The sequence below is a fragment of the Micromonospora sp. H33 genome, assembly GCF_052068455.1.
Lineage (GTDB): Bacteria > Actinomycetota > Actinomycetes > Mycobacteriales > Micromonosporaceae > Micromonospora.
Genome location: NZ_JBQHDE010000010.1, coordinates 57,672 through 115,342, shown reverse-complemented (window position 1 = coordinate 115,342; position 57,671 = coordinate 57,672). Strand labels below are relative to the sequence as shown.

43 protein-coding genes and 1 pseudogene (2 of these 44 cut by a window edge) are annotated in these 57,671 nt (G+C 73.5%); 10 read left to right on the top strand and 34 right to left on the bottom strand.

Going from position 1 to position 57,671, the window contains the following annotated elements:
• Positions 1–1,282, bottom strand: partial view of a type VII secretion protein EccB gene (gene eccB, locus ACTMS0_RS21185; protein ID WP_441156974.1) — the 5' portion only. 107 nt of this gene lie to the left of the window's left edge; the window shows 1,282 of its 1,389 coding nt (coding positions 1–1,282); its start codon is at positions 1,280–1,282; its stop codon lies beyond the left edge, outside the window.
• A gap of 150 nt (positions 1,283–1,432) precedes the next feature.
• Between eccB and ACTMS0_RS21180 the strand changes: the two genes are divergently transcribed.
• Positions 1,433–2,047, top strand: coding sequence for a class I SAM-dependent methyltransferase (locus ACTMS0_RS21180; RefSeq protein WP_441156973.1), 615 nt, complete (start codon positions 1,433–1,435; stop codon positions 2,045–2,047).
• Between the two features lie 182 nt (positions 2,048–2,229).
• Positions 2,230–2,949 carry a spermidine synthase gene (locus ACTMS0_RS21175; RefSeq protein ID WP_441156972.1) on the top strand — a complete coding sequence of 240 codons (720 nt, stop codon included), beginning with the start codon at positions 2,230–2,232 and terminating at the stop codon, positions 2,947–2,949.
• A gap of 59 nt (positions 2,950–3,008) precedes the next feature.
• Here ACTMS0_RS21175 and ACTMS0_RS21170 read toward each other — a convergent pair whose 3' ends face one another.
• The 3 genes from ACTMS0_RS21170 to ACTMS0_RS21160 form a co-directional block, all read right to left on the bottom strand.
• Positions 3,009–4,526 carry an AAA family ATPase gene (locus ACTMS0_RS21170; RefSeq protein ID WP_441156971.1) on the bottom strand — a complete coding sequence of 506 codons (1,518 nt, stop codon included), beginning with the start codon at positions 4,524–4,526 and terminating at the stop codon, positions 3,009–3,011.
• Positions 4,527–4,706: 180 nt separating this feature from the next.
• Positions 4,707–6,287: a glycosyltransferase family 2 protein gene (locus ACTMS0_RS21165; protein ID WP_441156970.1), complete on the bottom strand. Its 1,581-nt coding sequence runs from the start codon at positions 6,285–6,287 to the stop codon at positions 4,707–4,709.
• Positions 6,284–7,597, bottom strand: coding sequence for a glycosyltransferase family 4 protein (locus tag ACTMS0_RS21160; RefSeq protein WP_441157055.1), 1,314 nt, complete (start codon positions 7,595–7,597; stop codon positions 6,284–6,286). The genes ACTMS0_RS21165 and ACTMS0_RS21160 overlap by 4 nt, the downstream gene beginning before the upstream one ends.
• Before the next feature lie 311 nt (positions 7,598–7,908).
• Between ACTMS0_RS21160 and ACTMS0_RS21155 the strand changes: the two genes are divergently transcribed.
• Both ACTMS0_RS21155 and ACTMS0_RS21150 read left to right on the top strand, forming a co-directional pair.
• A complete protein-coding gene (locus ACTMS0_RS21155) occupies positions 7,909–8,946 on the top strand; it encodes a glycosyltransferase family 2 protein (RefSeq protein WP_441156969.1) in 1,038 nt (345 codons plus the stop codon).
• Positions 8,943–10,076 (top strand): glycosyltransferase, encoded by a 1,134-nt coding sequence (locus ACTMS0_RS21150; protein WP_441156968.1) that lies wholly within the window; start codon positions 8,943–8,945, stop codon positions 10,074–10,076. Before ACTMS0_RS21155 ends, ACTMS0_RS21150 begins: the two co-directional genes overlap by 4 nt.
• 70 nt (positions 10,077–10,146) lie before the next feature.
• On the opposite strand, the gene ACTMS0_RS21145 is transcribed toward ACTMS0_RS21150, so the two are convergent.
• Both ACTMS0_RS21145 and ACTMS0_RS21140 read right to left on the bottom strand, forming a co-directional pair.
• Positions 10,147–11,289, bottom strand: a complete 1,143-nt coding sequence (locus ACTMS0_RS21145) for a fatty acid desaturase family protein (RefSeq protein ID WP_441156967.1) — start codon at positions 11,287–11,289, stop codon at positions 10,147–10,149.
• 13 nt (positions 11,290–11,302) lie between these two features.
• Positions 11,303–12,394, bottom strand: a complete 1,092-nt coding sequence (locus tag ACTMS0_RS21140) for a ferredoxin reductase (RefSeq protein ID WP_441156966.1) — start codon at positions 12,392–12,394, stop codon at positions 11,303–11,305.
• 84 nt (positions 12,395–12,478) lie between these two features.
• Between ACTMS0_RS21140 and ACTMS0_RS21135 the strand changes: the two genes are divergently transcribed.
• Positions 12,479–13,717 carry a PucR family transcriptional regulator gene (locus ACTMS0_RS21135; protein WP_441156965.1) on the top strand — a complete coding sequence of 413 codons (1,239 nt, stop codon included), beginning with the start codon at positions 12,479–12,481 and terminating at the stop codon, positions 13,715–13,717.
• 45 nt (positions 13,718–13,762) lie between these two features.
• Here the strand turns inward: ACTMS0_RS21135 and ACTMS0_RS21130 are convergent, their stop codons facing one another.
• A complete protein-coding gene (locus ACTMS0_RS21130) occupies positions 13,763–14,314 on the bottom strand; it encodes a MarR family winged helix-turn-helix transcriptional regulator (protein ID WP_441156964.1) in 552 nt (183 codons plus the stop codon).
• Between the two features lie 94 nt (positions 14,315–14,408).
• On the opposite strand from ACTMS0_RS21130, the gene ACTMS0_RS21125 reads away from it, so the two are divergent.
• Positions 14,409–16,022, top strand: a complete 1,614-nt coding sequence (locus tag ACTMS0_RS21125) for an LLM class flavin-dependent oxidoreductase (RefSeq protein ID WP_441156963.1) — start codon at positions 14,409–14,411, stop codon at positions 16,020–16,022.
• Positions 16,023–16,061: 39 nt separating this feature from the next.
• Here ACTMS0_RS21125 and ACTMS0_RS21120 read toward each other — a convergent pair whose 3' ends face one another.
• From ACTMS0_RS21120 to ACTMS0_RS21075, 10 genes are all read right to left on the bottom strand, one after another.
• Entirely contained in the window at positions 16,062–16,865 is an 804-nt protein-coding gene (locus ACTMS0_RS21120; RefSeq protein ID WP_441156962.1) for a sugar phosphate isomerase/epimerase family protein, read from the bottom strand.
• Positions 16,862–18,013: a DUF993 family protein gene (locus ACTMS0_RS21115; protein WP_441156961.1), complete on the bottom strand. Its 1,152-nt coding sequence runs from the start codon at positions 18,011–18,013 to the stop codon at positions 16,862–16,864. The genes ACTMS0_RS21120 and ACTMS0_RS21115 overlap by 4 nt, the downstream gene beginning before the upstream one ends.
• 76 nt (positions 18,014–18,089) lie before the next feature.
• Positions 18,090–19,244, bottom strand: a complete 1,155-nt coding sequence (locus ACTMS0_RS21110; protein ID WP_441156960.1) for a Gfo/Idh/MocA family protein — start codon at positions 19,242–19,244, stop codon at positions 18,090–18,092.
• Between the two features lie 112 nt (positions 19,245–19,356).
• Positions 19,357–21,444 (bottom strand): PQQ-dependent sugar dehydrogenase, encoded by a 2,088-nt coding sequence (locus ACTMS0_RS21105; protein WP_441156959.1) that lies wholly within the window; start codon positions 21,442–21,444, stop codon positions 19,357–19,359.
• A gap of 39 nt (positions 21,445–21,483) precedes the next feature.
• Complete coding sequence (locus tag ACTMS0_RS21100) at positions 21,484–22,440, bottom strand: LamG-like jellyroll fold domain-containing protein (RefSeq protein WP_441156958.1); 957 nt, start codon at positions 22,438–22,440, stop codon at positions 21,484–21,486.
• A gap of 106 nt (positions 22,441–22,546) precedes the next feature.
• Positions 22,547–23,296: an ABC transporter ATP-binding protein gene (locus ACTMS0_RS21095; protein ID WP_441156957.1), complete on the bottom strand. Its 750-nt coding sequence runs from the start codon at positions 23,294–23,296 to the stop codon at positions 22,547–22,549.
• Positions 23,286–24,026 (bottom strand): ABC transporter ATP-binding protein, encoded by a 741-nt coding sequence (locus tag ACTMS0_RS21090; protein ID WP_441156956.1) that lies wholly within the window; start codon positions 24,024–24,026, stop codon positions 23,286–23,288. Before ACTMS0_RS21090 ends, ACTMS0_RS21095 begins: the two co-directional genes overlap by 11 nt.
• Positions 24,023–25,210: a branched-chain amino acid ABC transporter permease gene (locus ACTMS0_RS21085; protein ID WP_441156955.1), complete on the bottom strand. Its 1,188-nt coding sequence runs from the start codon at positions 25,208–25,210 to the stop codon at positions 24,023–24,025. Before ACTMS0_RS21085 ends, ACTMS0_RS21090 begins: the two co-directional genes overlap by 4 nt.
• Entirely contained in the window at positions 25,194–26,081 is an 888-nt protein-coding gene (locus ACTMS0_RS21080; RefSeq protein WP_441156954.1) for a branched-chain amino acid ABC transporter permease, read from the bottom strand. The genes ACTMS0_RS21085 and ACTMS0_RS21080 overlap by 17 nt, the downstream gene beginning before the upstream one ends.
• Positions 26,082–26,087: 6 nt before the next feature.
• Positions 26,088–27,311, bottom strand: coding sequence for an amino acid ABC transporter substrate-binding protein (locus tag ACTMS0_RS21075; RefSeq protein WP_441156953.1), 1,224 nt, complete (start codon positions 27,309–27,311; stop codon positions 26,088–26,090).
• A gap of 116 nt (positions 27,312–27,427) precedes the next feature.
• Between ACTMS0_RS21075 and ACTMS0_RS21070 the strand changes: the two genes are divergently transcribed.
• Complete coding sequence (locus ACTMS0_RS21070; RefSeq protein WP_441156952.1) at positions 27,428–28,060, top strand: LacI family DNA-binding transcriptional regulator; 633 nt, start codon at positions 27,428–27,430, stop codon at positions 28,058–28,060.
• Entirely contained in the window at positions 28,014–28,496 is a 483-nt protein-coding gene (locus tag ACTMS0_RS21065) for a substrate-binding domain-containing protein (protein WP_441157054.1), read from the top strand. The genes ACTMS0_RS21070 and ACTMS0_RS21065 overlap by 47 nt, the downstream gene beginning before the upstream one ends.
• Before the next feature lie 635 nt (positions 28,497–29,131).
• On the opposite strand, the gene ACTMS0_RS21060 is transcribed toward ACTMS0_RS21065, so the two are convergent.
• On the bottom strand, positions 29,132–30,202 hold the full coding sequence (locus ACTMS0_RS21060) for a MerR family transcriptional regulator (protein ID WP_441156951.1): 1,071 nt from the start codon (positions 30,200–30,202) through the stop codon (positions 29,132–29,134).
• A gap of 146 nt (positions 30,203–30,348) precedes the next feature.
• On the opposite strand from ACTMS0_RS21060, the gene ACTMS0_RS21055 reads away from it, so the two are divergent.
• On the top strand, positions 30,349–30,804 hold the full coding sequence (locus ACTMS0_RS21055; RefSeq protein WP_441156950.1) for a hypothetical protein: 456 nt from the start codon (positions 30,349–30,351) through the stop codon (positions 30,802–30,804).
• Positions 30,805–30,844: 40 nt separating this feature from the next.
• Here ACTMS0_RS21055 and ACTMS0_RS21050 read toward each other — a convergent pair whose 3' ends face one another.
• From ACTMS0_RS21050 to ACTMS0_RS21000, 11 genes are all read right to left on the bottom strand, one after another.
• Positions 30,845–31,954 (bottom strand): FAD-dependent oxidoreductase, encoded by a 1,110-nt coding sequence (locus ACTMS0_RS21050; protein WP_441156949.1) that lies wholly within the window; start codon positions 31,952–31,954, stop codon positions 30,845–30,847.
• A gap of 90 nt (positions 31,955–32,044) precedes the next feature.
• Complete coding sequence (locus ACTMS0_RS21045) at positions 32,045–32,932, bottom strand: HpcH/HpaI aldolase/citrate lyase family protein (RefSeq protein ID WP_441156948.1); 888 nt, start codon at positions 32,930–32,932, stop codon at positions 32,045–32,047.
• Entirely contained in the window at positions 32,933–34,120 is a 1,188-nt protein-coding gene (locus ACTMS0_RS21040) for a CaiB/BaiF CoA transferase family protein (protein WP_441156947.1), read from the bottom strand. It abuts the gene before it with no gap.
• Positions 34,117–36,078 (bottom strand): SUMF1/EgtB/PvdO family nonheme iron enzyme, encoded by a 1,962-nt coding sequence (locus ACTMS0_RS21035; RefSeq protein ID WP_441156946.1) that lies wholly within the window; start codon positions 36,076–36,078, stop codon positions 34,117–34,119. Before ACTMS0_RS21035 ends, ACTMS0_RS21040 begins: the two co-directional genes overlap by 4 nt.
• Positions 36,075–37,013: a ribokinase gene (locus tag ACTMS0_RS21030; RefSeq protein WP_441156945.1), complete on the bottom strand. Its 939-nt coding sequence runs from the start codon at positions 37,011–37,013 to the stop codon at positions 36,075–36,077. Before ACTMS0_RS21030 ends, ACTMS0_RS21035 begins: the two co-directional genes overlap by 4 nt.
• A complete protein-coding gene (locus tag ACTMS0_RS21025; protein WP_441156944.1) occupies positions 37,010–38,416 on the bottom strand; it encodes an ADP-ribosylglycohydrolase family protein in 1,407 nt (468 codons plus the stop codon). The genes ACTMS0_RS21030 and ACTMS0_RS21025 overlap by 4 nt, the downstream gene beginning before the upstream one ends.
• Positions 38,413–39,612, bottom strand: a complete 1,200-nt coding sequence (locus tag ACTMS0_RS21020; protein ID WP_441156943.1) for an ADP-ribosylglycohydrolase family protein — start codon at positions 39,610–39,612, stop codon at positions 38,413–38,415. Before ACTMS0_RS21020 ends, ACTMS0_RS21025 begins: the two co-directional genes overlap by 4 nt.
• A gap of 2 nt (positions 39,613–39,614) precedes the next feature.
• Complete coding sequence (locus ACTMS0_RS21015; protein WP_441156942.1) at positions 39,615–40,907, bottom strand: ABC transporter substrate-binding protein; 1,293 nt, start codon at positions 40,905–40,907, stop codon at positions 39,615–39,617.
• Positions 40,908–40,937: 30 nt separating this feature from the next.
• On the bottom strand, positions 40,938–41,777 hold the full coding sequence (locus tag ACTMS0_RS21010) for a carbohydrate ABC transporter permease (RefSeq protein ID WP_441156941.1): 840 nt from the start codon (positions 41,775–41,777) through the stop codon (positions 40,938–40,940).
• Position 41,778: 1 nt separating this feature from the next.
• The gene (locus tag ACTMS0_RS21005; protein WP_441156940.1) at positions 41,779–42,714 is read right to left on the bottom strand and encodes a carbohydrate ABC transporter permease; all 936 of its coding nucleotides are present in this window, start codon (positions 42,712–42,714) and stop codon (positions 41,779–41,781) included.
• The gene (locus tag ACTMS0_RS21000) at positions 42,711–43,778 is read right to left on the bottom strand and encodes a LacI family DNA-binding transcriptional regulator (protein WP_441156939.1); all 1,068 of its coding nucleotides are present in this window, start codon (positions 43,776–43,778) and stop codon (positions 42,711–42,713) included. Before ACTMS0_RS21000 ends, ACTMS0_RS21005 begins: the two co-directional genes overlap by 4 nt.
• Positions 43,779–44,034: 256 nt before the next feature.
• Between ACTMS0_RS21000 and ACTMS0_RS20995 the strand changes: the two are divergent.
• A pseudogene (locus ACTMS0_RS20995) lies at positions 44,035–44,157 on the top strand (peptidoglycan-binding domain-containing protein); the annotation flags it as partial.
• A gap of 109 nt (positions 44,158–44,266) precedes the next feature.
• Here ACTMS0_RS20995 and ACTMS0_RS20990 read toward each other — a convergent pair.
• The 5 genes from ACTMS0_RS20990 to ACTMS0_RS20970 all read right to left on the bottom strand — a co-directional run.
• Positions 44,267–44,926, bottom strand: a complete 660-nt coding sequence (locus ACTMS0_RS20990; protein ID WP_441156938.1) for a hypothetical protein — start codon at positions 44,924–44,926, stop codon at positions 44,267–44,269.
• 131 nt (positions 44,927–45,057) lie between these two features.
• Positions 45,058–46,860, bottom strand: a complete 1,803-nt coding sequence (locus ACTMS0_RS20985; protein ID WP_441156937.1) for a hypothetical protein — start codon at positions 46,858–46,860, stop codon at positions 45,058–45,060.
• Positions 46,857–52,967: a hypothetical protein gene (locus ACTMS0_RS20980; RefSeq protein ID WP_441156936.1), complete on the bottom strand. Its 6,111-nt coding sequence runs from the start codon at positions 52,965–52,967 to the stop codon at positions 46,857–46,859. The genes ACTMS0_RS20985 and ACTMS0_RS20980 overlap by 4 nt, the downstream gene beginning before the upstream one ends.
• A complete protein-coding gene (locus tag ACTMS0_RS20975) occupies positions 52,964–56,137 on the bottom strand; it encodes a hypothetical protein (protein WP_441156935.1) in 3,174 nt (1,057 codons plus the stop codon). Before ACTMS0_RS20975 ends, ACTMS0_RS20980 begins: the two co-directional genes overlap by 4 nt.
• Positions 56,134–57,671 carry the 3' portion of a DUF6603 domain-containing protein gene (locus ACTMS0_RS20970; protein WP_441156934.1) on the bottom strand. Its footprint extends 6,811 nt past the window's final position, so only the last 1,538 of its 8,349 coding nucleotides appear in the window; its start codon lies off the right edge, out of view — the gene reads right to left on this strand; the stop codon is at positions 56,134–56,136. Before ACTMS0_RS20970 ends, ACTMS0_RS20975 begins: the two co-directional genes overlap by 4 nt.

Here is a 57,671-nt window from a genome sequence, read left to right as displayed (position 1 = left end):
AGCCGAGCATCCCGAGCACCTCGGCGCCGGCCAGCACGTACCGCCGGCCGAGGTCGGTGACCACACAGATCGCGCCCCCGGTCGCCCCGGGCGCGGCGACGGCCTCGACCACCGCGCCGCGACCCGGATCCACCACGACGTGATCGGCGAGCACCCCGCCCTCCGCCGACGCGGGCCCGGAGCGGAGGGCGCTGCCCAGATCCGGCAGCCGGACGCCGTACCGGACGTCGGCCACTGCGCCGTCCTCGCCGACGCGCGTGCAGAGCCCGCCGTCGGAAGCGGCCAGCCGGGGCGGTACGGCCGGTGGGGCCGACGGCCCGGCCGGGGTCAGGTCGGGCACCTTGGGCAGCGTGGCGAACCGCCCCAGCGTGATCGGCTCCGGCTCACCCTGGCCGGTGCTCGCCAGCAGCAGGCTGGCCTGCAACTCGGTGATGCCCGCGAGACCGTCGCGGAGCACGACCGCGTACTGCCGGCCGCCGCCGGAGTTGCGGACCAGGTAGACGTCGCCGATGCGGGCCCCGGTGACCCGCGCCGAGGGTTGCCCCTCGCCGGGCAGGGCCGGCGGGGTCAGGTCGACGCCCGCCGGCAACGAGTGCAGCAGGGCCGGCGCCACGGGTACCGCCCGGGCGCGGGTGGCCGCGAGCGCGGCGAGCACCCGGTCGGGGTCGCGGATCGCGTGACGGCGCTGCTGCCAGACCAGGTGCAGCCCGCCGTCGGGATGGCGCAGCAGCAGGCCGTCGTCGCCCAGCGGGCGGCCGCCCGCGGCGTCCACGCCGATCAGGAGGGCGGAGCGGGGCTCCGGCCGGTCGCCCTCGGCGCCGGTCACCGAACAGACCGTCCACGGCGCGGTCGACAACCCGCCCGGGGCGGGCAGGGAGTCGGGCGCGTCGGCGATGCCCAGCGGCAGGCCGCGCGGCACCCCGGCGATGGACCGGCGGGCAACCAGCACCGTCTTCGGCCGCTCCGCCCCGATGATGAGCAGGGCCGACGCGTAGTTGAGCACCGGGTGCAGCTTCTGGTCGCGGTAGACGAACCGGGCGCCGGACTCCTTCTCCACGATCACCGCGGTCTCGTCGCGCCACTTGCTCCCGCCCCCGGCGAACAACCCGTACAGGGCGAAGCCGCCCAGGGCGATCACCGCGACCAGGACGCTGGCCAGACCCGCACCCGCCAACCGCCGGAACGGCGACTGCGCGGGGTCGGTCTCCCGCATCACCAGGGCGGCGACCGCCCGTTGGACGGTGAACTGGTACGAGTGCAGTTGGTCCTGCCGCGACGGCATGGGCTCCCTTCCGGTGGCGGGCTCGGCGCACAGGATAAGCGTTCCGTCGATGTCCCGAGGACCCTGCGTCGCGAAGGTGGTCGACGGACACCCGGACGCTGCGGACCGTCGCGGCACGATGAGAGGCTGACCCCGGGAGAGGAGCAGGGCATGGACAGCGACGAGTGGGACGCGCGGTACGCGTCCACCCCGGATCTGGTCTGGACGGCCGAGCCGAACCGGTTCGTCGTCGAGGAGCTGGCCGACCTTCCGCCAGGCCGGGCGCTGGACCTCGCGGCCGGCGAGGGCCGGAACGCGGTCTGGCTCGCCCGGCAGGGCTGGCGGGTCACCGCGGTCGACTTCTCGCCCGTCGCCGTCGCCCGGGGCCGCACGCTGGCGGCGAGCCGGAACGTCACGGTGGACTGGCACGTCGCCGACGTGACGACGTGGCGGCCGGAGCTCGGGGCGTACGACGTCGTCCTGGTCGCCTACCTGCACCTGCCGCCGGACGACCTCGCCCGGGTGCTGGCCGGCGCGGGAGCCGCGCTGCGCCCCGGCGGGCGGATCGTCGTCGTCGGTCACGACCGCGCCAACCTGACCGGCGGCACCGGCGGTCCGCAGGACCCGGAGGTCTTGCACACCCCGGAGGCGGTGGCCGCCGCCCTCGCCGGCCTGCGGGTGGTCCGGGCGGAGACGGCCCGCCGGCCCGTCGCCCGCCCCGACGGCACGACGATCGACGCCCTGGACACCGTGGTCGTCGCCGTCCGCGCGGCGGAGGCGGGCTGAGCCGGCGCCACCGGAGTCAGCCGTGCCGCCGGCGAACCTCGGGCCGCGCCGGGCCAGCCGCGGACCGCAGGCCGCCTCGGCGCCGCCGCGGCCCGCCGGGCCGTCGGGCGTCGCGGGCCACCGGCCACGCGCCCGCCGCGCGCCGCACGACGCCCGCCCGGCGCCGCCGGTAGCATCCGGTCGTGAGCGCGCGATTCGAGGAGCTGGCCTGGCGGGAGACGCCGATCGGTGCCATCAGCCTGCGCCGGCGCCGCGACCCCGCCCTCGACGTCGAGGTGTACGAGGTGAAGCTCGACGACGAGTTCCTCATGTCGAGCCTCTTCCCGGTCGCCGAGATCGAGCTGGCCCGGCTGGGGCTCGCTCCGCTGGCCCGGCGCGACCTCGACGTGGTCGTCGGTGGTCTGGGGCTCGGTTTCACCGCCCGTACCGTGCTGGAGGACGACCGGGTCGCCTCGATGCTGGTGGTGGAGGCGGTCGAGGACGTCGTCGACTGGCACCGGCGCGGCCTGCTTCCGTTCGCGGCCGGGCTCGCCACCGACCCACGGACCCGTTTCGTACGCGCGGACTTCTTCGCCGCCGTCGCCGGGGGCGCCGGCCTCGACCCGGACCGGCCGGGGCGGCGGTTCGACGCCGTGCTCCTCGACGTCGACCACTCCCCTCGCAACCTCCTGCACCCCAGCCACGCCGCCTTCTACACCGACGAGGGGCTGCGCCGGCTCGCGGCGTCCCTGCGGCCGGACGGCGTGTTCTCGCTCTGGTCCGACGACCCGCCCGACACCGCCTTCACCGAGGTCCTCGCCCGGGTGTTCGCGGCGGTGGAGTCGCACGTCGTCCGGTTCCCGAACCCGCTGACCGGCGGCGAGTCCGCGAACACCGTCTACGTCGCGCACACCCCGAACTAGAGGGTCTTCGCAGCGCGCCCGGCGCGGGAGCGGTCAGCGCGGCCCGGGCAGCACGGAGCTCAGCCGCGCCGCAGGCCCTCGATCGCCGCGAGCAGGTCGGCCTGGCCGATCGGGCCGACCGGCCTCCCACCGGTGGCCTCGCGCATCGCCTTGGCGAGCTGCACCCGGCGCAGCACCTCGCGGATGTCCGCGCCGGTCAGCCCCGCGCTGGCGGCGGCGAGGGCGGCGGGGTCGACGTCGTCGGCGAACATCCGGAAACCCGGGTGGTCGTGCCGGACGACGAGGTCGCGGATCATCTTGGTGATGATCTGGGCCCGGCCCGGCTCGTCCGGTGGCGGGATCGACAGCTTGACGTCGAACCGGCCGGAGCGGACCAGCGAGGCGTCCACCCGCTGCGGGAAGTTGGTGGTGGCCACGACGATGACGTGCGGGTTCTCCTCGATGAGGGTGTTCATCTCCTGCTTGAAGATGCCCGCCACCGCGTTGACCGCCTGGCTGGCCGCGTCACCGCCGGCGCCGGCGTAGCTGATGATGCTGTCGAACTCGTCGAAGAGCAGCACCGTCGGCTGCCGGTAGCGGCGCGCCTCGCGGAAGATCTGCTTGATGTTGCGCTCCGAGCCGCCGAGCCACTTGTCGAGGATCTCCGGCGTGCGGATCTCGCGGAAGTCCGCCCCGATCTCGTTGGCCAGCGCGCGGGCCAGCATCGTCTTGCCGGTGCCGGGTGGCCCGTACAGGAGGATGCCCTGTGGACGGCGGGCGCCCCAGCGGGCCATGACGTCGGGGTGGCGGAAGGAGATCGCGATCTCCCGGAACCGGGCCACCACGTCGTCGAGGCCGCCGACCTGGTCGAGGGTCACCGACTCGCTGCCCGCCGGTCGCACCGGCGCGGCGGCCCGCGGCGCCGGTCGCGCAGACGCGACGGTCCGCGGGCGGCGCAGTGCGTACGCCCGGCCTTTTAGCACCCGTGGCTCCGGCTCGTCACCGGCGAGGTCGCGGACGGCCTGGAGGGTGAGCCCGACCAGCGCGCGCAGGTGCGAGACGCTGACCTGGCCGGCCGGCACGGTGGCGCGCAGGGCGACCAGCCGGCCGCCCTCGACAGCCGTCACGTCCTCTTCGGCACGGAGGCCGAGCGCGGCCGCCTCGCCCCGCAGCTCGGCGGCGGCCGGGTCGACGGGACGCTCCCGGTCGGCAACGACGGTCGGCGCGGGCCGGCCGAGCCGCCGCGACGCCTGCGCCGCGATCCGTCCGGCGCGCCGGGCCAGCGGCCCGTCCCGATCGGCGGTGAGGTGCCGTGCGAGCAGCCAGCCGGCCGGGCCGGCGACCCCGAGGGCCAGCAGGCGCAGGGTTCCCGACGGGAGGCCGCTCGTGGCGCGGATCTCGGCGGACAGCCGGCACGTCGCGTCCACGGTGTGCGCGGTGAGGCGGACACTGTGGACCGGCGGTGGCAGCGGCCCGGTCAGCCAGAGCTCGACCAGCCCGATCCGGGCGGCGACCAGGACGCCGGCCGGATCGTCGATGGTGACCCGGGCGCCGAACCGCTCCACGGTGTCCGCGCCCGGCCGGTGCTGGTCCGGCATTATCTCCCGCCCTTCGTGCGGCAGCGACCAGTCCGAGTCTGACAGCCGGTTCGGACGACCGCCACCGGTCCCGCAGCCGCCAACTCGGCGCAGGCGGACGGAAGGCCTCGAGATCTTGGAAGGAAGCGGCCCCAGAGGCCGGAATCCTCCAAGATCTCGACGCGGTGCGGCGTGTGATGCCTAGGGCTGGCGGCGGCGCAGGGTCCGGCGGACCTGGGCGACGACGCGGTTCGGGGTCACCGGCACCACGGAGATCATCAGCCGGCCGGACTCGTCGACGACCGGCGTGACCACGTACAGGCGGGCGCCGCGCCGGCGCAGCAGCGGTGCGGTCGCCCGCAGTCGGGGCGCTCGCAGGGCGGCGGAGCCACCCGCCCCCGTGGCCCGGTTCAGACCCTGGGCCAGCCCCGGGTCGAACTCGCCGACCTGGGCGGACACCGCGCGCCGCTGGCCGGTGGGACCGGTGGCGGCGAGCAGGTCGGCAGCGCGGAACCGGATCCGCAGCGTGGTCCCGTCCGGGCCGGCCGTCACTGTCTCGGTGTCGGCGAGGATCTCCTCGGCGCTGACGCTGAGCGGCGGGAGATCCGGCACGGGCGTCGTCGCGGTCACCGTGAGCACCCGTTCGCCCCGCCGGCCGGTCTCCCAGCCGAGGCCGGTGACGTCGAGCTTCGCCACCCAGTCCGGTGCCGTGGTGACGTCGAAGCAGGAGTCGGGCACGCCGGCGCGGAACCCGGGGTACGCGGCGTACCGGCGACCGTCCTCGACGACCGTGGGCGGCACGCCGGTGCGGGCGTCCTGGCGGATCACGGCGAGCAGGTCGTCGAGGCTGCCGTCGCGGGTCAGGGCGAGCCGGATGCGCGTCTCGGCGTTCAGCTCGCCGGCGATGTCGTCGGTGAGGTACGCGGCGGCGAGGCGCCCGATGCCGTCGTGCACCCGCTGCTGGGTGTCGCGGTCCAGGCGCAGCAGGTCGTCCTCGAGCAGTTTGGCGATCTCGTGGTCGAAGCGCCGGGCCATGACGGCGTCGCGCTGCTTGCCGGGGCCGATCAGGTCGGCCACGAACGCGGTGGTCGCCTCCACGGTGCGCAGCCGGTCGAGGTGCCGGCTCAGGTACGTGATGTTGGTGGCGCTGAACCGCCGGACCGCGTAGTAGAACTCGTAGTCGGCCAGCACCGAGATCCGTCGCGCCCGGTAGCACGCCTCCAGCGTGAACGGCAGGTCGCTGCCGAGCGGCAGGTCCTCCCGGTAGCGGATCCGGTGCCGTTCCAGCAGGTCGCGCCGGAACAGCTTGGTGTTGGCCAGCGACCGCGGCAGCGGCGAGTCGAACAGGTCCACGTCGACCTGGTTGGCGGCGAAGATGTCCTGGTAGATGTGTCGACTGTTGACGCCGACCACCTTGCCGAGCACGACGTCGGAGTCCCACTGGTCGGCGGCGGCGACCAGCCGCTCCAGCGCCTCGGGGCCGAGGTGGTCGTCGGCGCCGACGAAGAAGACGTACCGGCCGGTGGCGGCGTCGAGCCCTCGGTTGCACGGGCCGGCGGGACCACCGGAGTTGGCCTGGTGGATGACGGTGAACACGCCGGGGTACCGGGCGGCGAACCGGTCCAGCTCGGCGCCGCTGCGGTCGGTGGACCCGTCGTCCACGGCCACGACCTGCAACCGGCCCAGCCCGATCGTCTGCCCGACCAGCGAGTCCAGGCAGCCGGTCAGGTACGGCATGGTGTTGTAGACCGGCACCACCACGCTGACGTCGGGCGTGCTCACGGCGCCTCCACCGGGGTGCGCGCGCCGGCCAGCAGGCGGCGGTAGAGCGCGTCGAGGCGGTCGGCCTGCGCCTCCCACGTCCACCCGGGCAGCGGCGAGTCCGGGCCGTCGTAGACCTGGCGGTAGCGCGGCGGGTCGGCGAGCACGGCCCGCACCGCGCGGACCAGGTCGGCGACGTCGCGGGCCCGGAACACCTCGCCCTGTCCGGTCGCGCGGACGGTGTCGGCCATCGTACGGACGTCGCTGACCACGACGGGCAGCCGTGCGTGGGCGTACTCGAAGAACTTCGTGATGAGGGCGATCTCGTGGTTCGGCCAGTGGTGGATCGGGATCAGGCCCACGTCGGCGGCGCTGAGGAAGGCGCTCACCTGACCGTGCGGCACGTACGGCACGGCGTGCAGCCGCTCGGCCACGCCGAGCCGGGCGGCGAGGGCCCGCAGGTGCCGGACGTACGGCGCGGACGGGTCGGCGACCACCAGCGCGAGGTGGGCCCCGGGCAGCCCGGGCAGCGCCTCGACCACGGTGGCCACCCCGCGCTGCTCGGCGAGCGCGCCGCTGTAGACGAGCAGCGGGGTCCGTGGCCCGATGCCGCAGAGGTGACGCAGGTCGGGCACCTCCGCGTCGCCGGGCATCGAGTCGGCCGACGCCGGGGCGTTGAGCAGCACGGTCGGGCGCTCGGCCAGCCGGTGCTCCTCCTGGAGCAGGTCGGCCAGGGTCTCCGAGACGGTGACCACGGCGTCGGCGTGCGACACGTGCTCCCGCACGTACGCGAGGTGGGCCGGCAGCCACCGCACGTTGTCGCGCCGGGGCTTCGCGCCGGGCAGCCACTCGTGCGCGTCCCACACGAGCTTCACGTCCCGGCCGGCGGCCCGCGCCCGGTCCACCGCCCGCGCGGCCACGCCGAGCATCCGGAAGTCGTGGGCGTGGATCAGATCCGGCGCCAGGGCGTCGAGCGGCGGCCCGAACACCCGCTCGTACGTCCACAGCCCCGGTTCGAGGCGCCGCCACGCCCGGTCGCCGGAGACCGTTCGCCAGAGGAGGACCTGGGCGTGCTCGACCGGCCGCCGGACCAGCCGCGCCGCCCGCAGCACCGGCCCGCCACGGGCGACCAGCCGCTGCCGCAGCGTGCGCCGCCCGCCGGCGTGCGTCCCGCCGCCCATCGGCAGCACGCGGACGTGGGCGTCGCCGAGCCGCCAGTCCCGCTCGACGGGGGCGCAGCCCAGCAGGGTGACGTCCCAGCCCGCGTCGGCGGCCGAGCGGGCCGCCTTCTGCACCCGGGAGTCGCCGTCCACCCCGTTGTCCACGAGCATGACCACCCGGCCACCGCCGGCCGCGGCGACACCGTCGAGCTGCACGAATTGTTCTCCGATTCCTCACGTCAGCGGATGCCCGGCGAGTGTACGGCAGTTCGGGTCACCGAATTCGTTCCGCCATCGCGCTTTTCCGCCGCCCGCCGATTCGGCCACGAGCTGATTCCCGGCCGTATACGCTCTGGTCACCTTCACCTTACCGGCGTTTTCCCTTTGGTCGGTTAGGTCATGAACAAAGCCTCGACCGGCATCCGGCGTCGCCCATTCGCCGGTTCGCGGGGAAACCGCAATCAATGCGTAAGCGGGTATTCATGTCGAGTACACCTGACGTCAGCGTGGTCATCCCGACCTGCGACCGGCCGGACCTGGTGACCCGCGCGGTCCGCAGCGCCCTCGCCCAGTCGGTGGCGGAGATCGAGGTCATCGTCGTGGTCGACGGTGCGGACGCCGACACGCAAGCCGCCCTCGCCGCGATCCCCGACCCGCGCCTGCGTGTGCTGCCGCTGCCCGAGCGGAGTGGCGCGCCGAACGCCCGCAACGTCGGCGTCCAGGCTGCCCGCGCCCGCTGGACGGCGTTCCTCGACGACGACGACGAGTGGCTGCCCCGCAAGCTGGAGGTGCAGCTCGCGCTCGCCGCCACCGCGACCGTCGCGTCCCCGATCGTCGCCAGCCGCCTGGTGAACCGCACCCCGCGCGCCGAGTTCGTGCTGCCGCGCCGGCTGCCGCGGCCGGGCGAGCCGATCTGCGAGTACCTCACCGTGCGGCGAGGCCTCTTCCACGGCGACGGCTTCATCCAGACCTCCACGATCATGGCGCCCACCGCGCTGCTGCGCCGCGTCCCGTTCGCCGTCGGCCTGCGCCGGCAGCAGGAGCTGGACTGGACGCTGCGGGCCCTCGCGCACGACGACGTACGGCTGCTGATGGCGCCCGAGCCGCTCGTGCTGTGGCACCAGGACGAGGACCGGCCCCGCATCAGCCTCTCCTCGCCCTGGGCGGCGCAGCTGGAGTGGCTGCGCGCCACCCGGCCGCTGCTCACGCCCAAGGCGTACGCGGCGATCGCGATGAGCGTCATCGCCTCGATGGCGGCGACGACGCGCAGCCCGGCGGTGTTCCGGCTCCTGCTGGCCGACGCCCGTCGCAACGGCGCGCCGAGCGCCATCGACTACCTGACGTACCTCCAGATCTGGCTGGTCACGCCGCAACTGCGGCACACCCTGCGGGACCGGATCCTCGACCGGCGTCGCCGTCGCCCGGCCGCCCCGGCGGGGACAACCGACCGCACCGTCGCCGCGCAGGTCCCCCCGGTGACCACGCCCACCCGGACCGAGGCGTTGAACCGGCAGCCGTGACCCGCACCGAGAACCCGCCGCGCGTCGTCATCTGGCGCAGCCACCTGCTGCCCGGCTCCGAGACGTTCATCCGCAACCAGGCCGACGCTCTGACCACCTGGCACCCCAGCTACCTGGGCGCCGTGAAGGTGACCTCGCCGCTGTCCCGGGACACGGACGTCATCGCCTTCGGCGACTCCGCGCGGGACCGCCGGGACCTGCTCGCGTTGAAGGCGACCGGCCGGGCGCCCCGACTCACCCGGCTGCTGCGACGGCTCCGCCCGGCGCTGGTGCACGCACACTTCGGCGGCGACGGGTGGCTGATCAGCCGCATCGCCACCGACCTGGGCATTCCCCTCGTCATCACCGTGCACGGCCAGGACGTCACCCGACAGCCGGCGCTGCCCGGCCTGCGCGGGGCCCGTCAGCGCCGCCACCTGCGCGTCGCGTTCGACCGGGCCACGCTCGTGGTCGCGGTCAGCGAGTTCATCCGCGACCGCGCGGTCGCCCTGGGCGCCGACCCGGCGAAGGTCCGCGTGCACCACACCGGCGTACCGGTGCCACCCCTGCCGGCGGCCACGCCACCGGTGTGGGACGTGGCGTTCGTCGGTCGCCTCGTCGAGAAGAAGGGCGTCGACGACCTGGTGGAGGCGCTGGGCCTGCTGCGGCCCCGGCGCCCGCGGGTGCTGTTCGTCGGCAGCGGGCCGCTGGAGGCGCCGCTACGGGCCCGCGCCGCGCAGCTCGACCTGGACGCCACCTTCCTCGGCGCCCAGCCGCCGGAGGCGGTGACCCGTCACCTCGCGGAGTCGAAGCTGCTCGCGGCGCCGTCGAAGACGGCGGCGGACGGCGACTGCGAGGGGCTGCCCACCACCATCCTCGAAGCGGCCAGCCTCGGCCTGCCGGTCGTGGCGACGCACCACAGCGGTATCCCGGAGGCTGTCGTCCACGGCGAGAGCGGCCTGCTCGGCGCGGAGGGCGACCGGGCCGCGCTGGCCGGCAACATCGCCCGGCTGCTCGCCGACGACGACCTGCGTCAGCGGCTCGGACGCGAGGCCCGCCGGCACGTCGAGGACCGCTTCGACCTGCACAAGCAGACCCGCCGGCTGGAGAAGCTGTACGACGACGCCGCCGAGCGGGCTGCACTAGCCTGACCCACCACGGTGGTCACCGGAGCGCCGCCGCCCTCGCCAGGCTGTGGGGACGCTGACGCGGCGACGTCGCTCAGGCGCCCGTGGGGGCGAGGGCCGGCGTCGGGCGGTCCTCGGCCCGTCCCCGCTGACGACGGTTGGGCAGCGAGAGCCGGATGACCTTCCACCAGGCGGAGGCAACCTGCTTCGGCAGCGAGCCGGTGGTGTACTTCAGGCCGTACCGGTCGAACAGCGCCCGCACCTCCGGGGCGATCTCCTTGTAGCGGTTGCTGGGGAGATCCGGGAAGAGGTGGTGCTCGATCTGGAACGACAGGTTGCCGGTCATGAGGTGCAGCAGCCGGCTGCCGCTGATGTTGGCGGAGCCGAGCATCTGCCGCAGGTACCACTCGCCGCGCGTCTCGCCCTCGATCGAGGTCTTCTCGAAGGTCTCCACGCCCTCGGGGAAGTGCCCGCACATGATCACCGAGTGGCTCCACAGGTTGCGGATCAGGTTGGCGGTGAACGTGGCGGCAAGCGTGCTGAGGAAGGACGGCCCGGACAGCAGCGGGTGCAGCACGTAGTCCTTCAGCACCTGGCGGCGGATCTTGCGGCCGACGGCGCGGGCCCGGGCCCGGAACTCCGGATCCCGGTGCCGGCCGTCCTTCAGGTTGCGGCCCAGGTCCAGGTCGTACGCGGCGATGCCGTACTCGAAGAAGCAGGCGTTGATGAAGTTCCACAGCGGCTGGCCCAGGTAGACCGGGTGCCAGGGCTGGTCCTCGTCGACGCGCATGATGCCATACCCGAGGTCGTTGTCCTTGCCGACCACGTTGGTGTAGCGGTGGTGCAGCTCGTTGTGCGAGTGCTTCCACTGGTCGGGCGGGGAGACGTGGTCCCACTCCCAGGTGGTCGAGTGGATCTTCGGGTCGCGCATCCAGTCCCACTGGCCGTGCAGGACGTTGTGCCCGATCTCCATGTTGTCGAGGATCTTGGCCACGGCGAGGCCGGCGGTGCCGACGATCCAGGCCGGGGGGAAGAGCGAGAAGAGCAGCACCACCCGGCTGCCGAGCTCGAGCTTGCGGTGGGTGGAGATGACCTTGCGGATGTATGCGGCGTCCCGCTCACCCCGGTCGGCGAGGACCCGGTCCCGGATCGCGTCGAGTTCCTTCCCGATGACCTCGATGTCCTCGGCGGTGAGGTGGGCGATCGGGTTGACGGGCTTGCGCTGGATGACGGTCACGTGGGCACTCCGGTCAGTGGTCGATGTCGCAGGGGCCGGCCGCCCCCGACACGCAGGTCTGGATGAGGACGCCGTCGCCGGGGACCGCCGTGGTGAGCGTCCCGTTGCGCAGGTCGCGGACCGCGCCCTGGCGCAGCGGCAGGACGCAGCCGTAGCAGATGCCCATCCGGCAGCCCGAGGGCATCAGCACACCGGCCGCCTCACCGGCGTCGAGCAGCGGCGTGGCGCCGTCGGCGGTCACGGTCACGCCGGCCCGGCCGAAGGTGACGGTGCCGCCCTCGCCGGGCGAGATGACGGTCGGCCGGAACCGCTCGGTGTGCAGGCGCTCCGGGTGGCCGGCGGCCCCCCAGTGCGCCTCCAGGGCGTCGAGCAGCCCGACCGGGCCGCACGCCCAGGTCTGCCGGTCGAGGTGATCGGGCACCAGGTCGGCCAGGTCGGCGGTGGTGAGGATCCCGTCGTGGTCGGTGTGCCGCTCGACCAGCCGCAGCGCCCCGGCGGCGGCGAGGTCCCGCAGCTCCGCGCCGAAGATCACGTCCGCCGGTGTCGGCGCGGAGTGCACGAGCGTGACGTCCGCGCCGGCGAGGGCGCCGCCGCGCAGCATCCCCATGACCGGCGTGATCCCGCTGCCCGCGGTCACGAACAGCACGCGCGGCGGCACCGGCGTGGGCAGGACGAAGTCGCCGGTCGCCTGGTCGAGCTGCACGATCGTGCCGGGCCGGGCCCGCCGGACGAGATGGTTGCTGACCACCCCGTCCGGTACCGCCTTCACGGTGATCGCGATCGGGTCCCGGCGGCCGCCGAGGGCGGAGGTCACCGAGTACGCCCGCCACTGCCGTACGCCGTCGACGTCCACGCCGAGGCGGACGTACTGCCCGGGGACGTGCCCCTGCCAGTCCCGCCCCGGCTGCACGACCACGGTCGCCGCGTCCGGGGTCTCCGGCCGCACCGCGAGGATCCGGCCCCGCAGGTCGGCGCCGGAGCGCAGCGGGGCGACCAGGTCGAGGTAGTCGTCGGGCAGCAGCGGAGTGGTGACCGCCGCGGCGAGCCGCAGGAACCGGCGCCGCAGGGACGCCGTCGCGGGTGGGCGCGGGACGGTGGTGGTCATATCCCGATGGTCGCGGCACAATGGCATAAATTCTTGGCCCGCGAAGGTGAACCGGGCCCGTCGGTTTGTTCGGGAGGAACAATCGTGCCGGATCGCTCCGAGGCGACCCGCCGGGCTGCCCGGCTCGCCCTCGACGAGCGGGTGGCCGGCGCGCTGCGCGACCGGTTGCCGCTGCTCGCCGAGCGGACCGTCACCGCGATCACCGCCGAGGTGCCCGGCTACTCGGGCGCCCTCACCGGCCAGATGCGGGACAAGATCGAGACGGCGGTGCAGGTCGCGCTCGGCACCTTCCTGCAGTTCGTCGAACGCTCCCACGGCCCCGACCCGAGCACCCCCCTGGTCTCCGCGCTGGAGGCCGCGTACGCCCTTGGCAGCGGGGAGGCCCGCTCGGGGCGGAGCATGGACGCGCTGCTGGCCGCGTACCGGGTGGGGGCCCGGGTCTCCTGGCGGGAGATGTCCACCATCGCGGTGCACGGCGGGCTGCCGGCGGCGACCGTCGCCGAGTTCGCCGAGCTGATGTTCGCCTACATCGACGAGCTGTCCGCCGCCAGCGTCGCCGGGCACACCGACGAACTGACCAGCGCTGGTCGGGCCCGCCGGCGCAACCTGGAACGCCTCGCCCAGCAGTTGATCACCGGCGCGGCCGAGGACGTGCTGCTGCGCAGCGCCGAACGGGCCGACTGGCCACCGCCGCAGACGCTCACCGTCGTACTCCTGCCCCGGGCGAACCTGCGCGCGGCGCTCGCGCTGCTGCCGGCGCAGACCCTGGAGAGCGGCGACGACCTGCCCGGCGCCGGGCCCGGCGAGGAGCTGGCCGTACTGCTCGTCCCCGACGCCCACGGCGACCGGCGGCGGCAGGTCGCCCGGACGCTGCACGGCCGCCGCGCCGTCCTCGGCCCGGCCCGGCCGTGGATGCGCGTGACGTACTCCTGGCAGCGGGCTACCCGCGCCCTGGCGCTCGGGCTGCTCCCGGCCGACGACGGGCCGCCGCTGGACACCGAGGCGCACCTCGCCGAACTGCTGCTCGGCATGGACCCGGAGGGCCTCGCCGACCTGCGCGCCCGGGTGCTGGCGCCGCTGGCGGCGCTACCGCCGACCACGGCCGACCGCCTCGCCGAGACGCTGCGCTCCTGGCTGCTGCACCACGGCCGCCGCGACGACGTCGCCGCCGACCTGTTCGTGCATCCGCAGACGGTGCGCTACCGGATGGGCAAGCTCCGCGAGCTGTACGGGGACCGCCTTCACGACCCGGCCACGGTGCTCGACCTCACCCTCGCCCTGGCGTTCCCGCCCCGCGACCGGGCCGACGAGCAGGCCTCCTGAGCGGTCCGGGCCGGCGGCGATCCGCCGGCCTGACAACGGTCGACCTCAGGGTTTCCGCCGCGCTCCGGGGCGCTCCGGGGACGGGTCGCCGTCGGTCGGGCGCGCCTCCGCCACCGCCTCGCAGAGGTCGGTCAGCGGGTCGAGGCGCTGCGCCGCGCAGGCGACGCGCTGCAGCAGCGTCCGGAACGTCGTCGTGTCGGCGGGATCGAGGGTGCCGAGCAGGTGCGACTCCACGTGGCGCAGAGCCTGCTGGCGCTCCCGCCACGCGACCCGGCCCTCGTCGGTGGCGCAGACGAGGCGGCTGCGGCGGTCGGCGGGATCGGCCCGGCGCACCACGAGGCCACGCCGCTCCAGGTCGTCGATCAGGTACGTGAGCACGGTCCGGTCGATGCCGAGTTCCTCGGCGATCGCGCCCTGGTTGCGGACCGGCTCCCGGACCGCCGCCGTGAGCACCTGGTAGCCCCGGGGGCCACCGGGTATGTCGTCGAGCGCCCGTTCGGCGGCCCTGACGTAGGCGCGGAAGACGACGCCCAGCATCCAGCCGAGGTCGTCGTCGAGCGGGTCCGGCCGTGGGTGGGCCGCCGTCGCACCGGTCATCCGTCGAGAATAGCTGAGCCGGACAGACCTTGTTGGCAGCAGATGTTCTGCATGGCATAACATCTGTCCGACAGCATTTCACGGGAGGACTTCGATGAGCGACTACGGCCACCCGCTGACCTTCGGGTCGTTCCTGACGCCCGGCAACGCCGACCCGGCCCGGGTCGTGGCGCTCGCCGCCCTGTCCGAGCAGGTCGGGCTGGACCTGGTCACGTTCCAGGACCACCCCTACCAGCCCGCCTTCCTGGACACCTGGACGCTGCTGAGCTTCGTCGCCGCCCGCACCAGCACGGTCCGGCTCTCCGCGAACGTCACGAACCTCCCGCTGCGGCCACCGGCCGTGCTCGCCCGCAGCGTGGCGAGCCTCGACCTGCTCAGCGGCGGACGGGTCGAGCTCGGCCTGGGCGCGGGTGCCTTCTGGGACGCCATCGAGGCGATGGGCGGACGACGGCTCACGCCGGCGCAGGGCGTGCGGGCCCTCGAGGAGGCCATCGAGATCATCCGCCAGACGTGGGACGCCGACGCACGGGGCGGCGTCCGCGTCGACGGCGAGTTCCACCGCGTGATCGGCGCGAAGCGCGGCCCCGCCCCCGCCCACGACGTGGGGATCTGGCTCGGCGCGTACAAGCCCCGCATGCTCGCGCTGACCGGCCGCCGGGCCGACGGCTGGCTGCCGTCGCTGGCGTACCTGCAGCCCGGAGACCTCGCCAAGGGCAACGCGATCATCGACGACGCCGCGCGGGAGGCCGGCCGGTCGCCGGCCGACATCCGTCGACTGCTCAACATCAACGGACGGTTCGCCACCGTCGGCCGCGGGCCCCTGCACGGCCCCGCCGAGCAGTGGGCCGAGGAACTGGCGGACCTCGCGCTGACCGACGGGATCAGCACGTTCATCCTCGGCAGCGACGATCCCGACGACCTGCGCCGGTTCGCCGCCGAGGTGGCGCCCGCCGTCCGTGAGCTGGTCGACGGCGAGCGCTCCTCCTCCTCCGCCGTTCCGGCCGACTCCGCTGCCGGCTCGGCCGACTCCGGCGCCGCGGCCGGGCCCCGACCGGCGGAGCCCGCCGGACCCCAGCCGGCGACCGGCCGGCCCGCGTCCGTCGGCCGGGGCGCCTTCTCCGTCGTCCCGACGCCCGACGAGGGCGTCCGCCGCAGCGACATCCAGGTCTGGGACGAGTCGGCCCGCCCGACCGGCCCGGCACGCGACCCCGACCGCACCTACACGGCGCACGACCTGGCCAGCAGCCAGCACCTCATCGACGTGCACGACGGGCTGCGCGCCGAACTGGCGCAGATCTACGACCTGATCGAGCAGGTGGCGGCCGGCACGATCGACGCCGGCACGGCCCGCTCCCACATCAACACCATGACGATGCGGCAGAACAAGTGGACCCTGGGCACCTACTGCGAGTCCTACTGCCGGGTGGTCACCACCCACCACACCATCGAGGACCGGTCGCTCTTCCCGCACCTGCGCCGCGGCGACGCCCGGCTCGCCCCGGTCATCGACCGGCTCGAACAGGAGCACCACCTCATCCACGACGTCCTGGAGCGCGTCGACCGGGCCCTGGTGGCGTTCGTCTCCGTCCCGGACGGGATGGCCGAGCTGCGTGCCGCGGTCGACCTGCTCAGCGACACCCTGCTGTCGCACCTGTCGTACGAGGAGCGGGAGCTGGTCGAGCCCATCGCCCGCATCGGCGTGCGGTGAGCGTGCCGCCCCGCCCCTCGGGCGGGGCGGCCGGCCGAATCAGGCCACGTGGGTGAGGTAGCCGGCGATCGCCTCGTCGAGCACCTCGCGGCCCGGCCGCGCCCACACCGCCTCGGCGAAGACCTCCACCTCGACCGGGCCGGTGTACCCGGCGGCGTCCACGGCCTCCCGGAAGCGGCGCAGCTCGACGCAGCCGGCACCGGGCAGCCCCCGCCCGAGCAGCACCCCGGCCGGCAGCGGCGTCACCCAGTCGGCGACCTGGAAGCAGGCGATCCGTCCCTCCCGACCGGCCCGCGCGATCTGCGTCCATACCTGGTCGTCCCACCACAGGTGGTACGTGTCGACCACGACACCGACCGCCTCCGCCGGGTACGGCGCGGCCAGGTCGAGTGCCTGACCGAGACTGGCCACCACGCACCGGTCGGAGCAGAACATCGGGTGCAGCGGCTCGACGGCGAGCCGGACCCCCGCGGCGACCGCGTGCGGCACCAGCTCGCCGATCGCGTCCCGGACGTGCGCCCGGGCGGCGTCGACGTCCCGGCTGCCGGCGGGCAGCCCGCCGGAGACCAGCACCAGCACGGGTGCGCCCACCGCCGCCGCCTCGTCGATCGCCCGCCGGTTCTCGTCCAGCCACCCCGGGGCCTCGAAGAAGCCGCCGCGGCACAGCGAGGTGACGGTCAACCCGGCGTCCCGCACCAGCGCGGCGGCCCGCTCGACCCCGTACGCGGCCAGATCCTCGCGCCACAACCCCACCCCGGTGACCCCGGCGTCGACGCAGCCGGCGACCAGCTCCGGCAGCGGCCACCGCTTGGTGGTCGCCGAGTTGAGCGCGAACCGCTTCACTGCGCCACCCCCGCCGTGGTCATGAACGCCCGGGCCCGGTGCGCGGCCAGCTCCGCGTCGGGCAGCAGGCCGGCGGCGTCGGCGAGCCGGAGCAGCCGGCCCAGGTGCGCCGGTGACCGTCCGGACTGGAGGCCGCCGACCATGGTGAAGTGGTCCTGGTGCCCGGCGAGCCAGGCGAGGAACACGATCCCGGTCTTGTAATAGAAGGTCGGCGCGCCGAACAGGTGCCGGGCCAGCGGCAACGTCGGCGCGAGCAGCTCGTCGTAGGTCGCCACGTCGCCCGCGTCGAGCGCCCGGAACGCCGCCGCGGCCGCAGGCGCGATGGCGGCGAGGACGCCGAGCAGCGCGTCGGAGTGGCTCTCGTCGTCGCCCCGGATCAGGGCCGGGTAGTTGAAGTCGTCGCCGGTGTAGAGACGTACGCCCGGTGGCAGGCGCCGGCGAAGGGCGACCTCGAAATCCTCGTCGAGCAGCGACAGCTTGATGCCGTCCACCTTGGCATGGTGGGCGCCGATCAGCGCCACCACGGTGTCGGCGGCCCGCGCCGGGTCGGCGGCACCCCAGTAGCCGGCCAGGGCCGGGTCGAAGGCCGGACCGAGCCAGTGCAGCACCACCGGACCGTCCGCCTCGGCCAGCAGCCGGCCGTAGATGTCGAGGTAGTCGTCGGCGGACGGGGCCGCCGCGGCCAGGTGCCGGCTGCACATCAGCACCGGCCGGGCGCCGGCGTCCTGCACGTCGGCGAGCTGCTCGGCGTACGCCTTGCGGATCTCGTCGAGGGTGGCCGGGCCGGGCGGCAGCTGGTCGGTGGCGACACCGGCGCAGATCGCGCCGCCCTCGGCGCGGGCCGCCTCCGCCGACCGGCGCACCAGCTCGCGCGCGGTCGGGTAGTCCAGGCCCATGCCCCGCTGCGCGGTGTCCATGGCCTCCGCGACGCCGAACCCGTACGACCACAGGTGCCGCCGGAAGGCCAGCGTCGCATCCCAGTCCACGGCCGCCGGCGTGCCCGGGACGTTCTCCGCCCGCGGGTCGGCGACGACGTGGGCGGCGGCGTACGCGACGCGGTTGGTGAAGCGGGCGCCGGGCGTGGCGAGTTCGCGGCCCGCGCCGGACAGGGTGAGCGGCCCGTCGGGCAGGACGACCCTCGCGCTCATGCCGCCACTCCGCTTCGCTCCGTGCCGTCATGAGGCACCAGCGCCCTGGGCCGATGATTCGCTCGCTGACGCTCGCTCATGACCGCAGCTCCGTCACCTCGACGCGCCGGCCCTGGCGCGCCGACTGCAGGCCCAGCTCGGCCAGCTGCACCCCGCGCGCACCGGCCCACAGGTCCCAGGTGTACGGGGCGTCCTCGGCGACGTGCCGCAGGAACATCTCCCACTGCGCCTTGAAGCCGTTGTCGTACACCTCGTTGTCCGGCACCTCCTGCCACTGGGAGCGGAAGTCGTCGGTGGACGGCAGGTCCGGGTTCCAGACCGGCTTCGGGGTGGTGGCCCGGTGCTGGACGCGGCAGCGACGCAGGCCGGCGACGGCGCTGCCCTCGGTGCCGTCGACCTGAAACTCGACCAGCTCGTCGCGGTTCACCCGCACCGCCCAGGACGAGTTGATCTGCGCGACGGCGCCCCCGTCGAGCTCGAAGATGGCGTACGCGGCGTCGTCGGCGGTCGCGTCGTAGGGCTGGCCGTCCTCGTCCCATCGACGCGGGATGTGGGTGGTGACGTGCGCGGTGACCGCCCGGACCGGGGCGAAGATCTGCTCCAGCACGTAGTGCCAGTGCGGGAACATGTCCACCACGATGCCGCCGCCGTCGGCCGCCCGGTAGTTCCAGCTCGGGCGCTGCGCCTCCTGCCAGTCGCCCTCGAAGACCCAGTAGCCGAACTCGCCGCGCACCGACAGGATGCGGCCGAAGAACCCGCCCCGCACGAGTCGCTCCAGCTTGCGCAGGCCGGGCAGGAGCAGCTTGTCCTGCACGACGCCGTGCCGTACGCCGGCCGCGTCGGCGGCCCGGGCCAGGTCGACCGCGCCGGAGAGGGTGGTGGCGGTCGGCTTCTCGGTGTAGATGTGCTTGCCCGCCTCGATAGCAAGCCCGATGGCCTTCTCGCGTTCGCTGGTGACCTGGGCGTCGAAGTAGATCGAGACGTCCGGGCGGGCCAGCGCGGCGCCCAGGTCCGTCGTCCAGTCCGTCAGCCCGTGCCGGGCCGCGACGTCCCTCAGCTTGGCCTCGTTGCGCCCGACCAGGACGAGCTCCGGCCAGAGCCGGCCCCCGCCGCGCAGCGGTACGCCGCCCTGCTCGCGGATCGCCAGCAGCGACCGCACCAGGTGCTGCCGGTAGCCCATCCGGCCGGTCACGCCGTTCATGACGATTCCGATCGGGACACGTGCCGTCATCGTCCCACCCTCCAGGTAAGGCGTCGTTCCCCGGCACCCGGTCCGCCGGGTGCCGCACACTGCCGCTGGCCGGCGGGGGCGGCGGCAACGCCGCCGTCCCCGCCGGGCCGGTTCAGGCCGGGTTGCCGGTCACCGTGAGGTGACGCAGCCGGCCGATGTTGTCGAACGAGCCGAAGCCGACCCGCCCGGAGCTGAACGTGGTGTCCTTCGCGGTCATCAGCGGGTCCTTGCTGTTGTCCACGTAGACCGCGATCTCGCCGGTGGCCGGCAGGTGGACGACGCGCACCTTGTGCCAGTCGGCGTCGACGATCGCCGGGTTGGCGCCGCGCGACCGGCCGTTCCACTGGTAGTCGATGCGCTGCCGGTCGGCGTTGTTGACCTTGAAGATGCCGTTGTGCGGCAGGATCGTGTTGTCGGTCGAGAGGTGGGCGTAGTAGAACTCCGTGTCCGAGCGCCAGCCGAACACGATGATCACGTCCCGGTTGCTGACCTCGACCGGCGTGTCCAGCCGCACGTCCGCCTCGATCTCCGCCGAGGACCACTCCGGCCCGTCGGTGACGACCGCGTACTCGAACGGACGACGCGGGCCCGGCCGGCTCACGCCCGCCTCGGCGAGGATGACCTCGTCGTTGTCGAACTGCCACTTCGACGGCGTCACCGGCGCCCAGCTGTCCGGCCCGGAGGGCTTGTGGAGCTTGGTGCCGCCGACGTCGCCGCTGGCGAACTCCCTGGTGCCGGTGACCTTCCAGATCTTGCCGTTGGCCTTGGCGAGGATGTAGAGCTCGCCCGCCGCGTCGGTGCCGAAGCGCAGGTCGACCCGCTCCGGGTTGCCGGGCGCGCCCGGCGCGGAGAGGTCCTGCATCCGCACGGGGGTGCCGGCCGTGTTGAACAGGGCCAGCCGGTGGATCGTGGCCAGACCGTGGCCGCGACGCATCTCCTGCGCCTCGGTGTAGAGGATCTGCCCGTCGACGAGGTCACCGAAGACGTACTTGCCCTTCAGTGCGGGCAGCTCGTTGCCGCGGTAGACGAACCCGCCGGCCACCGCCACCCCGACGTCCGAGGTGCAGTTCCAGCCCGGCGCGGGGTTGTGGTCGTACGCCGCGACCGGGTAGGTGTAGCCGTACTCGGCGTCGTTCGCCGGCAGTGGGAGGAGCTTGTCACAGGCGCTTCCCGACTTGTTGAAGACGAAGGCGCCCTCACGCTCACTCCAGCCGAAGTTGTCGCCGGCGCGCACCTCGTAGATCGCCTCGATGGCGTGCTCGCCGATGTGCCCGAGGAACATCCGGCCGGTGGCCGGGTCCCAGCTGAACCGGTGCGGGTCGCGGAAGCCGACCGCGTAGATCTCCCCCAGGGCGCCGGCCCGGTCGACGAACGGGTTGTCCGTCGGGATGCCGTACCGCCCGCTGGCGGAGTTGGAGCCGCTCGGGTCGATGCGCAGCAGCTTGCCGTGCGGCATGCCCAGGTTCTGCGGTTCGGTGTTGCGCACGCCGGTGCCGCCGTCACCGACCGCCAGGTACAGCAGCCCGTAGTCGCTCTGGCCGGGCTTCGCGGTGGGGTTGAAGTTGATCTCCTGGATGCCGTGGACCTGGCCGGCGAAGCCGATCCGCAGCACCTCGCGCCGGCTGCCGGCGAACGTGTCGGCGGCCGGGTCGGTCGCCGTCCACTCGTTGATCACGCCGTGGAAGATGCTGTTGGCCTGCGCGTGGTCCGGCGTCCTGGTGGCCAGCGACGCCTGCTCGGTGTGGATGGTGTAGAACCGGCCGTTGCTGCCGAACTCGGGGTGGAACGCGACGTAGCCGAAGCCCTGGCCGAGCCCGCGCCCGGAGAAGAACTGCGGCGCGAAGGTGGCGGCCACGTCGAGGTAGACGTGGGGCGCGCCGTCCTTCACCAGGTAGAGCTTGCCGTTGAGGTCCGGTACGGCTCGGCGGCCGGAGCCGTCGGGCAGCTCCATGATGGTGTTGATCCGGGCGGTCCGCATCAACCGCTGGTCGACGGGGGCCGGGTTGGGGAACGACTGCGGGAAGCTGGCGTACTCGCTCAGGACCAGTCCCAGCCGGGACTGGACGGGCATCTCGACGACCGGATCGTCGATCGGCTCGGCGGCCCCGGCGGGGCCGGCGACCAGGGTGGACAGGACGAGCGTGGCGGCGGTGAGCCCAGCCGTCAGCGCGGATCCGCGGATTCTGCCGATACTGCGCACGCGGGTCTCCTTCTCCGGGTGAGGCGGTGCGGAGGATGGTCAGCGGGCCATGTAGCGGTACTGCTTCTCGACGTCGCTCGCCGAGACCACGCTGTCGAGGAACATCAGGGCGTCCATGCGGCAGTCGCACGGGTTCCGCTCCAGCGTGTCCTGCGGGAAGCTCCCGCCGATCTTGATGCCCCGGGGGTCGGAGGCGGTGGTCACGTGCGGGCCGGGCCCCGACACGAGCCACGGGTCGTCGGTACGGGTGTAGAAGCCGTCCAGCGGCTCACCGTTGCGGTAGAGCGCCAGAGCGCCGGTGCTGAAGTCGAAGGTGGCGGCGAGGTGGACCCACTCCCCCTTCGGCAGCAGGGTGCGCCAGTCCTCGCTCGCGGCGAAGGTCTGCGAGTTGCCTCCGTCGAGGCGCCGGCCCAGCGCCACGAGGCGAAGCTCGCCGTTGACGTCGATGAGCTCCAGCAGCGCGCGGACGCCGTGGCCGTCGGAGTCACCGGTCAGCACGCCGGCCAGGCCGATGGCGTTGAACCGGTCGGTCGGGTTGGCGGTGGTGGAGTTGAGCGCCGGGGCGTCCATCTCCATCTTGAACCAGCCCATCACCGTGGTGCCCCCGGTGCCGGCGAAGGGCCGCAGGGTCCGTACGCCGCTGGACGACCAGATGCCGGCCTTCCAGTCGTCATTGCCGGCCTGGGCGGGGTTCACCTGGCTGGTCTGCAACGCGTCGCCGCTGCCCGGGTAGGCGTGGTCGGCCACGCGCATGTCGGCGCCGCCGTTGACGAGTTCGATCTCGGTCCCGGAGCGGCCCTGGTCCCGCTCCAGCGCCGCGTCGCCCTCGACCGGGTGGTCGAAGTCGTAGAAGGCGACCAGGCTCGATCGCAGGTGCGGGTGGACGTCCCGCGGGTTGGTCCGGTCCGCCTGCGCCGGGGCCGCCCCGGCGCTCGCCAGCACACCGGTCGCCAGTACGGCGGCGGTGGCGACGGCGAGCCGTCTCGTTCTGGTCATCGCGTACACCTCGTTTCAGCTCCCGCGGGAGCCCGCAACCGCTTTCGGAAGCGCTTACGTGCTCACGCTCCAACTTTCGTGTGTGCCGCTGGTACGTCGGGGTGTGTTACCGCTTCGGAGTCGCCGTGGGCTCGGCGGGCCGTCCGCCGAGGTACAACTCGCCGAGCTGCGGGTCGGCCAGCAGTTGCGGCGCCGGCCCGGAGATGTGCACCCGACCGAGGTCGAGCACGCAGCCGAGGTCGGCGGTCTCCAGCGCCCGCCGGGCGTTCTGCTCCACCAGCAGCACCGCCGTACCGGCGTCGCGCATCCGCACGACCTGCTCGAAGACGGTGGTGGTGGCCTTCGGGTCCAGCCCCATGGACGGCTCGTCGAGGAGCACGACCTTGGGGTTGACCATCATCGACCGGGCGAACTCCACCTGCTTCTGCTGGCCGCCGGAGAGCAGCCCGGCGAGGGAGTTCCACCGCTGCGCGACCACCGGGAAGACCTCCTTGACGAAGGCCGTCCGCTCGGCGATGAGCGCCTTGTCCTTCAGCGTGTAGCCGCCGAGCAGCACGTTCTCCGCCACGGTCATCTCGCGGAACACGCTGTGGCCCTGCAGGACGTGCGCGACGCCGGAGGCGAGCATCCGCTGCGGGCCCTGCCCGGTCACGTCCACGCCGCCGACCAGGATCTTCCCGGAGCGGGGCTTGAGCAGCCCGCTCGCGACCTTCAGGACGGTGGACTTGCCGGCGCCGTTGGGGCCGACGAGGCAGACGATCTGCCCGGCGGGCACCGAGACGGTCAGGCCGCGCAGCACCGGCGCGGCGCGCCCGTAGCCGGCCTGGATGTCGACGAGTTCGATTTCAGACGCCAAGGTAGGCCCCCAGCACGCGTTCGTCGGAGCGGATGAGCGACGGCGGCCCCTCGGCGATCGGGCGGCCACGGTCGAACACCACGATGTGGTCACTGACGCTCATCACGAGGTCCATGTTGTGCTCGACGATCACGAAGGTCCGCCCCTCGGCGTTGAGCTCGCGGACCAGGGTGCCGATCCGGTCCAGCAGCGCCGGGTTGACACCGCCGGCCGGCTCGTCGAGCAGTACGGTCTCCGGGTCGCTCATCAGCACGCCGGCGAGCTCCAGCAGCTTCTGCTGACCCCAGGACATGTTGCGGGCCTCCACGTCGGCCAGGTGCTCGATGCCGAGGCGGGTGAGCCAGCCGCGCGCCCGGTCGACCTCCGCGCGGGCGCGGGCGCCGCGCAGCAGGCCGGCCAGGCCGACCGGCCGTACGGCCGCGAGGACGTTGTCCAGCGCCGTCATCCGGGGGAAGACCCGGCACAGCTGGAACGTACGACCCACGCCGGCGCGGACGATGGAGTGCGGTGCCGCGCCGGTGATGTCCCGCCCGCGGTAGGTGACCTGCCCACCGTCCGGCCGGATCATCCCGGTGACGCAGTTGAAGAAGGTGGTCTTGCCCGACCCGTTGGGGCCGATGAGGGCGTTGACCTGGCCGTGGCGGAACTCGACGGTGGCGCCGTCGAGCGCAACCACCCCGCCGAACGCCTTCGTCAGGCCGTCGGTCGCCAAACTCCGTACGTCGCTCATGCCCGCTCCTCCGTCGACGGTTGCCGCGCGCCGGCGGTGCTGGCCGCCGTGGCGTCGACCGGTTCCCGCTGCGCCGCCGGCGCGGCGGCGGCCCGTTCGTCGCGCAACTGCGCGGCCGTGACCTCACGGATGGAGCTCTGCGCCGGCCGCATCCGGTTGAGCAGCGAGCCGAGCGCCGGCAGCACACCGTCGGGCATGAAGAGCACGACCAGGGCGAGCAGCAGACCGGTCGCGACCAGGTGCAGCTGTGTGTCGCCGAACTCCACCTTGAAGTACTCCAGTCCGACGCCGACGACCAACGCGCCGACCAGCGGGCCGAACAGGTTCCGCACTCCGCCCAGCAGCGCCATCAGCACCAGGTAGGAGCCGGTGAGGATGGAGAACTGGAAGACCGGGTCGAGGTCGCCGAACCACAGCGCGTAGAGCCCGCCGCCCAGGGCGGTGAAGGCCGCCGAGACCACGAAGACCACCAGCTTGTACGCGAACGTCGGCGTGCCCAGCGCCTCCGCCTTGTCCTCGTCCTCCCGGATCGCCTTGAGCCCGAGACCGAACCGCGAGCGGTCGATCATCCACCAGGCCAGCAGCGCGAGCACGAGCAGGCCGGCGAACAGGTAGTAGAAGACCCGGTGGTGCTCCGGACGGAGCAGGTCCGGGAATGGTCGCGGCACGACCAGTCCCCGCGATCCGCCGGTGACCGACGCCCAGCTCTGGAAGACCAGCAGCAGGATCAGCACCAGCGCGATCGAGACGATGACGAACGACGCCCCGCGGACCCGCAGTGCGGCGAATCCGATCGGTACGGCGAGGGCGGCCGCCAGCAGCGCCGCCACCACCAGGGCCACGAAGCTCGGCAGGCCGGCCTTCGTGATCAGCAGGGCCGTGCCGTAGCCGCCGAGGCCGGCGAGCGCCCCGTGACCGAGGGAGATGTAGCCGGTGAACCCGCCGACGAAGTTCCACGACGTTGAGAGCACCGCGTAGTTGAGCACGACCACACCCGCCGAGAGGATGTACGGGTTGGGTGCCAGGGACGGGAAGGAGAGCACCGCGGCGGCGAGCAGCACGACCGCGACCACCTTGACGACGCGGTCAACGGTGCGGCGCTCGGTCGTCGCCGCCCCGGTGGGCGGGGCGGTCGGCGCCGAGGTGGTCGCCGGTGCCGTGGTCGGCTCAGAAGCGCTGGGCAAGGCGACCTCCGAAGAAACCTTGTGGCCGGAACGCCAGGGTCGCGAACAGGGCGAGGTAGAAGATCGTCTGCGCCCAGGTCGTACCCAGCGGGATCTGCAGCAGGCTCTGCAGCATGCCGAGCACCATCGCGGCCATCGCGGCTCCGGGTACGCTGCCCAGCCCACCCACCACGATGATCGCCATCAGCGGGCCGATCCAGTGCCAGTGCAGCGACGGATAGATGGTGGTGTCGAGGGCGAGCGCCGTACCGCCGATGGCCGCGGTGGCGAGCCCGAGGCCGAAGCCGTACCCGGCCACCCGCTCGGTCTCGATGCCGACCAGCCGCGCCGCGTCACGGTGCTGGATGGTCGCGCGAAGCGCCCAGCCGAACGTCGTCTTCTTCATCAGCAGGTAGAGGGTGAGCAGGGCGACGGCGGCCAGCCCGAACGCGATCAGCTTGACGACCGCGACGCGGGCGCCGAAGATCCCGAAGCTCGCCGACCCGTAGCCCAGCTGGATGCGCCGCTGGGTGCCGGTGAAGACGTAGCCCAGCAGACCTTCGATGAGGACCGCGATCGCGAAGGTCAGCAGGACCGACATCATCGTCAGCGTGACCGGGCGCAGCCGGGCCAGGAGCAGCCGCTGCAACAGCACGCCGCAGGCGAAGAAGAGCGGCACGGTGACGATCATCGACAGCAGCGGGTCGACGCCCAGCCGGCTGTGGGACCACCACGCGAGGTACGCGGCGAGGATGAGGAACGCCGAGTGTGCGATCATCACGACCCGCATGATTCCGAAGTAGAGGGTCAGGCCCGCTGCCAGGAGGGCGTAGAGCCCTCCCAGCAACAGACCCAGGATGATGCTCTGGAAGAGCAGGGCACCAGAGGGCATGACGTCCTACCAGGCCGGCTTCGGGTAGACGAGCTCGGTCTCCTTGGCGTCGGCCGGCAGCACGATCTGGATCTTGCCGCCCACCCACTGCTGGATCATGTGGGCGCCCTTGGGCTTGCCCGTCTCGTCCCAGGAGAGCGGACCGACCACCGTCTCCACGGTGTTGGTGCGGACCCACTCGACCAGCTTCTTCTGGCACTCGCCCTGCTCGGCGCACCCGACCGCGGTGACCGCTGCCGCGACGACCTGGCCGGTGGTGTACGCGTTGGCCTCGTCCTCCTCGGGCGGCGAGCCGAACTGCGCGGTGTACTTCTCGACGAACTCCGTGTTGCTCGGGTACTTCGCGTCCTGCGTGTACCCGGTCGGCGAGATGATCCCCTCGGTCTTGTTGCCGATCGCCGCGGCGAACTCGGGGTTCGTCGGGGCGGTGGAGAACGCGGCCAGCTTCGGCTGGTACTTGAGCTGCTGGAGGGCGACGATGAGGTTCACGCCGTCCTGATACTGGGAGCCGCCCACCACCATGTCGGCCTTCGACGCCGCGATCTTCGCCGCGATGCTGCCGAAGTCGGTGGTGTTCGGCGGGTAGACCTCGTTGACGACGGTGCGGACACCGCCCGCCTCGAGCTTCTCCTTCAGCCCGTACGCCGTGCCCTGCGCGAACGGGTCGTCCATGGCCGCGTACGCCGCGGTCTTCGGCCGCTGGTCCGGCGGCAGGGCGAGGATGTACTCGGCGAGGTGGTTGTAGTGGTCGTTGGCCACCGCCGGGGCGGCGTAGAACAGGTTCTTGAAGCCCTGCTGGAAGACCTCCTTCGCCGCGCCCGCAGGCTCGACGAAGAGCATGCCGTACTCCTCCGCGACGCGGGCCGCGGGCACGACGAGGCGGGTCGAGAACGGGCCCACCACGAGGTCGACGTTGTCCTTGCCGATCAACTGCTCGTAGTCGGCGACCACCCGGTCGGCGTTGGACTGGTCGTCGAGGATCTTCAGCTCGACCTTGCGGCCGAGCAGGCCACCCTTGTCGTTGGTGATCTTGGCCCAGGCCTCGTAGCCGCGCTGGACGCCCTTGCCCGGCTCGGAGAAGTCCCCGGTCAGCGGCAGGGAGATCCCCACCACGATCGGGTCATCGGCCCCGGCCGATCCGCCGCCATCACCACCGCAGGCCGTCAGAGCGAGGGTGAGGCTCGCGCCGACTGCTGTCATCCACTGGATTCGCTTCAATCGGGTTGTCATCCCGAGACGCTCCTTTGCCGGGACGGAAGCGCTTACGAAAGCGCTTTCGTAGACTAGGCTGTGGTCGGCGTCACTGGCAATAGTCAGATGACAGGGAAGTTTCCGGGGAGTTGCCGATGCCCAAGCCTGGCCCGAGGCTGCGCCTCATCGACGTGGCGGAGCGCGCCGGTGTCTCGCTGGCGACTGCGTCCCGCGCCCTCGCCGGGCGGGACGGAGTCAGCGAGGAGGTGGCCCAGCGGGTCCGGCAGGTGTCCCAGGAGCTGGGGTACGTGGCCAACCCGTACGCCCGGACCCTCGCCGGCGGTGCCAGCTCCACCGTCGGGCTGGTCGTCCACCAGGTGGACGACCCGTACTTCTCCGAGATCGCCGGCGGGGTCATCCAGGTCGCCGCCGACGAGGGGCTGCTGGTGCAGATCTGCCACTCCGGCCGGGACCCGGACGCGGAGCTGCGGCAGCTGCGCCACCTCATCGCGCAGCGAGTGGGGATCATCCTCATCGCCGGTTCCGGCTACGACGACACCCGGGTGGAGGCGGAGGCCCGAGCCGAGCTCGCGGAGTTCCAGAGCCAGGGCGGCCGGGTCGCCGTAATAGGCCGGCACGCCCTCGGCGTCGACGCGGTCCTGCCCGACAACGAGGCCGGCGGCCGAGCGCTCGCCCGGGGTCGCCGCCGGCACGGCCGGCCTCACCACCGTCGCCGACCGGCTGGCCGGAGTCGCCTCGGCGCTGCGGCAGCACGGGCTCTCCCTTGACGACCTTCCGGTCGTCCACTCCGACTTCACGCGCGACGGTGGCCGGGTGGCCGCCGAGCGGATCCTCCGCCACCACCCGGAGACCACCGCGATCGTCGCGCTCAACGACGCCATGGCGATCGGCGTGCTGTCGACGTTGCGCGCGCACCGCATCCCGGTGCCCGAGCGGATGTCGGTCGTCGGATTCGACGACGTCTCCGTCGCCGCCGACCTCGCCCCCAGCCTCACCACCATCCGGCTGCCGATGACCGACATGGGTCGGATGGCGCTCTCACTCGCGCTCAAACCCCGGTCGACCCGCCCCCGGCGCCGCCCGACCGGGCACCTCCTGGTGGTACGCGACTCGACCGGGCCCGCCCCGGCGGCGCTGCCGCCGGCAGCCCGCGCCGACGGCCACCGCCCGGAGCCCGGGACCCTGACCCGGCCCACCGCGTAGAAGACCGGCCCGGTCGTCATCGCCCGGTCGCCGTCGCCCGGTGGTCATCGCCCGGTGGTCATCGGTTCCGTGGTCATCGGTTCGGTCGGGGCGCGTGCGGTGGACACGCTCAGCGGGGGCGGTCGGGAGCCCGACGGTCGATCCCGCGCGGAGGGCGCACAGGTCCGTTCTGCCTAGCGGTCGTTGTGCCCCGGTCCGACCGGCTGCGGGGCGGAAGGCCCTCACCCGGCGCCTGTCGAGCTGCCCCGTCTGTGAGACCAGCCGCTGCCGCACCATCCGTCCTCGCGGACCCCGACGAATCCGGCCTCCTGGACGGTCGTCCCGCAGATCTCGGACATTTGCCGTCCGCCGCGGACGGTAAATGTCCAAGATCTGGATCTGCCCTGGCTCGGCGGGCGCTGCCCCGTTCGTGGGGGCAGCTCGACAGGGACGGAGCAGGCCGTCCGCGACGCCGTCGCGGTGCCGGCCACCCTCGGGGCCGTGGCGGTGCCGGCCACCCTCGGGGCCGTGGCGGTGCCGGCCATCCTCGGGCACCGGGGGCATCCGGCGACCGGGCCGGGGCTCGACCGCACCGGAGGCGCCCACCATGCCGGCCCTCCGCCCGGGGACGCAGCGAAGGGCCGGCGAGGTGCGCGTCAGGCGGCGACGACGTCAGCGACGACGCAGGCGATGTTGTCGGGTGCGCCGTGCTCGTACGCCAGTTCCGTCAGCCGATCCACGACGTCGCCCGGGTCGGCGGCCGTGCCGAGGGTCGCGGACAGCTCGGCCCGGTCGAGGACCGCGGAGAGCCCGTCCGAGCAGAGCAGGTAACGGTCGCCGACGACCGCCGTACGCAGCGCCAGGTCGGCCTCCACCGGGGTGCCGCCGGCCCCGATCGCCCGGACCAGCAGGGCCCGCTGCGGGTGGGTGGCGGCCTCCTCGGCGCCGAGCGCACCCTGGTCGACCAGCGACTGCACGTACGTGTGGTCCCGGGTCAGCTGGGACAGCTCGCCGCCCCGCAGCACGTACGCCCGGGTGTCGCCGACGTGGACCAGCGCGAGCCGGCTGCCGCAGCGCAGCAGCGCCGTCACAGTAGTGACCGGCTGGTGGTCCTCGGCCGCCGCCCGGCGGACAACGCGGTCGACGTCGGCGACCGCGTCGGCCAGCAGGGTGAGCAGTTCGGTGGCCGGAACGTCGGCGGGCTCCAACGCCCTGAGGGCGTCGATGGCGGCGGCGCTGGCAGCGGCACCGCCGGGTCCCCGCATGCCGTCGGCGACGGCGAGCAGCTGCGAGCCGGCGTACGCGGTGTCCTCGTTGCTGTCCCGCACCGTTCCGGTCTCGCAGCGGACGGCGTAGCGGAGGCCGAGGGTCTGGTTCGGGTCGGACATGGTCGTGTCCCTTCCGGAGAGGAGGTCCACGAGGTGGGTGGCGACGCGGCTGCGGGCCGCGGTGTCCGCCGTGACGTGCTGCCACCAGCTGCGGACCGCCTCGGCCGCCCCGGCCGGCGGAAGGTCGCACACCCTGCGGATCTCCGCGAGCGGCATACCGATACGGCGAAGCGTGGCGATCAGCCGGGCCCGGTCCAGTTGATCCGGCGTGTAGAGCCGGTAACCGGATTCGGGGTCGACCGCGGTGGGCGGCAGCAGTCCCATCTCGTCGTACAGGCGCAACGCCTTCGGCGTCAGGCCCGCCGCCCGGGCGAACGCCCCGATGGTCAGCAGTTCCACGTCGACATCCTCCTCGCACCGGCCACCGCGGCCGGCACGCCCCAGGCTGGGCCTTCCCCGAAGGTCAAGGTCAAGGAATGCCGAACAGAGGGCGCCTCCCCGCATACTGGCCGGCGAACCGGTCCCGCCCGAGAAGAGGCAGCGCCATGCCGACCCCGTACCGCCCCTCGATCCTGCTCCCGTCACTTCTGCTGGTCCTGGCCACACCGGTCGCGGCCTGGTGGCTGATCGGCGACCTGACCAGCGGCCAGGCCCGGCGGCTCGCCGCCGAGGGCACCGCCCTCGACTACACGGTCCGCCCGGTGAGCCTCGGCGCGGCCGGGGACCGGATCGTCGGCGTCCTCGCCTGCGTAGCCGCCCTGGTCGCCCTCGGCGTGCTGGTGCGCGGCACCGTCGTACGCCAAGTGGATCCCCGATGGTGGGCGGTGCTGCTGCCGCTCGTCGCGGCCGGCGCGCTGGCCGGCTACGCCGGGCGGGTGCTGACCGCCGGGGTGATCGGCGCCAACATCGGCGCGGGCCTGATCGTCCTGACGGGCGGCCCGGTCCTGGTGGTCCTGCTGGTGGTCGCGGCGGTCGCGGCGTGGCGGCTGCGCGGCCGGTGACGACACGGACTGCTCACGGGCAGCGTTGGAGTCGGCGTGGCTACGCGGCGGGTGCCGCCGTCAGGAGAGCGCGCAGCTCCCGTACCGCTGACCGCCCGGCACGGTTCGCGCCGACGGTGCTCGCGGACGGCCCGTAGCCGACGAGGTGGATCCGCGGGTCGGCGACCACCCGGGTGCCGTCCATGACGATGCCGCCGCCGGGCCCGCGTAGCCGCAGCGGAGCCAGGTGGTCCAGCGCCGGCCGCCAGCCGGTGCACCACAGGATCACGTCGGCCTCCAGTCGCGCGCCGTCGCGCCACTCCACGCCGTCGGGGGCGATCCGGTCGAAGATCGGCCGGCGTACGAGGACACCGCGCTCGCGGGCCTGCGCCATCTGCGGCGTCCACGGCAGGTCGATGACGCTGGCGACGCTTCCCGGCGGCAGGCCGGCGCGTACCCGTGCCTCCACCTTGGCGACGACGTCGCGTCGGTACTCCTCCGTGTATTCCGACCGGTCACGGAACACCGGCGGTCGGCGCGTGACCCAGGTGGTCGCCGCTGCGACGTCGGCGATCTCGGCCAGGAGCTGCACGGCCGACGCTCCGCCACCGACCACCACCACGCGCTTCCCGGCGAATTCTTGCGGCCCGCGGTAGTCGGCGGTGTGCAGCTGCCGCCCGCGGAACGTCTCCTGACCCGGATAGTGCGGTACGAAGGGTCTGGTCCAGGTGCCGGTGGCGTTGATCAGCGCTCGCGTAGTCCACGTGCCGTGATCGGACTCGACCAGCAGCCTTCCGTCGTCGTTGTCCCGGACGGCCGTGACGGCGACCGGCCGCCGTACGTCGATCCCGAACTCCTTCTCGAAGGAGGCGAAGTACGCGGGCACTGCGTCGGCGGCCCGTTCGTCGGGCGCCGGCGGCGGGAAGCGCAGCCCGGGCAGGTCGAAGATCCCGTGCACCGTCTCCATCCGCAGCGTCGGCCACCGCTCCTGCCACGCCCCACCGGGTGCCGGGGCGGCGTCGAGCACCGCGAAGTCGAGACCGGAGGCGCGCAGGTGGTAGGCGCTGGACAACCCCGCCTGTCCCGCCCCGATGACCACGACGTCCGTTTCTGGCACACCCTGGACAACGGTGCGGCCGACGCCGACCATCCCGGCAGCGATGGATCTCACAGGCTCTGACGATCTTCGAAACACCCTGGTCAGGCATGGTCTGTTTCGGCAGATCGCGGACATCGACTGCTGGGCGAACCTGGATCGTGCCTATGCTCCCGCACAGGTGCCGGCCGTCGGCGCTCTGCCATGGACAACGCCGGGTCGGCGCGGCGCAGCCCAGGCGGCGTAGCGGGCAGCCAGGTCGACGGTCCGCCGGGCGGCGGCCACCATCGCCCGGTCAGCGAACCGGCCGTCCGGCAGCACCACGGTTCCCGAGTCCCGGGTCTGCGCCTCGGCCACCGCGGCCAGCAGTTCCTCGGCCCGGGCCACGTCCCCCTCGGCCGGGCGGAACGCCTCGGCGATCACCGGTAGTTGCCGGGGGTGGATGGCGGCCCGGCCGAGAAAGCCGAGGCGCCGGCCGACCGCGCAGGAGGCGGCCAACCCGTCGGCGTCGGCGACGTTGGCGTACACCGACATGGCCGGCGGGGGCAGGGCGGCCGCGCGGGCGGCGACCACCACCCGGCCGCGCGCCCAGGCCAACCCGGCGTCGTCGACACCCAGGTCCGACCGGAGGTCGGCCTCGCCGAGACCGACCGAGGCGACCGCCGGGTGGGCGCTGGCGATGGCGTACGCGGCCTCCAGGCCGAGCGCCGACTCGATCAGCGGGTGCAGCGGGGCGTCTACCCGGCCGGCCAGCGCGGTGACGCTCGCCGGTGACTCGACCTTCGGCAGCCGCAACCCGGCCAGCCCCGGCCGGCCGGCGACCGCGGCCAGGTCGGCGTCGACGTCCGGGCCGGTCAGCTCGTTGACCCGCACCTGCACCGGAACCGGGTGCGGCTCGGCGAGGAAGTCGGCGACCGCGTCCCGCGCGTACGCCTTGCGACCGGCGACCACCGCGTCCTCCAGGTCGAGGATGACCGCGTCGGCGCCGGAGGCGACCGCCTTGGCGAACCGGTCCGGCCGGTCGCCGGGGACGTAGAGCCAGGTCAGCAGCACTCAGATCACTCCCTTGTCGCGGAGTGCGGCCAGGTCGGCGTCGTCGAGGCCGAGGGCGCGGAACACCTCGTCGGTGTCCTGGCCGTGCCGGCGCCCGGCGTGCCGGATCTCCCCCGGGGTGTCGGAGAGCCGGAACGGCACGTTCTGCATCCGCACCTCCCCCAGCTCCTCGTCGGGCACGGTGCGGACGGTGCCGAGCGCGGCGTACTGCGGGTCGGCGAGGATGTCCCGTACGTCGTAGACCGGGGCGACCGCCGCCTCGGCCGCCTCGAACGCGGCCACCACCTCGTCCCGGCCGCGCTGGGCGACCCAGGCGCTCACCGCGGCGTCGAGTTCGTCGGCGTGCGCGGCCCGGCCACTGCCGGTGGCGAACCACGGCTCGTCGATGAACTCGGGGCGGCCGACCAGCCGCATCACCCGCTCGGCGATGCTCTGCGCGCTGGTCGACACCGCCACCCACCGCCCGTCGGCGCAGCGGTAGGTGTTGCGCGGGGCGTTGTTGTTGGAGCGGTTGCCCAGCCGCGGCTGGATGTAGCCGAGCTGGTCGTACCAGGTGATCTGCGGGCCGAGCATCGCCATGATCGGCTCGATGATGGCCAGGTCCACCACTTGACCGGTGCCGGTGAGGTCACGGGCGCGCAGCGCCAGCATGACCGCGTAGGCGGCGGCCAGCGCGGTCACCGAGTCGGCCAGCCCGAACGGCGGCAGGGTCGGTGGACCGTCGGGTTCCCCGGTGGCGGCGGCGAAGCCGCTCATCGCCTCGGCGAGGGTGCCGAATCCGGGCCGGCGGGCGTACGGGCCGACCTGACCGAAGCCGCTGATCCGGGCGACCACCAGCCGGGGGTTGACCGCGTGCAGCTCGGCCGGGCCGAGCCCCCACCGTTCCAGCGTGCCGGGGCGGAAGTTCTCCACCAGCACGTCGGCGTCGGCGAGCAGCCGGCGCAGCAGGTCGGCACCGGCCGGGTCGGACAGGTTGCAGGTGACGGTGCGCTTGTTGCGGCCGAGCACCTTCCACCACAGGCCGACGCCGTCCCGGGCCGGGCCGTGCCCGCGCGACGGGTCCGGCTTGGCCGGGTGCTCCACCTTGATCACGTCGGCGCCGAAGTCGCCGAGGAACGCCGCGGCGAGCGGCCCGGCGAACAGGGTGGCCAGGTCGACGACCTTCACGCCGGCCAGGGGCGCGGTCAACGGGACTCCCCCGAGTCGGACGCCAGGTCGGCCGCGCAGCGGAAGCCGACCTGGTCGGAGCGGGTCAGGCCGGCGCCGAGCAGCAGCAGCTTCACCGACACGTCCGGGGGCTGCGGGCCGCCGTCGAGGTACCAGTCGGAGCCCTCGGCACGGTACGCGGCGCCGCCCTTGAGGATCGCGAACCGAGTGCGGCCGTCGGAGTGCTCGCTCTCGGTGAGGTTCCACACCAGCGGTTCCCGGCGGGCCAGCAACCCCGCCTCCGCGGCCACCTGCCACTCGTCCTCGGTGGGCAGCCGCAGTCCGGCCCACGCCGCGTACGCCCGCGCGTCGGCGAGCTCCACCCCGGTGACCGGGGCGTCGGCGGGCCCCTGCCCGGCGGTGAACCGCTCGGGACGCACCGGGCGGTAGCCGGTGGCGCGCAGGAACTCGGCGTACTGGCCGTGGGTGACCTCGTGGGTGTCGATGGCGAATTGGCCGAGCCGGACGCTACGGCGCAGCGTGCCGGTGTGGTGCAGCCGGGGTGGCAGCGGCTTCCACTCGTCCACGTACGGGGTCTCGCCGTAGAGCCCGGTCTCCCGGACCCGGTGGCGGACCAGCAGCTCCCGCCGGCCCCCGTCGACGGCGACCATGCCCGACGGCACGGCGGCGCGGGGCGCCCACGGGGTCCGCACGCGCACCGCAGCGCGGACCGGGAAGGACGGGTCACCGACCGGGGCGGGGTGCGCCGGCAGGCCGGCGTCGGTGGTGGCGACCACGGCGGCGATCGCCCCGGCGGGCAGCGGCCCGCCCACGGCCACCCGGCCGTCGGCGGTCGGGATGACGGTCAGCTCCGCGCCGGTGACCAGGTCGACGAAGCGGCGATCAGCCCGCGGCTCGGTGACCAGCCAGGGCCCATCGTGGTCATCACCCCGGTTCACCACCGTCCACAGTGACTCGTCGTCGTGCGTCCAGCGAGACGCGTACACCCGGCCCTCGCCGGGGTGGTCGGCGAGCGGGACCCAGTCCTCGGCGCGCAACCACGCGGCGTGGCTGGTCTGCACCCGGCGCATGGCCCGCAGGACCGCCCTGTCGCGCTCGTTCCAGCCGACCCAGACGCCGAAGACGCTCTCCCAGACGAGCACCCCGACGCCGTTGAGCCAGGCGGAGTGCAGCTCGTCGAGGTGGCTGCGGTGCCAGCGGCGGGTGTGGTGCAGCACGTGCCGGCGTTCGAACCACTTGGCCCGCAGCACGCCGGGCACCTCCGAGTCGGCGAACCACTGCGCCCAGGACATCGCGTGGTCGGCGACGCGGGCCAGTGGCACCCGACTCTCCCCCTCCAGTACCAGGCCGGGGCGGACGGCGTCCAACTCGCGGCGCAGCTCGCCGGCGCCCTCCTTGAGGGTGTCCAGGAAGACGCCGTCGACACCGAGCTTGCCGGCGAGGGCGGCGACCTCCTCGGCGTCGGTGCCGGTCTCCCGCCGGGTGCCGGTGTCCCACGGGTTGTAGTCCACGAACACCCGCACCCCGCGCCGTTGGAAGGCGCGCACCACCTCGGACAGCTCCGGCACGTCCCGGTAGAAGTCGAACTGATTGCGGTCGTCCAGGCCGATCACCGGGTACGCGTGCCAGAGCACGACCCCGTCGTAGCCGCCGAAGTCCCGCTCGGCCGCGTCGAGGAACTCCTCGACGGTGAAGACGCCCCGCTCGTGGTCGTAGAGCGTCTCGTCCCACAGCCAGGCGAGGCAGACGGTGAAGCAGTCACCGGGTATCTCGTCGTAGTGGGCGCCGGTGTAGCCGATCCGCTCCCGGGCGTCGGCCCGCCAGCGGGTGAGCTGCTCGCGCCAGGCCGGCCACTCGGCCGGGTCGGCCGGAGCCGCGAAGATCTTCGCCTCGTCCAGGGTGGTCAGGTCGGCGTGCACGCCGAGCGGCACCTCGGTGGGCCGGTCGATCGGGCGCGGCACGTACGGGTTGAAGCTCACTCGGTACCTCGGTAGGTCGTGGCGTACAGGGCGTCGATGGCGGCCCGCTCGGGCAGGGCCGTCGACGCGCCGGGGCGCTGCGCGCAGGCGGCGCCGGCGGCACACGCCCAGCGCAGGGCGTCGGTGACGGCGTCCGCGTCCAGCACCCCGCCGCGCTCGGCCCAGCCGACCGCGAGCGCGCCGGTGAACGCGTCACCGGCGGCGGTGGTGTCCACCGCGTCGATCACCGGCGCCGCGACGGTGCGCCGCACACCCTGGCGGTCGGCGTACGCGGCGCCGCGCGCGCCGAGGGTGAGCACCACCCGGGGCACCAGCGCCAGCAGCGCGTCGAGCAGCGCCGCCGGGTCGTCGGAGAACATCCCGGCGACGACGGCCGCTTCGTGCTCGTTGACGACCAGCACGTCGACCAGGTCGAGCAGCTCCACCGGCAGCGGGGCGGCCGGGGCGGCGTTGAGCACCACCGTGGTGCCCCCGGCGCGGGCGAGGTCGGCGGCCCGGACGACGGTGGGCAGCGGTACCTCCATCTGGAGCAGCAGCACGTCGGCGGCGCCGATCGCCGCCCGGTCGGCGGCGTCGAGATCGGTCAACGCGGCGTTGGCGCCGGGGGCGACGACGATGAAGTTCTCCGCGGCCTGGTCGACGGCGATCAGCGCGACCCCGGACGGGCCGGGGGCGGTGCGCAGGCCGCGCACGTCCACCCCCGCGCCGGTGAGGCTGTCGCGTAGCTGCCGGCCGAACTCGTCGCTGCCGACCGCGCCGACGAACTCGCAGGCGGCACCGGCCCGGGCGGCCGCGACCGCCTGATTGGCGCCCTTGCCGCCGGGCACGGTGCGGAAGTCACCGCCGAGCACCGTCTCGCCGGGGCGGGGCAGCTGCGGTGTGCTGACCACCAGGTCCAGGTTGGCACTGCCGACCACGACCACCCGCGCGCTCACCGCGTGCCGCCCGAGGTGCTCCCGGCCGACGCGCCGGTCTCGGTGCTCCCGGCCGGCGCGCCGGTCTCGGCGAGGGCGGCGGTCCGGGCGGCCAGCTCGTCGAAGCCGATGCCGTCGAAGCCGGCGATGCTGCTGGCCAGCCGGCCGCGCAGCGGGGCGACCCAGCGGTCGGGCAGCCTGGACGCGCCGGTCAGTGCCCCGGTGACCGCCCCGACGGTGGCGCCGGTGGAGTCGGTGTCCCAGCCGCCGCTGACCACCGCGCAGATCGACCGTTCCAGCTCGCCCCGCCCGTACGCGAGCGCGGCGGCGACCAGGGCGGCGTTGTTGCGGACGTGCACCCAGTGCAGGTGCCCGTGCCGGGCGTACAGCTCGTCCACCACGGCCTCCCAGTCGTCGGTGCCGGCACCCAGCGCCCGCGCCTCGCGGACCGTCACGGCGAACCGGCTGCGAGGCGGCAGCACCGCCTCCCCGGCGTCGAGCACCTCGTCCACGTCGGCGGCGACCGTGGCGGCCGCCGCCATGGCGGCCACCCAGATCGCCCCGTACACGCCGCCCCGGACGTGGCTGACCGTGGCGTCGCGCCAGGCCAGCTCGGCGGCCCGGTCCGGCCGACCCGGGTTGACCCACCCGTAGACGTCGGTGCGGATCTGCGCGCCGATCCACTCCCGGAACGGGTTGTGCCGCCGCGCGGTGGCCGGCGGGGCGAGCCCGAGCAGCAGGTTGCGGTAGGCCACCCGCTCGGCGGTGAAGACCCGCCCGCCCGGCAGCCAGTCCAGCCATGCCTGGGCCACGTCGGCGCTGGTGAACCCCCGCCCGTACGTCTCCAGCACGCGCAGCGCCAGCAGCGCGAAGTTCAGGTCGTCGTCCTCGGGCATGCCGTCGATGTTCTCGGCCAGGCTGGTCGGGGCGCTGCGCCGGTTCCACGGCCACCGGGCCGCCACATCGGCGGGCAGGCCCCGCGCGGTGAACCAGTCCCGCAGCGGCCATCGGCCGGTGGCGACCAGGATCTCCCGGATCCCGTGCCGGGGGATCTTCTCCACCGGCTTGCCGAGCAGGCAGCCCACCGCCCGGCCGAGCCACGCACCGTGCAGCCGGTCGTACGCCGCCGGGCCGGCCGGCAGCGACCAGGTCGCCGGCCAGCCGGCCCGGACGGCGGCGAGGTCGTCCGGTTCGTCGGCGGACGCGGCGGCCGGCAGCGCGTCGGCGGCGTCGAGCAGCTCGGTGGCGACCGCGCGCAACCGCGCCGGGGCCGGGGTGGCCGAGGCGCCGCTGACCGGCGGGGTCAGCTCACCGCCGGCCGCGGTCCACCGCCGCGCGATCTCCCCCACGTCACGGCCCTCGTCCCGGCTGGCCGCGATCTCGTGCGGCAGCAGGTCCTCCGGCTGCACCCAGGTGATTCTCACCGCGTAGCCTCCTGGGCCGCGCCACCCGTCGGCTGAGCCGGCACGGCGGCGGCCGCCGGGCCCCCGGCCAGGCCCGCGAAGCGCTCGGCGCGGCGGGCGAACCGGGCCCGGTCGCGGTCGTAGACCTCGGTGGCCACCGCGGCGAGGGTGCGGGCCGGCTCGACCAGGTCGGTGCGCGAGGCGCTGGCGACCGCCTCGGACCACTCGGCGGGCACCGCCGCCGCGCCGCCGAGCGCCCCGGCGATCGCCCCGGCCATGGTGGCGGTGGAGTCGGCGTCCCGGCCGTAGTTGACCGCGCCGAGCACCGCCGCGCGGTAGTCGCCGCCCGCCACGACGAGCATGCCGATGGCCACCGGCAGTTCCTCGATGGCGTGCAGCCGGCTGGGTCGCCGGGCGCCCAGGCCGGGGTTGCGGTACTCCTCACCCACCGTGTCGTAGGGGGCCACCGCGGCGCGCAGCGGCGCGATGGCGGCCCGCCAGTCGTCGTACCCCCGGGCCTCCTTGACCACCGCGTCGATGGCGGCGCGGGTGCCGTCGCGGGCCACGTCGAGCGCGGCGGTGACGACGTCCTCGACGCCGGCGCCGGGAGTCGCGGCGGCGGCGACCGCAGCGGCGAACACCGCCGCGGCCTCCCGCCCGTAGCTGTGCTGGTGCGCCCCGGCGATCTCCACCGCCTCGGCGTACGCCCCGGCCGGGTCGCCGGCGTTGACGATGCCGACCGGGGCCATGTACATGGCCGCACCGCAGTTGACGATGTTGCCCACGCCGCCCTCGCGCGGGTCGACGTGCGCGTGGTGCAGGCGGGTGACCAACCACCGCTCGGCCGCGGCGAGACGGTGGAAGGTCACCCCCTCCCGCTCCAGGTCCGGGATGTACACCACCCGCTCGATCAGGTCGGGGACGAGCAGCTCCACCACGTCGAAGGCGTCGAGGTGGTCCCGCTTGGCCGCGTACGCCCGCACCAGCGCGTGGGTCATCAACGTGTCGTCGGTGATGTGCCCGTCGCCCTTGTGGTACGGCGCGAGTGGCCGCGCGGTGGCCCAGTCGGCGTGGTACGGGGGCACGATGCCCTCCACCCAGCCGCCGAAGCGGGCGCGGATCTGCTCGGGAAGTGCCGTCTCGGTTGCTCCGCCGAGGGCGTCGCCCACGGCGGCGCCGACGAGACATCCGACCGACTTGTCGAGAAGGAGAGACATCGTTACCTCAGAACCTGCTTGCCACCGTCGACCAGCTGCGTACCGAGCTGGTCCAGAGTGATCTTGTTGGCGAAGTACTGCTGGAGGGCCGGGGTGGCGTACTTGGTCTTCCACTCCGGGTAGCCGTCGGCCATCTGGAACGGGGCGACGGTCAGGTCGGCGGCGCTGTCCGCGGCGACGTCCCAGCCCTGCTTGCCGCCGGTGAGCTTGACCAGTTCCTGGTTGGCCTGCTTGCCGGTGGGCACCAGCCAGTCACCCTTGGCGAGGGTGGCCATGTTGGTCGGGTTGAGGAAGAACTCCAGGAACTGGGCGGCCTGCTTCTTGTGCTTGGAGTCCTCGGCGATCGACAGGGTCTGCGGGTTGGCCGCCTGCTTGCTGGACAGCCCCTTGACCGGCGGCAGGGTGACCCACTCGAAGCCGGCCGGCGCCTGCTCGACCATCTGCTGGCGCAGCGAGACCGAGCCGGGAACCATCGCGTACTTGCCGCCGAAGAAGCCGGGCAGGGTGTCGGCGCCGCTCATGCCGAGGGCTTCCGGGGTGGCGGACTTCGTCGTGTAGATCATGTCGTGGATGCGCTTCGGGACCTCCTTCTCCGCATCGCCGACCTTGACCTCGGTCTTGCCGCCCTCGGTGTAGAAGAACTTGCCGTCGTAGTTGAGGGCGAGGTTCAGCACCCGGTTGGTCGGCGACTTCAGCGCCCACGCCACGCCGTACTGGCCGGGCTTGGTGAGCTTCTGCGCGTTGGCCTGGAACTCGTCCCAGGTCCAGCCGCCGTCGGCCGGCGGCACCGCGATGCCGGCGGCGTCGAGCAGCTTCTTGTTGGCGATGACGACCTGCGACTCCAGCAGGAACGGCACGCCGGTGACCTTGCCGTCGTAGGTGACGGTGTCCCAGATGCCCTGGTCGATCTGGCCCTTCAGGTCGTCGGAGACGAGCTTCGACAGGTCGGCGAGGTAGCCCTGCTTGCTGAACTCGCCGATCGCGGAGGCCTCGTAGTGCACGATGTCGGCGGCGTCGCCGCCCTCGAACGAGGTGAGCAGCTGGTCGTGGATCGAGTTCCAGTCACCCTGGACGTACTCGACCTGGATGTCCGGGTGCTCGGCGTTCCACTTGGCGACCAGGTCCTTGTTGGCCTGCAACGACTCCTTCTGCCAGGCGAGGCTGAGGAAGCGAAGCTTGACCGGGCCGGACGTGCTTTCGTCGTCGCCGCCGTCACCGCACGCGGTGAGTGCGCCGAGGCCGACGACCGCGACCGCGGCGGCCGCGGCGAGTCGACGGAATCTGCTGCGGAACATGGGGGTTACCTCCTCGGTGGTGGGTGGGGGTCAGCCCTTGACCGCGCCGGCGAGCGACCCGGACGAGAGCCGGCGTTGCATGAACGCGAAGAAGATCAGGCTGGGCAGCGTGGCCAGCAGCGAGCCGGCGGCGAGCGGGCCCAGGCGGGCGGTGCCCTCGATACCGACGAACCGGGCCAGCGCGACCGGAAGGGTCGCCAGCTCGGGTGTCTTGATCAGCACAAGGGCGAAGAAGAACTCGTTCCAGGCGGAGATGAACGAGAACAGCGCGGTGGCCACCACGCCGGGGGCGAGCAGCGGGAAGACCACCCGTCGCAGCACCTGCAGCCGGCTGGCGCCGTCGACGGAGGCGGCCTCCTCCAGCTCGCGGGGAATGTTGCGGACGAAGCCCTGCAGCATCCACAGCGCGAACGGCAGCGCCCACACCACGTAGATCAGCACCAGCCCGGCGTGCGTGTTGGCCAGCCCGACCTGCCGCAGCACCAGGAAGATCGGGATGATCAGCAGTACGAACGGGAAGAGCTGGGACAGCAGCACCCAGCCCAGTGCGGCGGTGCCGAGCCTGCTGCGGAACCGGGCCAGGGCGTACGAGGCGGGCAGCGCCACCAGCACGGTGAGCACCGCCGAGGCCAGTGAGACCTGGAGGCTGTTCAGCGCGGCCCGGCCGAGTTCCTGCTCGGTGAACGCCTGCACGAAGTTCTGCACCGTCGGGTTGACCGGCACCAGCGTCGGGTGCAGCTGGACCAGCTCCCGGGGCGGCTTGAAGGCCGTGGAGAGCAGCCAGACCAGCGGGAACCCGAGAAAGATCAGGTACCCGGTCAGCGCGACGTACTGCAGCGTCCGCCCGGTACGGCTCGGCTTTCCGATCATGTCAGTTCGCCTCCCTCAACCGGCGACGGAGATAGACGGCGAGCAGCGCGACGATGATCACGACCATGACGTTTCCGAGTGCGGCGGCGTAGCCGTAGTTGCCGTAGCGGAACGCCTCCTCGTACGCGAAGAGCATCGGCAGCATCGTCTTGCCGCCCGGCCCGCCGGCGGTCAGCACGTAGACCAGCCCGAACGAGTTGAAGTTCCAGATGAAGTCCAGCGAGGTGATCGCCACGATCACCGGCATGAGCGCCGGCAGCGTGACGTGCCGGAACCGGTGCCAGGTGCTGGCGCCGTCCACCGCGGCCGCCTCGTGCAGCTCCCGCGCCACGCCCTGCAGGCCGGCCAGGAGTACGACGGTGGTCTGCGGCATGCCCGCCCAGACCCCGACGATGATCACCGCGGGCAGCGCGGTGCCGAAGTCGCCGAGCCAGTTGGTGCGCAGCCCGTCCGCGCCGACCCGGTGGAAGAACTCGTTGAGCAGGCCGGCGTCCGGGTGGTAGACCAGCTTCCACAGGATGCCCACCACCACCGGCGGCATCGCCCACGGCACCACCGCCAGCACCCGGGCCACGCCGCGCAACCGCAACCGCTGGTTGAGCAGCAGCGCCAGGCCCAGGGCGAGCACGAACTGCAGCACGGTCACCCCGAAGGCCCAGAGCAGACCGACCTTGAAGGAGTTCCAGAACAGCTCGTCGCCGAGCAGTTCGCGGTAGTTCTCCAGGCCGGTGAAGCTCACCTCGACGTTGCGGCCGGCCCGGGCGTCGGTGAAACCGAGATACATGCCGCGCAGCAGCGGGAAGACCGACAGCGCCAGGATGGGCAGCAGCGACGGGAGCAGCAGCAGGTAGATGGCGGTCCGGTCGGAGCGGGACCGGGCGGAGCCGCGGGGCTTTCCGGGCCGCGCGACGTCCGGCCGTTCGGCCACGGCGGTCATGAGCCCACTTCCTCGGTCGACGGGCGGGGCCCCGGCACCGCGGCCCGGCTGGACGCGCGTACGGCGAGGCTCGGCGGCACCTGCTCACGGCGGGGCGGCAGGCTCGGGTCGGCGATCCGGGTCAGCAGCAGCTCGGCGGCGCGCCGACCACGCTCGGCCGAGCCCAGGGAGACGCTGGACAGCTGCGGGAACATCATCTGGGCCAGCTCGGTGTCGTCCATGCCGACCACGGCCACGTCCTCGGGCACCCGGTGCCCGGCGGCGAGCAGCGCGTGCAGCGCCCCGACGGCGATCAGGTCGTTGGCGCAGACCAGCGCGTCCGGGCGGGCCCGGGCCAGCAACCGCTCGGTGGCCGCCCGCCCGGCCGCGTACCGGAAGTCGCCGACCTCGACCAGGTCCTCGTCGAGGTCGATGCCGTGCCGGTCAAGGGCGGCGCGGAAGCCGGCGTCACGGGCAGCGCCGGGGACGGTGTCGAGCGGGCCGTTGACGAAGCCGATGCGCCGCCGGCCGGCGCCGACCAGGTGGTCGACGGCCAGGCCGACACCGTGCCGGGAGTCGGTACGCACGTTGTCCACCGGAGCGTCCGCGCCGAGCTGGCCGACCACCACCACGGGCACCGGGCTCTGCACGAGCGCGGCGAGGTGGTCGTCGGTGACCCGGATCGGCGACAGGATCATCCCGTCGACGTAGCGGTTGGCCAGCCGGCGCAGCAGGTCGGTCTCGTTGGCGATCGACCCGCCGGTGGCGTGCACCAGGAGCTGCCGGCCGGAGGCGGCGACCACCGCCTCGATGGCCCGCATCATCGCCACGTACACCGGGTTGCCGATGTCCTCGACGGCGAGCGCGACCAGTCCGGTGCGCTGGGACTGGAGTGAGCGGGCGATGGCGTTGGGTACGTAGCCGACCTCGGCCGCCGCGGCGCGGACCTTGCGCACGGTCTCCTCGCTGCCGCCGACGCCGTTGAGCACCCGGGAGGCGGAGGCGATGGAGACACCGGCGCGGGCAGCGACGGTGTGCACGGTGGGCCGGCCATCGGTCGACTCCTGTAAACGTTTACGAACCACGCCCCGGCACCTCCATCTGATGCTGTAAACGTTTCCGGGAGTCTGCGCCGCGCCCGCCGGAGAGGTCAAGGGCTCGTTACGAAAATGTTTCCAACACCCACCACCTGGACCGTGCGGGAGCTTCAGATCCTGGCCAACAAGGTCGGCGCCAAACTGGTGGTCGACGGAGTGTTCGGCCCGGCGACGCTGGCCTGGGTGCGCGGCTTCCAGAAGGCCAGGAAGCTGACCGTGGGAGCGACAGTGCGGGGAGCCGAGCGGGACGTTCGACACCCGCACCGAGGCAGGTGTCCGCTGGTACCAGCGGATGCAGGGCATCGACGACGACGGGATCGTCGGCCGGATCACCTGGGCCAAGATGCGGGTGAAGGTCGGTTATTAGACGCCTGAGCCAAGAGATCAACGAGGCGGTCGTAGCCCGGGCCCGGCGGCCCAGCTACGACCGCCGCCCGTGACGGGGCCGGCTGGCACCCGGTCGGGCCGTCCGCCGGCTATCCCGTGACTACGCCGGCCAGCGCGATCGCGGTTGCCGGATCGGACGAGGTCACGGTGCCGAGCGTCGGACGGTTCAGCCGACTGGCCCGGTGGGCGTAGCCGGCGTCATAGTAGGCGAGGAGCAGGGCGACGGCGGTGGCGAGATCATCCGCGTCGAGCGCGGCCCTGATCGGAGCGGCACGGGCAGCGCCCAGCCGGGGTGTGATGCGGTCCAGCGCCCGGTTCCAGGCGGCTGCCGGATGGCGCCGGTAGTCGCGGACGACCCGGGCGATGCGGTCCTCCAGGCGTGGCTCGCGTACCTCGACGCAGGGGGCGGCCCGTAGCGCGCCGATTAGTTCGTGTGGCAGACCGACCGATCCGATGTAGTCTCCCTCGTCCTCCACCCACAGTGGTCGGCCCTGTCTGGCGTCAGCCATGACCCGACGGACGGCGGCCTGGAACGCCCGGTGTGAGGGCTGCGGCATGCCGTCGAGATTGCCGAACGCGGATCCGCGGTGTCCGGCCAGCGCTTCGAGGTCGAGGATCTGCTCGCCGTGTGCCGCCAGCCGGTGCAGCAGTTCGGTCTTACCGCTGCCGGTCGGGCCGGTGAGAACGATGACGGCCGGTGCGCCCTCCGGACTGAAGCGACCGTACGGACGAGCATCCGCTCGAGGCACAGGATCTTCAACCGGAGGACGACTTCCCAAGGTCGGCTATCTCAAACTTCCATTCCGTTTAAAGAGCGGATCTGCATCGCAGCTTGGGCTCTGCAAGACTACCGGGGGCGCAGCGTGGCGAACAAGACGACTCATTGGCCGGTCGCCGCTTCGAGCACGTCGAAGCGCAGGCCGCTGTCGCCCGGACCACGTCCGCTGACGGTGTGGCGGGCATGCCAGACCACGATGGAGCCGTCGGTCCACCGGGCCCGCTGCATCGCCGCCCGCACCTGGACGCCGGCGCGCGGGATCTCCTCCTCGTTGATGAAGTACGGCGAGGTCTGGCGGTCGTCCGCCTCGATCCCGGCCCTCAGGATGCTGGTCACCGGACGGATCCGGGACCCGGCGGGAACCGGTCGGGGCATCCAGGCGCGCTGCAGCCGGACGGAGTGGTCGTCCTGGCCGGTGTGCACCGGCACGAACGGGATCCAGTTCTCCGGCACGGTGGTGCCGAGCAGGTACCGGAGACCCTCCGCCCCGCCGCCGCTGGTTGCGTCGCTGCTGGCCGGCGGTAGCAGGGCCGTGCTGAGCCGGCGGGCCGCCTCGCCGGCGTCCCGCCCGGTCCCGAGTCCGTCGCGGATGCGCGTCTCGATGCCCCAGACCATGTTCGCGGCCTCGTCGCGGACGAATGCCACCTCCTCGAGCACCGGCCCGGGCCGCTGCGGCGGTAGTGCCGGAGGCAGGAACAGGTGCTGGCCGAGGGGCGCGAGCCCGGGCACCGCGCCGGACAGGCTGAACAGGTCCCAGGCGGCCCAGTTGTCCCCCGCCGCCCCGGTTGCCGCGGTGAGCAGGGTGCGGTGTCCGAAGACGTCGGTCACGACGACGCCGAGGATCTCGGCCAGCGTGCCGAGCCGCTGTTCGTACGGCACGGCGAACCAGTCGTTGCCGTAGACCAACGCGAAGTCCGTGACGATGATCTTCGTCAGGTCGGTCGAGTCGGCGCGCAGGCTGCCCAGGTCGACCCGGGCATCCTCCATCTGCCACCAGCGCGCGTTCGGCATGCCGGGATAGCTGACCGCGCCGGGGATCACGCTGGTCACCTCGGTGACTGGTGCGGGAGCGCCCGGCGGTACCGGAGCATCGCCGGTCACGTCGAAGGAGTACCAGTCCACGTTGCCGTCGGGGGTGGGGGCACCGCGCAGCGCGAGTCCCCGGTTGGCGTCGCGCGCCACCACCGCGCTGTAGCTGTACTCGAGGCGGCCGCCGTCCCAGCCGTCCGTGGCCGGTTCGGGTTGGGGGTACACCGACTCGAACCACGCGCGCAGCTCGTCGAGGGCGTCGAGGAGCTTCCCGGCGGCGTCGGCCGGTACGACGGCAGCGAGCGTCCCCGGGACCTCGGCCAGCGTCTGGCCGGCGCGCTGCTCGGTGGCGAGCCGGTAGCCGTCGATCCCCCGGCCGGCCAGCGCCGCCCGGACCCGTCCGCCCGGCCCGGCCTGCGCCGCCCAGGCGGCGGCCACCGGGTCGGTGGCCGCCGGCGCGGGTTCGAGCGGGTACAGCTGGGCCAGCGCGGCGCGCAGCGCCGGAACGGAAACGCCGGGGCCGACGCGCTCGGCGATGAGTCGTGCGGCGTACCGACCGAGCTGGGCCCGCCACGCGGGCGGGAAGTCGATCGGCAGCTGTTCGACCTGCGCCTCCAGCGGCACGGAGGCGTCGTACGCCGTCGCCGGCGCGTCCCCCACGCGAACCGCCACCACGTCGGAGACGGTCCGGGCGATCGTGGCGACGATCGCGGAGCCGGTGTCCTCGCCGTGGAACTCGCCGAACTGCCACTGCCGGGTGAGCATCCACAGCGCGTCGTGGACCCGGGCCCGCAGTGGGTTGTCCAGTTCGGTACGCCGGGGTCGCGGTTCGAGCCGGGACCAGACACGGAACGGTTCGCAACCGCTGACGATCATGACGAGGACCCTTCCGCCGGCTGGATGGAGGCGAAGTCGAGGAACACGCGGCTGTCCGAGGTGGCGGTGCCGCCGCTGCCCGACTCGGTGAACGGCGGCAGCTCGCCGATGAGCAGGGGCAGCAGTTGGCCGTACAGATCGTCCTGGAGGTGCTCCGGTTCCACCGCACGGATCTTGCTGAGTTCGAACGTGTCGTGGAGGGTCTGGATGAGGTCCTCCCAGCGCCAGGTGCCACGGCGAACCGGCGGCACGGCGAGCAGCAGCGCCTGCGGCGGTTCGGCGTCCGGCTGGTTGTAGTTGAACGCCACCCCGGTGGTGCGGCTGGCGGACGGGATCGTCTCGTCCCAGCCGTCCAGGCAGAGCGCGCTGACATCGTCGTACGCGGTGAGGTTCGCCGGCTGGAGCACGACCAGGCTGACCCGGCCGCCGGGCGCGGTGGGCGCGGCCTCGCCGACCCACGGTTCACCCGGTACGCCAGGGAACTGCACCGGCACGGCCTCGGGCGGCGTGCCGCCGAACGCCTCGGCGAGGGCGATCGCCGTCTGGTAGGCGTTCAGCCCTTCCCGGACCGTGGCGGCGCCGGCCAGCCACCGTTCGACGACCAGTTCGGGTTCGGCCGTGGGCGGGTCGGCGAGCGCGGCCATCACGTCGCCGCGGTTGGACAGGGCGAACCGCGGGATGACGGGCAGTGCCGCGGTGAAGATCTCCCGGGCCACCGCCAGCGACGCCGAGACGCCGGCGCCCGGGACGGCCCGCGCGGCGGTGATCCGGCGGGCGACCTCGACCAAGGCGGACTCGGCGGCGGCGAGCCAGGCGCTGCCGACCTGGTCCCGGCTCTCCCACCGGGTCGGCAGCGTGATGCCAGTGATGCCGAAGCCCAGGGCGTCCAGCAACGCCTCCCGGAACCCCTGCCGGCGGGCCCAGAGCCGGTCGAGGCCCGGCAGTGGCTCCCCCGCCTTCGCGCCGCCCCGGTAGGTGCCCGCGCGCTCCGCCAGGTATCCGACCGGGTCGTCGCCCAGGGCGGCCAGGTCGGCGTCGGCGCCGTCGCTGACCAACGCGACGAGCCGGCCGCCGAGCGCCTCCAGCGCGGCCATCGCGGCGGCGACGCGGGCGTCGAGCTCGGCGGCGTCGGCTCCGGCGCCGGCCGACGTCACGGTGTCGGTGAGGACGTAGTCGGCGGAGGTCGCCGGACGGGCCACCCGCATCATGGCGGCCACCTGCTCGACCAGGGCCGCCGTGTCGGCCAGTGACCGGACGTGGGTCGGCCAGGCCGGGTCCCGCTCGAGCGTCAGCCGCAGCGCGGGTGCCGGCGATCCGTCCCGCACGTCGATCGGCCGTTGGGTGTCCAGCACCCGTACGGTCAGTTCGGTCATCGCGTCGTCGAGCCCCTGGTGCAGCATGGCGAGCAGGTCGATCGGCTGGATGGCCAGCTCGGTGAGCGAGACCGTCGCGGCCGTCCGTCCGTCCTCGTCGACGACGTTGATCCGGGTCATCCCGGGTGGTCCGATCAGCTCGCCGAGCCAGGCGTTGAGCGCGGGCTCGGCGGCGGCACGCACGGAGGTCGCCGTCCAGCCCGCGGGCGGGGCGGCGTCCGGCACGAGGTGCAGGAGCACCCGGTGCGAGACCAGCGTGCCGTCGACCGGGGTGTCCACGATCTCCGGACGTGGCGGTAGCTTGCCGGCGCCGAACGCGGACAGGACGGCGGCGGCGCGGGCGTGGTTGCCCTGGGTCAGCTGGTGGGCGCCTTCCGCGATGACCAGGTCGCCGAGGGCGTCGACGGTGTCGGCGAGCCGGTCGATCGCGCGGAGCACCGGATCCAGCCGGGCGGCGTCCGTGATCGGCGGGAGCAGCGGGGTCCCGCTCTCCGCGACCACGCCGTACGGGTAGCCGCGGTAGGTGCCCCGGTCGTGCATGGCCGCGAACAGGGTGCCGTTCGTCGCCGGGCGGTGCTGGGCGAACCACGTGCGCACCGTGTCGAGCAGTCGTGCACCGTCGACGACGTGCCGCAGGTCGGTGCCGGCGCCGGCGGCCTCACCCTCCACTCCCGACGCGGAGGGGTACCGCTTCCGCAAGGGTGCGATCAGGTCGTCGAGGATCACGCCGGTGTCGGCGGCGTCGTGCAGGTCGCGCTCGAACTGGTAGCCGAGCAGGGCGCCGAGTTCGTTGCCGGCCGCGACACCGTCCAGCAGGGCCAGCGCCGAGCGGACCCGGCGCGAGGAGACGTTCACGGCCATCTCGCCGCTGCCGGTGCCGCCGTGCGCGACGAAGCCGGAGCGCAGGATCGCGGCGGTGGTCGCGTGGTTGAGCGACGGGGCGTGGATGAACCCGGCGTTGCCCCGGTCGGCGTACACCGGCTTGCCCGGGCCGGGGTTCAGCACGGCGGGCAGGCCCACGGCCGGGGTCAGGTCGTCGTCGCGCCGGAGGTCCTCCACCCATCCGTAGGCTCCGATGTGGATGCCCTGGGGCCGGCTGGTGCGCATCCGGTCCAGCCGCTGGTTCGCGAGGCCGAGCAGCCACGCGTCGAGCCGGTGCGAGCAGGTGTCCAGGTGCTCGCGGGTCACCTGGTCGGCGGTGTCGGCGTCGAGCTGCGCCAGCCCGGCGACCGCGTTGCGGTGCGCGACGAGTGGAGTCATCAGTTGGCGGTGCGCCGCCGCCTGCGGGCCGGCGAAGGCCCGGGCCAGCGCGTTGTCGCCCCCGTTGTTCAGGTAGTCGTCCATCCGCTGCCGGCGGGAGCGCAGATAGTCGTAGAGCGTCCCCGGTCCCGCCGGGAATCGCCGCCCGATGACACCGTCCATGACGGCGAGATCGCCGAGCAGGAACCGCCAGCGGGTGAGGGTCAGGGAGCCGCCGACGCGCGGCACCGAGAACAGGTCGCCGGAGCCGACCCGGGCACGCAGATCCTCGTCGATGACCCCTTCGAGGGTGAGGATGCGCAGGGCCACGTCGCGGGCCTGCGCCAACAGCGCCTGGCACACCAGCAGGTGCAGGAGCGACCGGCCGCGGACGAGGTGGCCGATGTCCTGGGCGAGGCGGCCGAGGTTCAGCCCGAGCACGGCGGTGATGTCGCTGGCGAGACCGTCCGGGACGACCCGTGCCCCGGTCAGCTCGACCGTCTCGTCCAGGTAGGTCACCTCGTAGCCACGCGAGCCACTGATCCGCTTGTACAGGTCGCGGTACGGCTCGGCCACGGACCCCTTGTCGAGGAGGGGACTGGACGCCCGGCCGGCGGCGCGGTCGAAGACCGCCTGGAAGCGCTGGAGCAGCGCCAGTGGCCCGATTCGCAGCTTGGTCGTGGTCATGTCCGACGGCATGCTGGCCAGCCAGCCGAAGCCCATCCCGTCGCGGCCGGCGTTCACCGACAGCCGCTGTGCGTACCCGGCCGCGACCGCGTCGAGGCCGAGCACGGACAGCACCTGGCTCTGCCCGTCGGGGGTCGAGTGAGCGTGGCGGACCTTCGTCGCGGCCGTCGCCCAGTCCTCGTAGAGCAGCAGCAGGACGTCTCGCAGCAGTCCGTCGAACACCGGCGCACCGGTGTCCGGCTGGTAGCGGGTGTACGCCACGGTGGGCAGCACCCCGTACGGCTGTGCGCCGACCCGCAGGGCGGGCAGCGCGCCCCTGCCGATGACGTGCTCGACGGCGAACCGCTGAACCTGGTCGCGTGCCCGCAGGGTGAGGATCCGGCCGAGCAGCTCCTCGAGCGCGTACCCGGCGGTCGCCGGCCAGAGCGCGGCGTTGGCCAGCAGCGCGTGGTCGATGTCGTGTCCGTCGGCGGCGGCGACGTGGTCGAACAGGTCGGGCGCGACGCCCAGCCCCCGGGCGAGGCGCAGCCCGTCCGGTTTGCCGGGGCGGCCGGCGACCAGCGGCGCGTCGAGTTCCACGGCGAAGCTGTGGTCGGCGTCCTCCCCACTGCGGTAACCGGCGGTCCCCGCGTCGGTGTTGTTCGTGGGCGTCCCGACCGGCACCAGGGCCAGCCCGCGCGGGCTGTAGTGGTGGTTGTCCAGCTGCTGCGCGAGCATTCGCGCGCCGGCCTGCGGATCCGTCCCGGCACCGAGGCCGAGCACGTAGACCCGGTCGAATCCGGTCGCCGCCTCCTGAGCGGTGATCGGGATGGTGATCGCCATTCCCGCTGCCGACGCCTCGTCGAAGTCGGTCAACCAGCGCAGCGAGGCGCCCAGGACGAGGGTGCCGTCGCCGGAGACGTACGGCGTTTCCCGGTCCTCGTTCTCGGTCCGGGGGTCGAGGCCCAGGGCCAGGTCGGGCCGGACGTCGGCACCGGCCACCGCGTGGCTGATCCGGTTGCCGGAGACCGTGATCGCGACGAAGCGGCGCGGCAGCAGGCCGGCACGGGGCGGCAGGGTCCAGGCCGCCTCCTTCGCGTCGGTGTCGGCGAGGCGGTTCGCGGGCACCGGATCCGGAGCGGGCTCGGTCGGCATCGCCGACAGCGCGGCCTCGAGGTGCTCCTGGGCCGACCGGACGGACTCCCAGCGGGCGTCCGGTGCGGCGGCCCGAAGGCCAGCGATCTTCGCGGCGATCGGGGCAACCCGTTCCCGGAGCCGCTCAGTCGCCCCGGGCGGCAGCGGCCCGGCCTCCTCGACCGCATGGGCCGCCGAGTGCAGCACCGGTTCCAGCGACTCGACGCGCCGGCCGGGTTTGCGGGTCAGGTCGGCCAGTCGGCGGTCCACGGTGTCCAACCGGCTCAACGTGTCGGTGAGTGCCGGCGACGACACGGGCTCGGCCACCGGTCGGGTCTGCCGGACGATCCACGCCGCGCGCTGCGGTCCGTAGCCGGCGCATACCGCACGCCACGCGGCGAGCCGGGCGGTCCGGTCCCCGCCGTGCTCGGCGGCCTGCCGCCAGTAGGTCTGGCCGGCGTCCCGCTCGGCGGCGGTCAGCCGGGGCTCGTGCGTGACGACGGCGAAGTCGTCGGGGAAGATCCGGATCCGGAGCTGGTCGATGGTACGGGTGGTGGCCACGGCGACGCCGGCGGCGTCGGTGGAGATGCCCGTGACGGCGGCTTGCAGCGTCCCGAGCCGCTCGGCGACGTCGTCGGTGATCCGGACGGTCGGGGCGAGGTCGGCACCGCCCAGGAGGCCGGCTGTGCGGAGCGGCGCGACGGTGGTGCGCAGCCGGGCCACCAGCTCGCCGACACGGCGGCTCAGGTCGTGCTGCCAGGGTTCGGGCAGCACGGCGATGCGGGCGGCGTGGGCGAGCGCTTCGTCGAGGACCTCGACCAGGGGCGCGGCGGTGAACCGGTCCTGCCGCGCGACCGCGTCGGCACCGGCACGGTCCAGCTCCGCGACGATGCCGGCCAGCGTGTTCAGGCTGGCGCTCAGCCGGGCGTGGGCGGCGGCGGAGGCGGCCACCTGGTCCCGGGGCACCGGTGTGCCCCGCCCGCCGGTACGGAGCGTCCGGTACAGGTGGGTGGCCGGCAGCAGGGTCGACTCCACGGTCCGCAGCAGAGTCCGGGCCTCACGGGCGACCGGCGTGAAGGCGCTGATCACGTTCGCGCGGTGGTAGTCGGAGCGGACCGAGGCGAGTGCGGTGTCCGCTGCCTCCAGGGCGGCGGCCAGCCGGCGTGCCGCGACGGAGAGTGTGGTGGCGGCGCGGTCAGCCGGGTCGACGTCGCGGAGCAGCAGCCGGGCGGCGGTGATCTCAGCGCCGATCGACCCGATCTCCTGGCTCGCCTGGGCGATCCGGGCCGTCTCGGTCTTCTGCTTGTACGCGCGGCGCTGCTTGGCGTTGTCGCCCTGTACCGGGGCGGCGTAGTCCCGGGAGGCGAGCATCTCCGCGTGCCGGGAGGCACGGTCGAGGGACGCCACGAGGCCGGCGGTGGCCGACGACGCGATGTCCGCCGACGGCCCGGCGGTCGCCGACAGCCGGGGGGTCGCCGACAGCCCGGTGGTGGCCGTCAGCCCGCTGGTCGCCGTGAGCCCGGTGGTCGGCACCTGGACCTGCACGAACCGCGTCTGCAGCCGCACCGGCATCAGCAGGAACGGCACATCGTCCGGGCATGCGGACGCGAGTGCGCGCACCTCCGAGACGCGCTGACGGTTCGGCGAGCCGGTACCGAGGTCGTCTCCGGCGAGGACCGGCACGTCGAGCTTCACTTGATCTCCCTTGGCAACATGTCCGACCCGTGGCGGGCGTACATCACCGGGCTGCGGAACAGGATCGCGGCCAGGTCGGCGGAGGTCGCCGCCCAGACACCGGCGGAGGTCTCGGCGGGTACCGGCGAGTTGCCGGCGAGCACCAGGTGATCGGCCACGCCGGCCAGGTTCGCCCAGGACAGGTCGTCCCAGGTCCGCAGACCGCCGGGCGGGGCGGTCGGGTCCAGCCCGAACCGGACCTGCCCGGGGCGTTCGGCGAGGACGAAGTACATCCCCGGGTGACCCGGGTCGGTGCCGGTGGCGACGCGGCCACGGAGCTGGTCAACGCTGAGCGGGAAACCGACGAGCGTCACGTCCGGATCGAGGCTGGCGTGGAACGCCGGGTGGACCGGGGGCGCGGCGAGGTCGAGGGTACGGCCGGTGGCGGTGGCGCGCGCGGCCTGGGCGTACACGACGGTGCCCGGGAACTTCCGCAGCAGCTCACTGCGGATCACCAGCACCAGGGGCGCGCCGGCGGCCGTGCCGTTGCTGCCCAGCGGAGCGGTCCAGGCCGGCAACTCGGCCACGTCGGTGCCGGTGCGGTCGGCGAGCGCGTCGGAGCGGGACCAGAACACCCGGAAGTAGCTGCCGCGCTGATCCGTGGGGTACTCCTGCCACAGCAGCTCACGGGCCATCGCGGTGTTGAGCCCGGCGAGGTACGCCTCGATGAACCGGGTGTTGGGTCGCATCACGGTGACCGTGTCGGCCGGCAACGCACCCAGGTTGGGCAGCACGTGCTCCCGGTCGAGGCGTTGCAGCGCCTTGACCATCGGGTCCGGGAACACCGGGTAGGCCAGCACCGGCGCGAGCCGGCGGGCCCGGGCGGCGGCGTGTTCGGCGGTGGCCTCGGCGAAGCCGGGCAACGCGGTGCCGACCCGCGCGGCGAGGGTCTCGGCGGGACGGAGCGCGTGGTGCAGCCCGCTGGTCAGCCCGGCCAGGTCGTCGATCGGCTCGGGGGGCGGTGGTCCGGCGGTGAGCCGGGTCATGACGTCGACGGCCAGGTCGTTGAGACCCGCCGCGAAGTCGGCCGCGCCGTCCGCGGGTGCGAACCGGCCGATCTTGGCGGTCGACGGCGTGGCACCGGAGCGCATGATCGTCACGCCGTCGCCGCTCTTGCCGTCGACGTCGGCACCGTACGCCGCGGTGAACGCCGCGGAACGGACGACGACCCGGACCGTGCCGTCTCCGGGCAGTTCGACCCGCTCGATCGCGGCGATGAGGTCGGACACGGCGGGTTTGATCGAGGCGTCCGCCGGGTGGGCGGCGACCCAGGCCGTCAGTCGGTTGGTTACGTCGGTGCGGAGGGTCGCGGCGGTGGGTGGGGTGGTCAGCACGTTTGGGCGGGCGCTCAGGGCCGCGGTCACCAATTCCCAGAAGACCCGTTTCGGCTCGACCAGCTTCGGCGTCAGTCGGGTGGCGGCGCTGCTGACCGCGGCACTGATCGTCTGCAGGCTGACCGATGCCACCGGCGGCGGGACCGGTGGGGCGGAGGTGAGCGTACCGTCGTTGAGCCGCTCGATCAGTCCGGTCCGGAAGCCGCCCACGGTGCGGGTACCGGTGGCCTGCCGGACCAGCGGGACCGCTGGCCGGGTGAGCCGTTTGAAGGCGGCGTCCTCGGCGGCCGACGGGACCACGCTGCCAGTCACCGTCGCGCGCAGTGACGGCGCCGGCGCGGTACCGGCGGCCAGGCGGTGCGCGGGCTGACCGGCGGTGACCGCGATGCCGTGGTGCGCCGCCGTACTCAGCAGGAACAACTGGTTCTCGTCGGCTGGTTGGAAGTGCTTCTGGAACAGCGCCTCGGAGGCGGCGACGGCCAGTTCGGCCTCCCGCAGCCGCTGGTTCGCGTCACGCAGGGCACCGACCTGCGCCCAGGCCCGGGCCATCAGCTCGTCCTGCTGCTCGCGTACCACCTGGGCGCCGAGGCCAGCGCCGGCCCGCTGCCGCAGGTCCAGGTTGAGTTCGCGGATCCACGCGACGTCGTCGTCGGGCTGGACCGCCAGCAGCCGGGTCACCCCGGCGTGCCACCGCCCGTAGACCGGCGGCACCACGCCCGGGTCTTCGCCGGCGGTGGCACCGGGCTCGAGCCGGGAGACCGCCTCGTCGAGAGTGGACTCCAGAGCCTTGGCGAGGGCGCCGTCGCCGTCGAACTCGTCGCGGGAGAAGGTGAGCGGCGCCAGCGCGCCCTCCAACTCGATGGTCCGGGCGAGGGACGGATCCAGTCCGTACCCACCGAGGTCGACCTGGACCCTGCGCTTGCCGAAGGAGTCGTCGACGGCTCGGGCGGACAGCCGCCGCACGTACGACTCGAACGAGCCGTCGGTGCCGGTGGTGAACGACCAGGTGTGGTAGACGGGGAAGGTGCGGTCGGACTGGCCCGCGCCCCAGGACGGACGCAGGGCGGGCAGCCCGTCGGTGCTTCGCCGCAGGCCGGCCAGCCGCCCGGTCTCGAAGGCCGGAACCAGGAACGCGGCGTACCGCACGCCGGGCCGAAGCCGGCGCGGGGACAGCAGCCGGGACAGGGCGGTGTCCGGGTCGGCCGCTGCGGTGGCGCCGGCCGCGGCGGCCGTGCTGGCACCGGCGATCTGGGCGTGCGCCCAGGCCCACGCCTCGTCCGCGGGCGGAAGCGTGACCCCGGCGCCGACCGTCACCACGGCTGACCCGTCGTCGCGGCGGTGCACCGTGTACTCCCCGTCGGCGAGGACGAAGAGGGCGAGCCAGGGCCGGAGCCGGGGCCGGCCGGTGCCACCCACCGGCACGGTCGCCGGACGGGCCGGTGTGTACCGCCAGGGCACGTCCTCGTCGTAGAACTCGACGTAGGCGAACTCGCCCGGGGTGGCCTCGGCCGTGTCCGGCGGCGGGTACACGGTGAGGATCGCGGTGGTCTTCAGGGCGCTGATGTCGCCCGGACCGACCAGCTCGACCGTCTTCCGTACGGTGGGCGCGGCGCCGGGCTGGCCGTTCGTGGCGGTGTAGCCGAGCGTCAGCTCCGCGAGCACGCCGGCGCGGCCCACCGGGGTCTGGGCGGCCGGATCGTCGACGGCGGTGATGTCGGCCGCGATGCCGCGGCGGAACCACGGCACGAAGGTGTAGGCGCCCTGCTGACCTGCCGTGCCGTTACCTGGAGCCGTCATGCCACCACCTGCGCTGCGGGAACGATCTGGAGTTCGGTGCCGGCCGCCTGGGCCGCGCGGAGCCGGGCCTGCGCGTCCACGCGGTCCACCAGGACACCGGGTGCGAAGATCGGTCGGCCGTCCGGTTCGGTTCCGACCGGAACGGCGACGGACCCGTCGGCGGTCAGCGGCCGCAGGTCGCCGACCGCGGTCACGGCGTACCGGTCGACGGGGCTGCCGATGGCGACCACACTCCCCCGTTCGGCCTCGGCGCGCAGTGCCCGCGCGGCCGCGGAGCGTCCGGTCGCGCCACCGCGGGCCAGCGCGACCAGGTCCTTGCCCCCCAGATCGTGCTGGGGGGCGGCGTCGGGATCGTCGGAGACGATGAGGTCGTACCGCGCCGGCCGGACGACGGCGTAGTCGGTACGCGGCAGCGAGTCGCCGGTCGCCCGGACGCCGCTGGGCCGGGGGACGAACCCGTCCTCGCGCAGCTTGTCGGCATCGGGCATGGCCCGGTACGAACCCGGGCTGAACATCTCGGTGGTCGGCTCGAGCTCGGTCGACTGACCGCCGAGCCGTAGCGCGTCGACGCGGACGGTGGTGACGTCGTTGGGCCGGCTGGTGCCGAAGCGGGTGAGTTCGGTGTCCAGTGGCGCCACCCGCTGGCTGACGGTGAGCGTGCCGGCGGCGTCGATGACGATGACCGTCGGTGGAGGGTCCAGCGGGAGCAGGGTGACCGCGGTGCCGGCCGCCGTGGGCAGTTCGGCCACCCAGCTCCCCGGTTGTTCCAAGGCTTCCAGCACCTTGGGCAGTACCGCGACGTCCGGGATCGACGTGGTCAGTTCCGGGCCGAAGCGCGCGTCGATGGCGACGGTGACGGTGAAGAACAGGATGCGGAACGTTGCGTGGCCGCGCGCGATCCACGGGGTCGGCCCGTAGAGGGTGAAGTCCAGGGCGAGGCTGAGGATCGTGGCGCCGCCCGACTTGACCGCGAGGTTGGCCTGCATGTTGGCTTCGAGCGCGAACGGCGCGACCTGCACCAGGACGTCGAATCCGAAGTAGCCCACCACGGAGAACCCGGCGACGGAGAAGGCGAAGTTCAGCCGGGCGCCGAACTGCACCGAGTTCGCGGTGATCGCCAGGTAGGCGGTGAGCACGAGGCTCGGGTTGTCGCGCAGCAGGGTGAGGGTGAGCCGACGCATCGTGGGCAGCCGCAGGTTGCTGGCCGGCCGGTAGGCGGGGTGGAAACCGCCGACGGAGGCGACGAAGTCGGGACGTTCACCCCAGCTGAGCCGGACCGCCAGGTCACCGTCCAGGGTGACCCTGAAGTCGCCCGAGCCGATGTACGAGTCAAAAATCGCGGCGTCGAACCGCAGCAGGGCGGCGCCCAGGTCGATCGCGCCGAGGAAGGCGACCTTGAGGTTGAGAACCGGATTGTCGGGGTTCGGAAGGGTGGCTCGGAGCAGGCCGAGGATCGCCACCGTCACCGGCGCGCCGAGGCCGACGATCAGCCCGAGGTCGATGGTGACCAGCGCTGGGGTGCTCCAGGTGATCC

What these genes read in the sequence shown, in the direction of transcription:
- ACTMS0_RS21180 (WP_441156973.1), top strand. Translation starts at nt 1,433, where the DNA reads ATGGACAGCGACGAGTGGGACGCGCGGTACGCGTCCACCCCGGATCTG.
- ACTMS0_RS21170 (WP_441156971.1), bottom strand. Translation starts at nt 4,526, where the DNA reads ATGCCGGACCAGCACCGGCCGGGCGCGGACACCGTGGAGCGGTTCGGC.
- ACTMS0_RS21160 (WP_441157055.1), bottom strand. Translation starts at nt 7,597, where the DNA reads ATGCTCGTGGACAACGGGGTGGACGGCGACTCCCGGGTGCAGAAGGCG.
- ACTMS0_RS21155 (WP_441156969.1), top strand. Translation starts at nt 7,909, where the DNA reads ATGTCGAGTACACCTGACGTCAGCGTGGTCATCCCGACCTGCGACCGG.
- ACTMS0_RS21140 (WP_441156966.1), bottom strand. Translation starts at nt 12,394, where the DNA reads ATGACCACCACCGTCCCGCGCCCACCCGCGACGGCGTCCCTGCGGCGC.
- ACTMS0_RS21130 (WP_441156964.1), bottom strand. Translation starts at nt 14,314, where the DNA reads ATGACCGGTGCGACGGCGGCCCACCCACGGCCGGACCCGCTCGACGAC.
- ACTMS0_RS21125 (WP_441156963.1), top strand. Translation starts at nt 14,409, where the DNA reads ATGAGCGACTACGGCCACCCGCTGACCTTCGGGTCGTTCCTGACGCCC.
- ACTMS0_RS21115 (WP_441156961.1), bottom strand. Translation starts at nt 18,013, where the DNA reads ATGAGCGCGAGGGTCGTCCTGCCCGACGGGCCGCTCACCCTGTCCGGC.
- ACTMS0_RS21110 (WP_441156960.1), bottom strand. Translation starts at nt 19,244, where the DNA reads ATGACGGCACGTGTCCCGATCGGAATCGTCATGAACGGCGTGACCGGC.
- ACTMS0_RS21100 (WP_441156958.1), bottom strand. Translation starts at nt 22,440, where the DNA reads ATGACCAGAACGAGACGGCTCGCCGTCGCCACCGCCGCCGTACTGGCG.
- ACTMS0_RS21090 (WP_441156956.1), bottom strand. Translation starts at nt 24,026, where the DNA reads ATGAGCGACGTACGGAGTTTGGCGACCGACGGCCTGACGAAGGCGTTC.
- ACTMS0_RS21080 (WP_441156954.1), bottom strand. Translation starts at nt 26,081, where the DNA reads ATGCCCTCTGGTGCCCTGCTCTTCCAGAGCATCATCCTGGGTCTGTTG.
- ACTMS0_RS21075 (WP_441156953.1), bottom strand. Translation starts at nt 27,311, where the DNA reads ATGACAACCCGATTGAAGCGAATCCAGTGGATGACAGCAGTCGGCGCG.
- ACTMS0_RS21070 (WP_441156952.1), top strand. Translation starts at nt 27,428, where the DNA reads ATGCCCAAGCCTGGCCCGAGGCTGCGCCTCATCGACGTGGCGGAGCGC.
- ACTMS0_RS21055 (WP_441156950.1), top strand. Translation starts at nt 30,349, where the DNA reads ATGCCGACCCCGTACCGCCCCTCGATCCTGCTCCCGTCACTTCTGCTG.
- ACTMS0_RS21020 (WP_441156943.1), bottom strand. Translation starts at nt 39,612, where the DNA reads ATGTCTCTCCTTCTCGACAAGTCGGTCGGATGTCTCGTCGGCGCCGCC.
- ACTMS0_RS21015 (WP_441156942.1), bottom strand. Translation starts at nt 40,907, where the DNA reads ATGTTCCGCAGCAGATTCCGTCGACTCGCCGCGGCCGCCGCGGTCGCG.
- ACTMS0_RS21010 (WP_441156941.1), bottom strand. Translation starts at nt 41,777, where the DNA reads ATGATCGGAAAGCCGAGCCGTACCGGGCGGACGCTGCAGTACGTCGCG.
- ACTMS0_RS21005 (WP_441156940.1), bottom strand. Translation starts at nt 42,714, where the DNA reads ATGACCGCCGTGGCCGAACGGCCGGACGTCGCGCGGCCCGGAAAGCCC.
- ACTMS0_RS20985 (WP_441156937.1), bottom strand. Translation starts at nt 46,860, where the DNA reads ATGATCGTCAGCGGTTGCGAACCGTTCCGTGTCTGGTCCCGGCTCGAA.
- ACTMS0_RS20975 (WP_441156935.1), bottom strand. Translation starts at nt 56,137, where the DNA reads ATGACGGCTCCAGGTAACGGCACGGCAGGTCAGCAGGGCGCCTACACC.